A 41,642-nucleotide genomic window follows, 5' to 3' on the forward strand; every position below is an offset into this window, starting at 1 on the left:
GCCGCCGTCCGGGGCGGGCCCGGGGACGGCGCGGAGGCCGAGCAGGGCGACGCCGGTGAGGACGAGCGTCACCGTCCAGGGCGAACGCAGCGGGGAGCCTGCCCATTCGGCGAGGACGCCGGAGAGCAGGGTTCCGCCGGCCAGCCCGCCCATGGTGGCGGCGAGGGCGAGGGTCTGGGCGCGCTGTCGACGCTCCGGCGGGGCGAGGTCGAGCAGGGCCGCCGTGGCGGCGCCGGTGATCAGAGCGGCGGAGAGGCCGGAGACCACCCGCGCGACGAGCAGCCAGGGCAGGGCGGTGGCGGCCTCGAAGAGCCCGGCCGCCGCCGCGGCGAGCAGCAGCGCACCGGCGATGACGGGTCGGCGGCCGACCCGGTCGGAGAGGCGGCCGAGGGTGAGCAGACCGGCGACGACGCCGGCCGCGTAGACGGCGAACGTCACCGTGACCGTCAACGGTGAGAAACCGAAGGCCTGTTGGTAGAGCGGGTAGAGCGGGGTCGGGACGGTGGTGCCGGCCATGGTGACCCAGAGGGCGAGGGCGACGGCGGCCCGGGCGAACGGCTTCGTACCGGCCGTCGGGGGGCGGGTCGCCGCGCGGGTCGGGGGTGCGGAGGGCATCGGAGTGCTCCTGGGGGGTGGACGTGGGATCGGGGTGGCCGGGGCGCGGCGGCCGGGCGGGCCGGCGGCGTGGGCCCCGGGAGTGAAAGTAGACGCAACGTTGCGTTGTGATTCGAACGTAGCACTGGACGCAACGTTGCGTCCAGGTTGGCGGCGGGAGGTCGGCGCCGGCCGGTGCGGGGTGGGCCTCCCGGGCGCTCGGGACGGGCCGGTGGCGGTCCGGAACGGGCCTTCGGGGTCGCGAGTTGACGGACTCCCAGGCTCCGGCGCACCCGAATGTATGTGTTAGGTTAGCCTTGCCTAATGTTGCTGGTCAGGGGGAAGGCCCGGTGCGCGTCCGAACCGGGCCGGCGACCGGCGCACCCATGGGCGCGCCGGTGATCGCGCCGGTGGCCGCGGCGGTGGTCGCACCGGTGGTCGTGCCGATCGCCGCACCACCGCCGCGGCCGGGCCGCGGGCCCGCCGCCGACCACGAACCACACCCACCCGCCGACCGCCCCACCCCGGGGCGCCCGGCGCCACTCGCAGACTGGGAGATCCAGGTGACCACGGTGCACCACGCCCCCGCCGGGACGGACGACACCGTCATCGGCGCGGCCAGCGGGCTGCTGGGCCAGTACCGCGCCGCGCCCGACGAGGCGTTCTTCGCCTCGCCGACCCGCACGTTGCTCGCCGAGGGCGTGCACGCCAGGGTGCCGCAGGACGGCCGTCCGCTGCCGGTCCGGGTCGCCGAGACGCTGGCCCGGGCGCGTCGCGACGGGGTCCGGGACGCCCTGGTGGTGGGCGCGGTGGCGTTCGACCACGACGACCGGGCCGAACTCGCCGTCCCCGCCCGACTCCGCAGCTGCGGCGCGCTGCGCGACGACCCGCTGATCGCCCTGCCCGCCCCGGCGGCCGAACCGGTGGCCTGGCGGGTCCGCCCGGTGCCCGAACCCGCCGCCTACGGCGAGGGCGTCACCGAGGCCGTCCGGCGGCTGCGGGCGGGGGAGTTGAGCAAGGTGGTGCTCGCCCGGACGCTGGAGCTGAGCGCCGCCCGTCCGCTCGACCTGCCCGCGATCCTCCAGCGGCTGGCCCGGCGCGACCCGGGCGGCTACACCTTCGCCGTGCCGGCCGGCGCCGGGCGGACGCTGATCGGCGCCAGCCCCGAGCTGCTGCTCTCGCGCCGCGGCGCCACGGTGGTGGCCAACCCGCTGGCCGGGTCCGTGCCGCGCGCCGCCGACCTGGGCGAGGACGTCCGCCGGGCCGCCGCCCTGCTGGAGTCCCCCAAGGACCTGCACGAGCACGCCTTCGTGGTGGACGCGATCCGCGAGGCGCTGGCACCGTACTGTCGGGACCTGGTGGTGCCGGAGCGGCCGACCGTGGTCCGGACCGCCGCGATGTGGCACCTGGCCACCACGATCACCGCCGAGCTGGCCGACCCGGCGGTCTCCGCGCTGGAACTGGCCGCCGCGTTGCACCCGACCCCGGCGGTCTGCGGTTCGCCGACGCGGCCGGCCCGGCAGGCGATCGGCGAGATCGAGCCGTTCGACCGCGGTCTGTACGCGGGAATGGTCGGCTGGGGCGACGCGGACGGCGACGGCGAGTGGGTGGTCACCCTGCGCTGCGCCGAGGCCGACGGACGCACCCTGCGGGTGTTCGCCGGGGCGGGGGTCGTCGCCGACTCCCGGCCGGAGGCCGAACTGGCCGAGACCAGCGCCAAGTTCCGGACCTTCCTGGACGCTGCGGGGGTGCCGAGGTGAGGGTGCCGAGGTGACGTGCTCCGCCGGCCGCTGACCGGTCCGCCGGCCGCCGGCCGTGGCCGGACTCCGGGGTGCCGCCGAGGTCCGGTGGCGGGTGGTCAGGGCCTGGGCAGGTCGATCCGCTCGGTCCGGTAGGCCCCGATCACCTCGATGCCCCGGCTCCCCGTGATGCCGTCCAGGGGCAGCGACTCCGTGTACGGGGCCGTGGCGGGGAGCCCGATGCCGGACAGTGAACCGACCACCTCGATGCCCCAGTACTCCGGTTGTGCGATGAAGACCAGCGGCGACAGGCGAACCGTCATGTTCAGATAGGGCTTGGTCCCGCTCACGACGAGGACGAACGTGCCCGGGACGATCCCGGGGACGGCCTTCACCTCGTCGAAGTCGACCAGGCGCACGGACTCCGACGCCGGCTGCTTCGCAAAGTTCTCCGCCATGGTGGGCCCTTCCGTCCTCGCGATGCCCGCAGGCCTTCTGACGACGCAGGCTAGTCGACGGTCGGGCACGAACCATGCCTGCCACGCGCCGTGCGGCGGGGGCGCGGCGCCCGGCACCCGGGTGGCGGAGCGGGTGGGCGGGTGCGGCGGGCGAGGGGCCGGCGGGCGGCGGGCCGGCCGCGAGGCCCGGGTCAGAGGTCCTTGACGAGTCGGTAGTGACCCGGGCCCCAGCGGTATCCGAGGGCCGAATTGACCGCGATCATCGGGCGGTTGGCCGCCGAGATCTCGGTTCGGGCGGTCCGCACCCGGTGGCCGGCGAGCCGGTGGGCGGCGAAGGTCTTGAGGGTCCGGGCCAGCCCGCGCCGTCGCCAGGGCCGCAGGACGGCGGTGTGGTCGACGCGGCAGGTGTGGGGATCGCCGGTGGCGCGGACGGCGCTCACGCCGACGATCCGCCCCGCGCACTCGGCGATGAACACCCAGTCGGGGCGGCAGCCTTCGCCGGCCACCGCCTCGGCGTACCAGCGGTCGTAGTCGGGCAGGGCGTCGGCGAAGCCAGGGGTTTCGGACAGGGTCTCCCGGTAGAGCCGGTAGAGCTGGAGGGCCGGCTGCGGGGCGGTGGTGGTGGCGAGCGTGGCGAAGCGGATGCCCGGGGGCGGCGTGGCCGGGCGGAGGGTGTCCAGCGTCGCGGTCGCGGTGCGGACGTGGGCGTCGACGCGGTGGCCGCGTGCGGTCAGCAGGTGGAGGAAGGGCTTTCCGGTGTCCGGCAGTTCGCCGAGCAGGCGGCGGGCGCCGGCGCCGCGGGCCCAGCTCTCCAGTACGTCCGTCAGCGGGAGCAGCCGCTCGGGCGGCAGGTCCGCCGAGCCCACCACCAGGGAGGCGACGTCCCCGGGCGGAGTCCACGGGGCCCGCCAGGCGGTGGCGTAGGCGAGCAGTTCGTCGTCGGCCCCGGGGGTCACCAGCCGGATCCGGCCGAAGCCGGTGAGCGCCTTGCCGGGACCGGCGAAGAGGCTTCCCTGTCTGGGCAGTTCGGCATCCTGGGCGCGCAGTGCCGCCGGTGTGACCGGCCGCGCCCCGGTGGCGGACAGCAGCCGGGCCAGCGGCGGGTAGTCGACGGAGGGCTGGAAGGGACGGTGAATCACAATGTGACATTGTACAAGTGAGTGTCGTGGCTCCGTGGCGAAATCGTGCATCCACCCCGTGCGGTGCCGGCCGGTCAGGGGGCCGCTGTCTTCGCGGCCGCGGCGAAGACGACGAAGTCGGACCAGGCGGCGGGGGAGAAGGCGAGCTGCGGGCCCGTCCGGTCCTTGGAGTCCCGGACGCGGACGACGGCCGGGGCGGCGGCGACCTCGATGCACTCGCCACCCGCGGTGCCGCTGTAGCTGGACTTGAACCATGCGAGCTGAGTGCTCATTGCCCCTCCGCCAACTTGCCGATGTACCTCGCCGATGCCTCGGGTGCGAGGGCCTGTCGAAGGATCATTTCATGGCGCTGGGTGAGCACGCTCACCTTCGACGGGTCGGAGTAGAGCAGGCCTGTGGTCTGGCCCTCCTCATTGCCGAGACGGATGTGATCGGTGGTCTCCAGGAGCACGAAGGGGCCGTCGAGCCCAGGGTGGGCATTCCGGGCCGGGACGACCTGGATCGTGATGTGGCGCGGCTCGCCGGCGGTCAGGAGATGGCGAAGCTGCCGTTGTTGCGCCTCCGGCGAACCCATCGGGTGCCGCAGTGCGGCCTCTCCGATCAGGAAGCAGAAGGACTTGGTGGGGGTTTTGAGTAGGCTCTGGCGTTCAAGCCGTGCGGCTACGCGTTCCTCGACCGTCTCGTCGTCCATCCGGGGCAAGTACGAGTTCATCAGGGCCCTGGCGGTCTCCTCGGTCTGGAGCAGGCCGGGAATCAGCTGGTTCTGATAGTTCGACAGAATGACGGCCTCGGCCTCGTAACGCATGTAGTCCTCGGCGAAGTCCGGATACTTCTCCGGCTTCAGGAACTCCTCGCCCGCCGCCAGGATGCCCTTGGCCCCGCACAGCTCGTCGGCGACGTCGAGCAGGTGTCTGGACGGCCGTCGCCGGCCCGCCTCCATCGACCGCAGGCTCTCCACGCTGTACCCGGCCTCCCTGGCCAGGTCCTCGCGGCTCACCCCGGCCCGGGCGCGCCAGAGCTTGACCTGGTTGCCGCAGTACCGCCAGGCCATCGGCCGCGGTGTGGTGGAAGAAGCGCTCATCGCTGAAGCCCCCGGATTCTCGACCGGCCTGCGCCCCGCAGGCTAGTGCGGCTCCGGCCCGGTGGGTGGGCGAACCGTTCCAAACCGCACGTCCGGGTGAACCCGGTGGCGCGCCGGCCGGTCCGGGGCCGTCGCGCCACCGGCCGTCCGGTCGGCCGGCGTGAGTGTCGGACGGCGGGGGGCTTCGCCGCTGTGATGAGCTGGGGGCGCCGTGCTCCTCCGGTCGGCGCGGCAGTCGTTCCCGGTCCTCCTGGACCGTCCTCCTGAGGGGAGACACTCGTGCGCAGTCGTGTCGGAGCCGGGTTGCTGGCGCTGCTGTGGGGGTCCGCCGCCGTCGCGGGCTGTTCGTCGGCCCCGGCGCCCGCGGCCGCGTCCGCCGCCCCCACGTCGGCCGCGTCGGCGTCCGCCCCGGTGTCGGGCGGCGCGTCGGCCACGGCCGCCGGGCCGTCCTCGCCGGCTGCCGCGCCGTCGGTGGCCGTCCGGGCGACGGTCACCGAGAAGCTGGCGGCGCCCTGGGGGCTGGTGGTGCTGCCCGACGGCGACCTGCTGGTGTCCGAGCGGGACGACGGCCGGATCCTGCGGGTCGCGGTGAAGGACGGTGCCCGTACCGTGGCCGGCGCCGTCCCCGGGGTGGTCTCCGGAGGTGAGGGCGGGCTGTTGGGCCTCGCGCTGTCACCCGGCTACGCCTCCGACCACCTGGTGTACGCCTACCTGAGCACCGCCGCGGACAACCGCGTCGTCCGCCTGACCTACGACCCGGCGCGGCCCTCGGGTGAGCAACTCGGGGCGCCGGAGGTGCTCCTGGCGGGCATTCCGCACGGCCCCCGGCACAACGGCGGCCGGATCGCCTTCGGTCCGGACGGCCTGCTCTACGTGGGCACCGGGGACAGCAGCGACAAGGCGCTCGCCCAGGACACCGGCTCGCTCGGCGGCAAGATCCTGCGGCTCGCGCCGGACGGCGCCCCCGCGCCCGGCAACCCCTTCCCCGGCTCGCCGGTGTACTCCTACGGTCACCGCAATGTGCAGGGGCTCACCTGGGATCCCCAAGGGCGGCTCTGGGCTTCGGAGTTCGGCCAGGACACCTGGGACGAGCTGAACCTGATCCGTGCGGGCGGAAACTACGGCTGGCCGGTGGTCGAGGGCACCGGCGGCCGCCCGGAGTTCATCGACCCGGTGGTGGAGTGGCACACCTCCGAGGCGTCCCCCAGCGGCATCGCCTACGCCGACGGCGCGGTCTGGATCGCGGCGCTGCGCGGCACCCGGCTCTGGCGCGTCCCGCTCGACGGCGACCGCGCGGCCGCCGCCCCGCAGGCGTTCCTGACCGACGCCTACGGCCGGCTGCGCACCGTCGTCGCCGACCGGGACGGGACGCTGCTGCTGGTCACCAACAACACCGACGGGCGCGGGGACTCCCGCTCCGGCGACGACCGGATCCTTCGCCTCACCCTCTCCTAGGGTTCGGCCGGACGTGGTGGCCCGGGCCGTCCGGCCGTCCGGCGGAATCGTCTCCTCCGTGCGGCAGTTGGCCCGTCGTCGGGTCGCGGGGCGACGACGGGCCCCGCGACGGCCGCGGCGCGGCGTTGCCGGTCGTTCACTCGTTCGATGGGTTTGAAAGGCCCAGCCCGCGGCCGCCGCCCCCCGGCGGACGCGTTGTCAGTGTGTCCCGTTACGTTCCTCCCATCACAGACCACCAGCTGGGAGGAGAGCGGCCGTGACGTGGGTGGAAGCGGGGACGGGCGGCTATCAAGTCGCGCTCGACGCGGAGGGCAGGGTGGTGTGCCGCAACGCGGCCGGCCGCCCCTTGAAGTCCGTCCCGTCGAAGCTGAACGACGACCCGGTGGTCACCGGGCTCAAGCAGCTCACCGAGTGGCTCGCCGCGCACCGGCGGAGCTGCCTGGAGGACGTCGAGCGGTGGATGGTCCGCTCGCTGCCCGTGCCCGCCGCGGTCCTCGTCGCGGTCTGGCCCGACGAGGCCTGGCAGGAGGTCCTGCGGGACGTGGTGGTCACGGGGGTGGACGGCGAGGTGGCCGGCTTCCTGCGCGGCGCCGACGCCGAGCGCGGGCTCGGCCTGGTCGACCTCGACGGGGACACCGTGCGCCTGACCGCCGGGGAGATCCGGATACCCCACCCCGTCCTCCTGGAGGACTTGGACGAGCTGCGCGAGTTCGCCGTCGAGCTCGGGGTCTCCCAGCAGGTGCAGCAGCTGTACCGGGAGGTCTGGCACCGCCCGGCGGCGGTCGCGGCCGGCACCGAGGTCACCGACTACTCCGGCGGCCGGTACAAGGAGCTGCGCGAGCTGCTCGGCCGGTGCGCCCGGCTCGGCTACCGGGTGCGCGGCGGCCACGCCGTGCTGCCGGTCGTCGAGGGCGGCCTGGCCCTGGAGGCCCGCGTCTGGGTCGGGGACTACTACGAGTACGACGCGTGCGAGACGGGCGCGCTCAGCTGGGCGGGCCCGGACGGCAAGGTCCTGCCGCTGGCCCAGGTCGGGCCGGTCGCCTGGTCCGAAGGCATGCGGATGGCCGCCGCGCTGCACGCCGGCCGCACGATCGAAGGGGAGGAAGCCGCATGAGCACCACCGAACTGCACCAGCGCCTGCTGGACGCCGGAGCCGTCCTGCCGGCGGGCACGCTGCCCGGTGCCGGGCAGCCCGACAGCGCCGCGGACGTCCTCACCGCCCGCAGCTACGCCCATCCCGCGCTCGACGGGCGCCGGGTCGTGCGGCTCGTCCCCGGAGCGCTCGGGCCCGCCGAGGACCTGGCGGTCGACTTCCTCGGCCTGAAGCCCGCCGAGGAGCCGGTCGAGGTCGGCCAGGTCCGCCAGGAGGCGCTGGGCTTCCCCGCCTGGGCGCTGGTGCACGACCCGGCGAACGGCCATCACGCCCTCGCCCTGGTCAAGGAGATGGAGCGGCTCGCCCGGCAGGCCAAGTCCAAGCCCGGCCACGCCAAGGACGGCTTCGAGGAGCTCGCCGTGCGCCTCGGCCGCGCCGTGCCGCACTTCCTGCCGACCTACTGCGAGGAGGTCGGCCGGATCTTCGTCGAGCAGGGCAACCAGACCTACGCCGGCACCTTCTTCGGCAAGGCCCGCGAGGCCGAGCGCACCCACAGCCTCGCCGTGGACGAGGAGCGGCTGCGCGCCGTCTTCCTGGAGTTCGCGCTGGCCGGCGCGCTCACCGTCAAGGCGCTGCGCCAGTACGTCAAGGAGCTGAGCGGCCGGCTCGACCCGCTGACCGCCTGGCAGCGCTTCCGCCAGCTGTGCACGGAGCGCTCGGCGGCCGGCATGGCCCCGTACGCCGGGGTCGCCGAGGACGCCCGCGCGCTGATCCGGGCCGCCGGGCTGGACCGTGCCGAGCACGAGCAGGCCCTGCTCGTCGAACTGCTCGCCTCACCCGCCGTCAACCGCGCGCCCGGCGCGTTCTGGAAGTCCTGGCACGGCGCCGTCATCGAGCTCGGCCGGCGCGACGAGACCGTGCGCGCCCGGCTGCTGGAGATCCTGCCCGACCCGGCCGGGGTCTCCGACCAGAGCGCCCAGGACGCCTCCTGGCTCACCGTCCTCGCCGAGAGCGGCGCCGAGCGGCTGCTGACCGGACTGCCCGCCGACGCGGCGGCGCCCGGCGTCGTCGAGCCGGCCGCGGTCTGGCTGCAGCGCTGGGTGAGCCACGTCGGCCGGGGCTGGCGCAACCACGGCCTCGGCGCCGAGACCGTCGCCCTGGCCGCCCGGATGGCCGACCGGCTGCGCGCCGAGGCCGTCCCGGTGGACCTCTTCACCGGCATCCGGCGCAGCCCCACCCAGATCGAGCTGCTGGACCTGCTGCTCACCGAGGGCGTCCCGGTCGCCGACCCGGCCGCCGGCCACGGCTTCGGGCTCGACGACTGGGTCCGGGTGTCCGGCCCCGACGGCCGCACCCTCGCCGCCGTCGCCGCCGACCCGCGGTTCCGCCCCGCGCTGCGCGCGGCCGTCCCCCAGACCTGGACGGCCGCCGAGAAGAAGCGGCCGGCCGCCCTCCCGGTGCTGCGCGAGCTGTTCGTCGAATGGTCCGACGCGCGGGCCGACGACCTGCTCGCCGCCCGCGGCCTGGCGAGCGCCGCCGACCTGCTGGGGCAGCTGCGCTCCAGCCGCACCGCGATCCGCACCGAGAACCCGGCCGCCGCCGAGCGGATCGCCGGCCTCGACGTCACCGGTCTGCTCGCCCGCACCCTGCGCGCCGGCATCCTCGACGAGCTCGGCTGGCCCGCGCTGGAGGAGGCGCTCGCCGCGCTCGGTGTCGAGCCGGGCCCGGCGCCCGGTGGCCCGGCCGGCCGGGAGCTGCCCGAGGGCCTCCTCGTCGAGGACGCCTGGCCGCAGCTGATCCTGGCCCTCGGGAACCAGGCCGTGGTGGTCGGCCCGCAGGGCGTCCTGCTGGAGCACACCCTGCGCATCCCCGACAAGCTGGAGAGCTGGCAGCGGCCCCGGCTGCGCTTCGCCGACGGCGAGCTGCTGGTCGCCTGGTACCGGGACGGCAAGCAGTACGCCTACTGGTCCGGCCGCCCCGCGGAGCCCTTCGAGCTCGGCGGCGAGACGATCGTGCGCTACTACGGCGGCCGGGACGATCCGGAGACGCCGTCCCTCCCGCTGCCCGGCGGCGGCCGGACCACCGGTGAGCGCCCGCTGCACGCCGGGGACACCCGGATGCCCACCGAGCACCGGGTGATCGGGGACGGCACCGGCCACTGGACGGTCCGGTACGGCCAGGCCGGCGCCGCGCTCACCGAGTTGGACCCGACCACCGGCACGCTGGGCCGCACCGCCGAACCGCCCCGGATCGCCGCCACCGCGGCCGCCGGCCGGCTCGACCTCGACCGCACCCGGCTGCTGCCGATGCAGCCCGGCCTGGAGGCCACCCCGCTCGGCACCGACGGCGTCGCGCTCGGCAGCTGGGTCCGGGTCGACGACACGACGGTCACCACCGGTACCGCGGACGGCACCACCCTCGTCCTGACCGGCGGGGTCGGGCAGGTCCAGCGGTTCCCGGTGGGCCGGCTCGGCCTGCCCGGCGACGCCCGCCCGCTGGTCGTCCAGGCGCGCGGCGGCGGCCTCGGTCTGGCCCTGCCCGACGCCACCGGCGCCGGTGGCGACACCACCACCCACCTCAGCACCTGCCGGCCCGGTGGGCTGGCGGCGGCCGGTACCGCGTTCGTCCCGCCGCTCGTCCACTGGCACGCCCTGCGCCCGCGCGACGAGGCCGGCTCCAACACCCTGCGCGGCCTGACCGACCAGCAGGCCGCCCGACTGATCGACGCCGCCTGGCCGGTGGACGTCGAGCCGGTCGCCGAGGCCGAGCAGCGCTGGCTCACCGTCCAGGGGGTGCGTCGGCTGCTCGCGACCGGCAAGGCCGCCCGCCGCACGGTGCGCGTCGAGGAGGTCGGCGCCGTCCTGCCCGGCCTCGGGCACCCGCTGCTGCGGGCCGGCGTCGCCGGGCTCGCCCGGTCCGCCGCCGACCTGCTCGACCGGGCCGCGCGGTTCGTCCCGCAGCCCGAGGCCGAGGCCCGCCCCCAGCCCGGCAGCGGCCGGACGAGCCCCGCCCACCGGCCCCGGTTCGGGCGCGACCAGGACCTCCGCGAGGCGGTGGGCATCCTGCTGCCCGGCCTCGCGGGCTTCGGCCGCTCCTGGGAGCACGACGAGCAGTGGCGGGTGCTGGGCAACCTGCGCACCGTCCTCGCCGTCCTCGCCGACCCGCCGGCGACGCCCGCGGGTACCGCCGGCTGGTCCACCCCCCTCCAGGTCGAACTGGAGGGGGACGACAACCACCACGGCTGGCTGCACGCCCTCGGCCACCTCGGCACCCTCGCCTACGCCGCGGCCGCCCCGCTCACCGGCGCGGCCGAGCGGTCGGCGCTCGCCGTGCTGCTCACCGAGCTGACCCGCGGCCCGCTCGCCGACCGCGGTGCCACCCTGCGCGAGGTCACCCTGACCGAGCCGCTCGCCGACTTCGTCGACGCCGACGGCAGCAACCGCAAGCACCAGCGGCGGGCCGGCCAGGTCCTGCGGCACGGCGACCGCACCGTGGTCCTCCTCGGCTGCCGCCACCACCGTGACGACCGGGTGCACTGGCTCGCCGTCGACCACGACCCGAGCGGCGCCTTCGGGCCGGTCGCCCACTTCGGCACCGCCGAGGAGCGGAACACCGAGGAGAGCCTCACCGCCGAGTGGACGGCCGGGTTCACCGCGCTGCTCGCCCTGCACGGCGGCTTCGCCCGCGAGCCCGAGCAGGCCGTCGCGTTCGGGGGCCGGACCGGCATCGGCGCCACCCGCGCCGCCCTGCTGCTCAGCCCCACGAACACCCTCTTCCAGTGGTACGGCAACGCGCTCCCCGCCGACCGGCTCAAGGAGTTCGGCCTCAAGTCCACCGAGGCCCGGGCCGCCCGCGACTGGCTGCGCGGCCGCGACCGGGCCGGCCTCACCGCCGTCTGGACGGCGCTGCTGCCCGCCGACCCGAAGGCCCTCTGGGTCGAGGGGCCCGACACCGCCGCCGGGGCCGAGCGCTGGACGCAGTGGTTCGGCGAGCTCGTCACCCTGCCCGAGGAGGCCCAGGCCGCCGTCACCGGCGTCGGCATCGAGCACATCGAGGAGGTCCTCAACCCGGCCCGGACGGCCTGGCTCAACCGCACCACCGGCTTCCGGCTGCGCCCCGACGAGGACGGCGGGCCGGCGCGGCTGCGCGCCGACGACCCGGACGCCCTGCCCGGCACCTCCGGCCTGAGCGGAGTGGTCGACGCCCTGCGCTGGCTCGCCTACCACCTGCCCGCCGACAGCCCGCTGCGCCCGCTGCTGCCGCAGGCCGTCACCGCGCTGCGCGCCCGGCTCGCCGACCCGGAGCTGCTGCTGGACTACGACCTCTACCACACCGCCAAGAACGGCGCGTTGGGACCGCTGCTGCGCACCCGGTACGGCCTGCCGGCCGAGGGCGGCGCCGACGCCGACGGCCTGGTCCGCTGCGGCGAGGCCCTCGTGCTCGTTCCCGGCACCGGGGACGGCGAAGGCGAGCATGCCTGGCTGCGCCCGGCCGGGCTCGACGGCGGCGACGACCCGCTGCTGGAGCTGCTGGAGGGGCTCGGCACCGGCTACTGGTTCGGGAGCCAGCGGCACGCGCTGGCCGCGATCCTCGACGGTGTGCTGGAGCGCCTGGTGGCGCTGCCGGAGCTCGGGTCCGACCCGGCGCCGGCCGGTGCCGCCGGTACCCCCGGGGCGGTCCGTTGGGCGCAGAACCCACAGCTCTGCGCCGGCGGGTTGGTCGCCGAGGTGGCCGCGGCCCACGGCCTCGGCGCGGACGCCGCCGCGCTCTACCTCCAACTGCTCGCCCTGCCCGACCCGACCGACCGCAACGTCGCCCGCTGGACGGGCTGGAAGCCCACCCGGCTGAAGCGGGCACGGGCCGAACTCGCCGCCACCGACCTGGTGCTGGAGGCCAAGCGGGCCCGGGCCGGCCGCAGCCTCTTCCTGCCCGGCGGCTGGCAGGAGATCAAGGCCCCCGGCCTGCCGGTGGAGACCTGGAAGGCCGGTCTGTACGAACTGCCCACCCACCGCGCGGTCCTGCCGCGGCTGTCCGTCCCGGAGCTGTTCGTCCGGGCCTGGCAGCGGGTCGGCGAGGGGGACACCCCCGGATACGAAGAGCTCCGCACCAGCAAGCGCAGGAAGGCCCGCCGATGAGCACCGCCGTGAAGGACCAGCCCGCCGACGCCACGGCGCGCCAGATCGTCCCGCCCGAGGAGAAGTACGCCGCCGAACTGGAGTTCCTGGCCGGCCAGGACTCGGGCCCGCGCCCGCCCGGCTGGCGGCTCACCCCGCGTGCCGTGGTCACCTTCGTGATGGGCAGCGGCGGGGAGAAGCTCAAGGCCGGGCGGCGGAGCCTGGTCATCGAGCAGAAGTTCGTCGGCGAGCGGGCCCTGGTCGAGCGCTGCGTCGTCACCCTCGCCGGGGAGCGCGGCCTGCTGCTCGTCGGCGAGCCCGGCACCGCGAAGTCGATGCTCTCCGAGCTGCTCGCCGCCGCCGTCTGCGGCACCAGCGCGCTCACCGTCCAGGGCACCGCCGGCACCACCGAGGACCAGCTCAAGTACGGGTGGAACTACGCCCTGCTGCTGGCCAAGGGCCCCAGCCGGGAGGCCCTGGTGCCGTCGCCGGTGCTCACCGCGATGACCACCGGCGCGGTCGCCCGGGTCGAGGAGGTCACCCGCTGCCTGCCCGAGGTGCAGGACGCGCTGGTCTCGCTGCTCTCCGAACGGCGCATCGCCGTTCCCGAGCTGGCGGGCGGCCCGGACGGCCAGCTGCACGCCGCGGCCGGCTTCACGCTGATCGCCACCGCCAACCTGCGGGACAAGGGCGTCAGCGAGATGTCCGCCGCCCTCAAGCGGCGGTTCAACTTCGAGACCGTCGGCCCGATCGGCAGCCTGGCCGCCGAGGTCGAGCTGGTCCGCCGTCAGTCCACCGCCGCCGTCGCCCGGGCGGGCGCCTCGTACGCGGTGGACGACGCGGTGCTGGAGGCACTCGTCACCGCCTTCCGGGACTTGCGCACCGGCCGCTCCACCGAGGGCTGGGACGTCGAACGCCCGTCCACCGTGATGAGCACCGCCGAGGCTGTCTCGGTGGCCACGGCGCTGGGCGTCTCCGCCGCCTACCTGCCCGACGGCGGTGACCTCCTCGGTCGGCTGCCGGGCCAGCTGATCGGCGTCGTCCGCAAGGACGACCCGGCCGACGCCGCCCGGCTGCTCGGCTACTGGGACGGCCCGGTCCGGCGCCGCGCCGAACAGGGCGCGGCCACCTGGCGGATGCTCTGGGACCTGCGTTCGGCCCTGGAGGCGTGAGGCGATGACGAGGAGCAGCGCGGTGACGCCCGGCGGTGTGACAGCGGGCGGTCCGCCGTCCGACGGGGCGGTGTCCGGTGGGGCGGTGCCCGGCGGTTCGGGGGTCGGTGGGGCGGTGTCCGGCGGTTCGGTGGCCGGTGGCCCCGGTGCCGGGGGAGCGGACCTCGGCGGGCCCGGTACGGCCGCTGACCACGGCGACCCCCGCGGGCTGGTCGAGGCGGAGGCGGCGCGGTTGGCCGCCTCCGGAGCCGGCCGGCCCGGGCCGTACCTGATCGGGGTCCGGCACCATGCGCCGTCGCTCAGCGCGGTGGTGCCCGCGCTGCTCGACGCGGCCCGGCCCGAGGTGGTGCTGGTCGAGCTGCCCACCGAGTTCCAGCCCTGGCTGGGCTGGTTGGCCGACGAAGCCACCCGGGCGCCGGTCGCCCTGGCCGCCGCCCCGGGCACGTCCGGGGACGGCGTGGGCGAGGGGACGGCCGGTCCGGCCTTCTACCCGTTCGCCGACTTCTCCCCGGAGCTGGCCGCGCTGCGCTGGGCCCGTCGCAACGGTGTCCCGGTCCTGGCCTGCGACCTGCCGCTCTCCCGGCGGGCCTCGGCCCGCCGGGAGAGCGGGCGGCCGGCTGCGGGCGGGGGTCCCGGCGTCGCCGACGCGCTGCGCCACCGTCTCACCGGGCGGGACGACGACGATGACCTCTGGGACCGCCTGGTCGAGACGGCCGCCCCCGGCTCCAGCCCGGAGGCCGTCCGCCGCGCCGCGCTGCTGGTCGGCTGGGCGATGCGGCGCGACGCCGCCCAGGGCGACGGCGTCGACCCGTACGACCTGCGGCGCGAGGCCTGGATGCGCGCGCGGATCCAGGCCGCCGCGGGCGGCGGGCGGCGGGTCACCGCCGTGGTCGGAGCCTTCCACGCGCCCGCGCTGCTCGACGGCGCGGGCGACCCCGAGGACGGGGACGCGGACGGGGACGGCGACGCGGGCGCGGCGGCGGACGACGGCCACGTCGTCTCGCTGATCCCCTACACCTACCCCCTGCTGGACGCCCGCTCCGGCTACCCGGCCGGCATCCGCGACCCCGAGTGGCAGCACACCGTGCTCGACGCGGGAGGCGATCCGGACCGGCTCGCCGAGGCGTTGACCGACACCGCGGTGCGCATCTGCCAGGCCCTGCGCCTCCAGGACCACCCCTCGGGCCCGGCCGACGCCCGGGAGATCGTCCGGCTCGCCGGAGACCTCGCACGGCTGCGCGGGCTGGCCGTCCCGGGCCGGGGCGAACTGGTCGAGGCCGTCCAGACCGTGCTCGCCCAGGGGGAGCCGTTCGGCCGGGGCCGGGCCGTCGCCCGCGCGCTGGAGCGCGTCCTGGTCGGCACCCGGACCGGGCGGGCCGCGCCCGGTGCCCCCCGCAGCGGCCTCGCGCCCGCCGTCGAGGCGGCCCTCACCGACCTCGGCCTCCCCGGGCCGGGCGACACCGCCGACGCCGCCCCGCGCGAACTCCGGCTGGACCCGCTGCGCTCACCGCTCGACCGCCGTCGCGACCTGCTCCTGCACCGGCTCACCGTCTGCGGCGTCCCGTACGGCGAACCGGTGGCGGGGGTCGGCGCGGGCGGCACGGAGACGCTCGGCGCCCGCTGGCGGGTGGGGTGGACCCCGGCCGTCGCCGCCATGCTGACGGTCGCCGGCACCCGCGGCGTCACGCCGGCCCAGGCGGCCGAGGGCGCGCTGCGGGAGCGGCTGCGCCGCGAGCAGCAGGCCGACGGCCCGACCGCCCGCGAGGTGCTCCAGGGCCTCGCCGACGCCGCCGCCTGCGGTCTGCCCGTGCTCGCCGACACCCGTCTCGCCCAGCTCACCTCCGTCCTCCCGCAGGGCGGCACGCTCCCCGAACTCCTGGACGCCCTGGCTCTGCTGGACCGCATCGCCGCCGGCCACATCCCCGGCCTCGCTCCCGAGGAGGCCCTGCCGGGTGGCCCGTCCGATCCGGCCGCGCCGTCCGACGGCCGGTCCGACGGCCGGTCCGACAGCCGGTCCGACGGGCGACTGGAAGCGCTCGTGTCGGCGGGCGCGCTGCTGACCGACGCGGCGGTGCGCCAACTGGAGGGGCTGGGCGGGTCGGACGATCCGGCGGACGCCCGGGCCCTGGTGGAGCTGGCCCGCCGGGCCGACCTGTCCGGTGGGGTGCGGCTCGGCCACACACTGGCCGAACTCGCCGACGGCGGGAGTCCGTTGATCCGGGGCGCGGCAGGGGCGGTGCGGGTCCTGCTCGGGCAGGACGGTTCGGCGGTCTTCGGCGGTCGCGCGGCCTCCTGGGTCGACGGGGCCACCGATGCCGGTACCCGGCACGCCCTCGGCCGCTCGCTGGTCGGCCTGCTGACGGCGGCCGAAGGGTTGTTCGCCACCGCGCCCGAGGCGCTCGAACCGGTGCTGGAGCGGGTCACCGCGCTGCCCGACACCGCCTTCCTGGACCGGCTGCCCGCGTTGCGCGGAGGCTTCGACACCCTTGCCCCGGCCGCCCGTGACCGGTTGCTGACCCTGGTCGAGGAGCGGCTCGGCAGCCGGCTGCACGCCCTGTCGGACACCGTCGCGCCCGCGCTGCTCGCCGCCTGGGCCCGCGCCGACCTCGCCGCCCGCGCAGCCCTGGACCGGCGCGGCCTGCTCCCGGCGCCCCTCGCCGGGCCGATGGTCGGGACACCCGCCGGCCCGACGGCCGGACCTGAGCGCGCCGGCCGGCCGGTGCCCGCCACCGGACCGGACCTCGGCTCGGCGTCGCGTGGCTCGGCGTCGGACACCTCGGCGTCGCGTGGCTCCGCGTCGGACACCTCCGCGTCGCGTGGCTCGGCGTCGGACACCTCGGCGTCGCACGCGCTCGCGCCCGCCGAGCGGTGGCGGTTGCTGCTCGGTCGCCCGGGCTCCGGCGGCTTCGGCGGGCGGGCCGCGCGGCTCGCCACCGCGCTCGACGAGTTGTACGGCAACGGGCACGGCGAGGGCTCCGGCCCCGGGCTGGACGGCCGGGGTGGCGCCGGCGGCGACCGGGGCGGCCGCGAGGCGCCGTATCCGGGCGTGCGGGAGTGGTCCGAGGAGCTGACCGCGCTGTTCGGGCCGGGCATTCGCGAGGAGGTGCTCGCCGCCGCCGTGGGGCGGGGCCGGGCCGACGCGCTGGACGCGATCGACCCGGGCGCGGTCCGCCCGTCCGTCGACCTGCTCCGCACCGTGCTGGAGCACGCGGGCGGCCTGCCCGAGGCGCGGATCGCCGGGCTGCGCCCGCTGGTGCGGCGCCTGGTGGACGAACTCACCCGGGAGCTGGCGACCAGACTCCGCCCGGCGCTCACCGGGATCAGGGTGCCGCGGCCGAGCCGGCGGCCCGGTGGTGGGCTCGACCTCGACCGGACCATCCGGGCCAATCTGGCCACCGCCCGCCCGGCCCGGCCGGGGGAGCCGGAGTCCGGCACGGTGATCGTTCCCGACCGTCCGGTCTTCCGGACCAGGGCCCGTCAGGCGGCCGACTGGCGGCTGATCCTGGTGGTGGACGTGTCCGGGTCGATGGAGGCGTCCACGGTCTGGGCCGCGCTGACCGCCTCGATCCTGGCCGGGGTGCCGTCCCTGAGCACCCACTTCGTCGCCTTCTCCACCGAGGTCGTCGATCTGACCGAGCGGGTGGAGGATCCGCTCGGCCTGCTCCTGGAGGTCCGGATCGGCGGCGGCACCCACATCGCCACCGGGCTGAAGTACGCGCGGGAGCTGGTGACGGTGCCCTCCCGGACGCTGGTCGCGGTGATCAGCGACTTCGAGGAGGGCGGCCCGATCGGTGGGCTGCTGGCACAGACCCGCGCCCTGGTCGACTCCGGCTGCCACCTGCTCGGCTGTGCCGCGCTGGACGACACCGGGGTGGCGCGTTACTCGAAGGCGGTCGCGGGCCGACTGGTCGCGGCCGGGATGCCCGTGGCGGCGCTGAGCCCGCTCGAACTGGCCCGCTGGGTGGGGGAGAAGGTCCGATGACAGAGCAGCAGATCGCGCGGCCCGATGCGGCCTGGCCGGCCGTCCGGCCGGAGGTGGTCGCCGAGGTGGTGGCAGGCCTGTCGGCCCGGCTGCAGAAGCGGTTGGACGGAGCGGCCGCCAAGCTGGCGGACCGCCCGGTGCGCCGGTCCGGCGACGAGTGGCGGATCGAGGTGGACGAGGAGACGGCGCTCGTTCTGCACGCGCCGGGCGGAGTGGTCCGTGGCGAGGCCGATGTCCGCTGCGGCTGCCTCCTGGCGCCGGCCTGCGTCCACCGGGCCGCGGCCGTCACGGTCTGCCCGTTGGCCGATGCCGATGCCGACCCCGATGTCGACACCCACCCCGACCCCGACCCCGATCCCGACCCCGATCCGGACCCTGGGCCGCGCCCGGCGGTGGGCGTGGAACGGGCGCCGGATCACGGCGCGCCGCCGACCCCTGCCGACCCGGCCCCCGCCGATGCCGGTTCCGGCGGGCCGCCGACCCCGACCGAGCAGGCGGCGGCCCGCCACCTGCACCGGGCCGCCGCGGCCGTGCTGGCGGCGGGGGTGTCCGGGGCCGGCGCAGTGCTCCAGGCGGAGCTGCTGCGCGCCGCCCACCGGGCCCGGCTCGCCGGGCTCCACCGGCCGGCCGCCGTGGCGGTCGCGGTGGTGACCGGGGTCCGGGCGGCCCGCTCGGGCGAGCCGGACCACCGGCTCGCCGCCCTGGTCGCCGGCCTGCGCGAGCTGCTCGACCTGACCACGGCCCTGACCGCCACCCTGACCGCCGGGCGCGGTGACCGCGCCGCGCTGCGCGGGACCGCTCGGCAGGCGTACCGCGAGGCGGGCGGGCTGCGGCTGTACGGGCTGTTCGCCGAACCGGTGCTGACCGCCACCCATGCCGGTGTCCTCACCTGGGCGGTCGACGCCACCGGCCGGCTGAGCACCGTCGCGGAGGTCATGCCGCACGCCGACCCGACCGCCGCCGCGCCGCAGGCCGTCGGGGCCGGGAACCGGGCGGTCCGGCTGGGTGACGCGTTGCTCAGCCATCGCGAGTTCACCCGGGCGGGGCTGGCCGTGCAGGGCGCCACCCGGTCCGCGACCGGCCGGCTCGGTGCGGGAAGCTCGGTCCGGGCGGTCCGGGCCGCCGGTGCGGCGTGGACGGCGGAGCCGCTCGCCGGGCTCTGGGCGGTGCCGCCGGCCGTCCAGGTGGAACGGGCCCTGGCGGCGGAGGCACTGCCGTTCGATACCCGGCCGGCCGGGAGCGACCTGCTGTTCCTGGACGTCACGCTGCTCGGCGCCGCCCCCTACGGGCCGGGCGGGCCACCTCGGCTGCTCGCCGACTGCGCGGGGCTGGTGGTCGCGCTCCGCGCGGCGCATGACCACCCCGGACTGGCCCACCGGGGCAACCTGGCGCTGCTCGCCACCGCGCCGGGCCTGCGGCTGCGGGTGATCGGCCGCTTGGAGCGCGCCGAGCGGCCTGAGCTGAGGGTGCTCGCGGTGGGTGCGCCACCCACCGGTCCGGAGCCGGGGGAGCCGGCCCTCGCCCTGCCCGCCGACCGGGCGGCGCGGGTCAACCTGGGCCTGGAACGGCTGCAGACCGCCGATCTCACCCTCGTCGAAGGTCCTCCCGCGAGTGCCCCCGCCGGTGCCACCGCGGTGGTCCCCGGCGCCGAGGCACTCCGGGCGGCCCTCGCTGTCCCGGTCGTCCCGGACGGGCCCGCCGCCCCGGTCCACCTGCTGGCCCGCCGGGTCGGGCAGGCGGTGACCGGTGGGCGGCAGGGGCTCGCACTCGGCGCGGGGACGGCGGACACCGGTGGGGCTGAGCTGCGCGCGGCCGGTCTGACCACGGCGGCGGCCCTGCTGGACGCGCTCCGCGCGGCGGCGGCGGACCACCCCCGCGACGTCTTCGGCCGGATCGTGGCGGACGACCACGCCGCCTTCACCACCGCGTGGTTGGCGGCGGCCTGCTACGGCGAGGAGTTGGCCTCGGCGCTCTGCGCGGGGGGCTGGCAACGGCAGGATCAGGTCAAGGCTGGGTCATAAGAAAGTATTTGCACAGGCAGGTAAAACGCGTCGAATGGCATACTGGGGGGACGGGAAAACGTTCGACCTGTCGTACCACCGTCGACCAGGTCGGACGAGCGACCGGTCGGTCGGCCGACCGGCCACGGGGTCCGGTCCGGGACCGGGTCCGAGTCCGCGTACGAGCTCGGGCCGGGATCCGGCCCGGGACAGGGAAGAGGAAGGGCGAGCCATGGGTATCCACGACGATGCCGCCGAGATCCGCGCCTGCGGCTGGCGTACCCTCGCCGCCCTGCACGGCCTCATCGACGCGGCGCTGGAGAAGGCGCTCCAGAGCGAGCACCAGTTGTCGGTGGTCGAGTACACGGTGCTCGACGCACTCTCGCGGCAGGACGGCTGGCACATGCGGATGCAGCAGCTGGCCCGGGCGGCGGCGCTGAGCAGCAGCGCGACCACCCGTCTGGTGACCCGACTGGAGGACCGCGGCCTGCTCAGCCGCTTCCTCTGCGTGGACGACCGGCGCGGCATCTACACCGAGCTGACCCCGCAGGGCCGCCAACTGCTCACCGCCGCCCGACCGGTGCACGACGCGACCCTGGAGGCGACGCTGGCCAAGGCCACCGGGACACCGGAGCTGGCCCCGCTGGTGCGGGCCCTGGAGGAGCTCAAGCTCACTCCGGCCGGCCCGGCCGCCGCCACCGTCCCGGCCGCCGTCTGACCGGGGGCGCACCGCCGTCCCGGCCCCGGCCACCGGCCCCACCGCCCGCCCGGCCCACCGCCGGCGCCGCCCCGGCACCGTCGCGGCGGTTACCGGCTCTCGGCGAGGGCCTCCTGGTGGACCCGGTCGAGCAGGGCGAGCAGCAGCTCCTTGCTGGAGTCCCGCTCGCGGACGTCACAGAGCACGACCGGGACACCGGGATCCAGGTCCAGAGCCAGGCGGACATCCTCGGCGGTGCGGTCGCGCCGCCCGTGGAAGCAGTTGACGCCGACGGCGAACGGGATCCCGCGCTGTTCGAAGAAGTCCACGGCGGCGAAGCCGGCTTCCAGCCGCCGGGTGTCGACCAGCACGATCGCACCGAGTGCGCCCAGCGCCAGGTCGTCCCACATGAACCAGAACCGGAACTGGCCGGGCGTGCCGAAGAGGTAGAGCACGAGGTCCGCCCGGAGGGTGATCCGGCCGAAGTCCAGTGCGACGGTGGTGGCGGATTTCTCCCGGACGCCGTCGAGGCTGTCGACCTCGATGCCGGCCTGGGTCAGGTGCTCCTCCGTCCGCAACGGCGCGATCTCGCTCACCGAGCCGACCATGGTGGTCTTGCCGACGCCGAAGCCACCGGCGACGAGGATCTTGACCGCGCCCGGCACCATGCTCTGGATCGTCAATTCGGTTCTCCTGAAGGGGGACGAGTGGTGTTCCTGGGGTGGGTGGGCCGTCCGGTCAGAGCCGGCGGACGCCCTCGATCACGGCCCGGATCAGCGCGACGTCCGGGGTGTCCGCCGGCCGGACGGGAGCTCTGGTGAGGATCAGCCGGGCGTCGCACAGATCGTCCAGCACCACCTTGACCACGCTCACCGGCAGGTCCAGGCCGGACGCGATCTCGGCCACGGCCAGCGGACGTTCGCGGCACAGCTCGATGATCGCGGCCGCTTCGGGTGACAGCCGGGTGGTGTCCGTGCGCGGATCGGCGGCGACCACCAGGGTGATCAACGTGAAGCCGGTGCGGAGCGGGCCGGTGCGGCCGTTGGTGAGGGCGTAGGGGCGGACCAGAGGGCCGGCGTCCTGGTCGAAGAACCAGATCTCCTCGGCGCCCGCGGTCACGCACCGCCCCCCGGATCGGTGTCGCCGGCCTCGCCGGTCAGCACGGCGACTCCGGCGCCCCGGCCGGCGGTGGCGACGCACAGGAACAGCCGGCCCCTCGCGATCACCGTCTGCCGGACCCGGCCACCGTGGACGCGGTCCCCGGTGCCCCGGGCCAGGCCCGGCAGGCCGGAGGCCGCGGCGGAGAGGTGCTTCCGGTCGGCCCGGTCCGGGCCCCGGGAGAGGCCGACCGACAGGCCGTCCGCGGAGCGGCCGAGGGCATTTCGGGTCTCGGGGACCCGCGCCGGCAGCTGGTCCAGCGGCCGGTTGAGAGCGCGCCCGGCATCGGTGCGCCGCGTCATCACGACTGTTCCTCGGCTGCGGGCGCTGCGGGCGCTGCGGGGGGAGCGGCGCCTGCGGAAGGGGTGGGAGGCGCGGGAGGCGGTTCCGGCGAGGGGCTCGCCGCCCGGGCCGCCCGGCTGCCGCGCTGGACGGCGGCCATGGTGGCCCGGGAGCGCTCCGGCGCGGTGTCGTCGACGGCCGACGGCCCGGTGCCCGCTGCGGGATCGGGCGGCGGCACGGCGGCGGGCGCGTGCGCCTGGCGCAACTGCTCGGCCAGGCCGGCGTTCCGGACCCGCCGGGGGAGGACGGACGGGGTCGGCGGGAGGCCGTCCGGGGCGTGGCCGGACCGGACCTCCGGGACGTCGCCCCGAGCGGGGGGCGCGGGATCGCCCGCCGAGCTCCCGAAGCCGTCGGCGACAGGGCCCCCGACGACGGCGCCTCCGGCGGCCGGGCCCTCGCCGCCCGGGAGGCCGCCGTCCGCGGTCGCGGTCGGGAGTTCGTCGGCCGGGCCGTGGTGGCGCCCCGGCAGCGCGGGCCGGGTCACGACCACCGCGTCGGGCAGCCCGGGGATCGGTGAGCCCGCGGCGGGAGGGGCCGACGGCCCCGGCCCGACCCCGGCCGGTCCGGCGCCCAGCAGCCCGCCGAGGACTTCGGCGAGCGCACCCGACAACGCCTCGCCGGTGCCGCCCCTCCCGCCGGTGCCGCCACTTCCGCCGCTCTCGCCCGCCGTGTCCAGCAGGTCCGTGCCCGGTCCGCCGTCCCGGTCCGGGGCGGCCTCCACCACCGGTGTCCGGGTCACCCGGGCACCGGACGGCAGGCCGCTCACGGACGGGGGCAGCTCCGCCTGTTCCAGCAGCGCCGACGGCACCAGCACCACGGCCCGCGTCCCGCCGTAGGGGGAGGACCGCAGGGTGACCTGGATGTGGTGCCGGGTGGCCAGCCTGGCCACCACGAAGAGACCGAGGCGCAGGTCGTCGCCGAGCGCGGAGACGTCCAGCTCGGGCGGGTCGGCCAGGTAGGCGTTGAGCCGCTCGTACTCCTCCGGGCTCATCCCGAGTCCGCGGTCCTCGACCTCGACGGCCAGCCCCCGTTGAACCTCCTGCGCGGACACCTGCACCTTGGTGTAGGGCGGGGAGAAGGTGGTGCCGTTCTCGATCAGTTCGGCGACCAGATGGATGACGTCGGCGACGGCCTGCCCGCCGAGCGAGACGCGCGGGATGCCCTGGACGACGACCCGGGAGTAGTTCTCCGTCTCCGAGACGGCGCTGCGCAGCACGTTGACCACCGGGACGGCGTTGCGCCAGCGTCGTGCCGGCAGCGCGCCGCCGAGGATGACGAGGTTCTCGGCGTTGCGCCGCATCCGGGTGGCGAGGTGGTCGACGGCGAACAGCTCGCGCAGCAGCTCGGGGTCCTCGTGCTCGCGCTCCAGCGCGTCCAGCATGCTGATCTGACGGTGGAGCAGGATCTGGGTGCGGCGGGCGATGTTGAGGAAGACCTTCTTGGTCCCCTCACGCCCGTGGGCCTGGTGGACGATGGCGGTGAGGGCGGCGGTGCGGACGGCGGCGACGCTCTCGGCGGCCTGCTGGAGTTCGTCGCCGGCGCGCCGGGAGGGGGACCAGGAGGGCGGCGGCGGGACGGCTTCGCCGTTCCGGAGCCGGCTGACCACCTGGGGGATCTCGCGCTGGGCGACGGCGAGGGCGTCGGCCCGCAGGCCGAGGAGCCGGGCGGACACCGCCCTGGCCAGCCGGATCCCGCGGACCAGGCTCCAGAGCAGGAGGACGACGACGGCCGCGCTGACGGCCGACAGGGCGATCCGGTGACCGGCGTCGCGCAGCAGGTAGAGGGCGTACCCCCAGGTGGCGGCGAGGCCGAGACCGGGGACCAGCACGAGAGCGAGGAGAGAGCGGCGCAGCGAGCCGGACCGGCCGGCGCGGTGGCCCGTGCGCGGGGCCGATATGCCTGGCATCTGATTCCTTGGTGCGGGGCCAACGGCGGGTTCGCCCGTGCCCGGTCCAGACCGGGATCCCGGAGCGCCACGGCCGGCGGTGCCCCGGAGGGGGCCGGACAAGGTGACGTGGTGTCACCGTCCGAGCGGTGCAGCACGGCCGCCGACGTCAGGCACGCTATCAGCCCCAGGAGGCCCTCTCGCAATATCAACTGACGATATGTAAGCGGTTGGTGACGCGTTCGCGGGCCGGTGGGGCGGCCGTCGAACGACGCGTTCGGGCAGGTCAGAGCGATGGCCCCGATCGTCGACTGCCTCCCGGGAGCCTGAGGGGAGGTCTCCGGAAAGCCGTCAGGAACAGGTCAAATACGGGAAGTCGGAGGAGGGCCGAAAGCCGGGCGTGGGCCGGTTCCGGGTGTCCGCGGTACTTCCGGGGGGGCGGTTCAGCCCGCCAGTGGCATGTGCAGCAGGGCGGCGCCGGCCGCGCGCGCGGCGTCGGCCTCCAGCCGGGCCTCCCGCTGGGCCAGCTCGGCCCAGGCCCAACTGGTCAGGTCGGAGAGTTCCGCCGACCATTGCTTGCCGTACGTGCCCGAGGCCACCTGGCCGAGCCGCAGCCGCTGGACGTCCGAGGTGCCGGCCGGCGGGTAGATGTGGGTGGCGTCCCGCAGATAGCGCTCGATGTGGAACTCGGCCTGCAGGCCCCGGGCGGCGTGGATCTCCATCGCGTTCCGGGCGGAGTCCAGCGCGAACTCGGTGTTGATCAGCTTGGCGTTCATCAACTCGGGATCGCAGGGCCGGCCGTGGTCCAGCTGGTGCGAGGCGTGGTAGGCGGCGAGCTTGGCGGTCATCAGCCGGGACTGCATCTCACCCAACTTGAGCGCGATGTTGGGAAGTTGCGAGAGTGGCTTGCCGTACAACACCCGCCCTTCGGCGAACCGCACGGTGTCCTCCACGATCGCCGTGTGGATGCCGAGGGCGACGGCGGCCAGGTTCAGCCGGCCGTACAGGGTCGAGGAGGAGTAGGCGACGTCCAGGCCCTGGCCCTCCTCGCCCAGCCGATTGGCGGCGGGAATCCGGCAGTTCTCGAAGACGATCTCGCCGAAGCTGAAGCCGTGCAGGCCGCTCTGCGAGCCGAGGCTGCCGGTGCGAAAGCCCGGGCGGCTGCTCTCGACCAGGAAGGCCGACAGGCCCCGGTTGCCCTCGCCGGTGCGGAGCACCACGCCGTGCACATCGCCGATGTGGGAGTTGCCGACGAACCACTTGCGGCCGTCGAGTACGTACTCGTCGCCCTCGCGCCGCGCGGTGCCGGTCATGCCGAGGACGTGGCCGCCCGAGTCCGGCTCGGTGACGGCGATCGTCGGCAGTACCTCGCCGGAGGCGATCCGGGGCAGCCAGTAACGGCGTTGGGTGTCGGAGCCGAAGTGGATGACCTTGGCGACACCGAGCTGGGAGGCCTGGGTCATCGCGCCCATCGCGCCGCTGACCCGGGCCAGTTCCTCCAGGATGACCGTCTTCGCGAGATGGCCGAGGCCCAGCCCGCCGAAGGCCCGCGGGATGGTGGCCCCGATCCAGCCGCGGTGGGCGATCTCGCGGGAGATTTCGACCTCGACCGTGCGGTCGGCCTCCATTCTGGCCACCTGCGGGCGCACTTCCTTCTCCGCGAACTCACGTACCTCCGCGCGGAGGCTCTCGTGTCGTTCGTCGGTGAAGTAGTCCATCGCCATGCTGGGTCCTCTCGATTTCGGGGTGGTCGTGCCTCCGTCCGTGCAGCCGAACCGCTCCGGCCGCCCAAGGGTGGGGGTGATGAGATGGCGGCCGGTTGCCCCGATGCAGCCGGTGCGCGCGGAAGTGCGAGGCGGGATCCTGACGGAAACCGTCCGTATTTTCGGCAGGGCTCATTGTCGTATGACGATCCTGCCCTCTCCATAGTCGATCTTGGATTGGCGTGAAAGGGATCGCCCGGGAACGGAGGAGGATTGAAAGGCTCCTTCGCGGGGGATTGATCATCCCCCGTTCCGCCACTTCGCCGGACGTTCCGTCAGGTGTCGGTGTGACCGTCCATCAGGCACGAAAGCCGGGTGGGCCGGGAGCGCGGATCGCGACGGAGGTCTGATTACATGTGCGCCATGACTGATGTGATGAGCACTCAAGGCCATCCCCCGGGTGTCGCCGGCGAGTCCGACCGGACCCGCAGGCTGCGCGACCTGGGCCTCAACGAACCCACGGTGGACGAGGCCTTCGACCGCTTCGCCCACCTGGCCGCCAGCCTCACCCGCGCCCCCATCGCCATGGTCAACTTCATCAACGACGAGCGGCAGATGTTCCGGGGGCTCTTCATTCCGCCAAACTCCGCCGACGCCGCGGGCGACACCGGCTGCTCCTGGGCCGACCGGGGGATCGCCTTCGACCTGCCCACCCGGGAGATGCCGCTGAGCCACGGCTTCTGCCCGCACGTGGTCGCCCAGCGCTCCCCGCTGGCGCTCGACGACATCCTCGCCTACCCCCGGTTCGCCGGGAACCCGGTCGTCGACGAGCTGGGGGTGCGCTCCTACCTCGGCGCCCCGCTGGTCGACGACACCAACACGGTCATCGGCACCGTCTGCGTCCTCGACCGCGAGCCCCGCCCGTGGGGCCGCGAGCGGCTGCGCGACATCCAGCACCTCGCCGAGGCGCTGCTCTCCGAGATCCGGCTGCGCGACCACCTGATCGCCCAGCAGCAGGAGATGTTCGCGGCCTTCGACGGATCGCCGTTCCCGATCGTGCTCACCCACGGTCCCGATCAGGAGATCCGGTACGCCAACCCCCGGCACGCCGAGCTCTTCGGCGCGGCGGCGGCCCCCGGCCCGATCGGTCGGGCCTACCCGCAGCTCGCCGCGGCCGGGCTGGAGCAGGCGGTCACCGAGGCCTACCACAGCGGCCGGACCACCGTCCTGAACGACGTCCGTTTCCAGTCCACCCGGCCGGACGCCCAGCGGATCCACCAGATCTTCAGCTTCACCTGCACCCCGCAGCGGACCGCGCGCACCGGCCGGGTCAGCGGTGTCCTCGTCGCCGGGATGGACGTCACCGCGCAGTCCCGCACCGAGGAGGAGCTGGGCACCCTGGCAGCTCTGCTGGTCGACCGGCTCCAGCAGAGCGGTGCCACCACCGGCCGCCACGGACTGGGCGCCGGGCAGGCCGGACTGGTTCTCCCCGGCTGAGCCCCGGGCCCTCCGCATCCCGTCCCCCACTGCCACGAACACGGCCATTGTCACGATCACGCCCCACGAACCACGACCACGACGTCCGACCACGACACTTGAGCACGACCGCTGCCGCGGCTGTCGGCCCGGCCACCGCGGCCGGCCCGCCACCGCGACGCCACGTCCACGAGCGACGTCACGTCCACCGATCCCGCCACCGTGGTGGGGTCGCCTCTCACCCCCGAGGAGAGGCGACCCCACCACGCTGCTTTCCGGGAGCCGCCGGGTCCGTGCCCCGGTCGTGGCCGTAGCCGCCCGGTGGTGGTCGGCGCCGTAGCCGTAGTCGGACTCGCGGCCGCCGCGCGGGTGAACCGGCCGCCCCCGTACCCCGGACGGGCGCCGCGCGACGACCGCCGATGGTAGGCATGGGCCGCATGGAGTGGTTCGCCGGCTGGTTCGCCGCACCCGAGTACGGACCGAGCCGGATGCTGGTGCAACGGCTGCTGGCCGTCGTCTACCTGACCGGTTTCACGGCCGCCGCCGCGCAGTTCCGGGCCCTGATCGGCGCCGAGGGCATGCTTCCGGTGCCCCGCTTCACCGAGCGGGTGCCGTTCCGCCGGGCGCCGAGCCTCTTCCACCTCCACTACAGCGACCGCTTCTTCGCCGCCGTGTCCTGGACCGGCGCGGGTCTCTCCGCCGCCCTGGCCGCCGGGCTGGGCGACGCCGTCCCGCTCTGGGCGTCGATGCCGCTGTGGGCGGTGCTCTGGGTGCTCTACCTGTCGATCGTCAACGTCGGCCAGACCTGGTACTCCTTCGGCTGGGAGTCCCTGCTGCTGGAAGCCGGCTTCCTCGCCGTGTTCCTCGGCAACGCGGACATCGCCCCACCGCTCCCGGTGCTCTGGCTGATGCGCTGGCTGGTCTTCCGGGTCGAGTTCGGCGCGGGACTGATCAAGCTGCGCGGCGACCGGTGCTGGCGTGACCTGACCTGTCTGCGCTACCACCACGAGACCCAGCCGATGCCCGGACCGCTCAGCTGGTTCTTCCACCACCTGCCCGCACCGCTGCACCGGGTCGAGGCCGCCGCCAACCACGTCACCCAGTTGGTGGTGCCGGTCGCCCTCTTCCTCCCGCAACCGGTCGCCTCCTGGGCCGCCGTCGTCGTCGTGGTGACCCAGCTCTGGCTGGTCGCCTCGGGCAACTTCGCCTGGCTGAACTGGCTCACCATCACCCTCGCCCTCGCCGCCGTGGACCCGGCCCGGCTCGGTCTGCCCGTCCACGCCCGGACCTACCAGGGCACCCCCGGCTGGTTCGAAGCCCTGGCGACGGCGGTGACCCTCGCCGTCGTCGGGCTGAGCTACTGGCCGGTCCGGAACATGCTCTCCCGTGAACAGGTGATGAACCGATCGTTCAACCGGCTTCATCTGGTCAACACCTACGGTGCCTTCGGCAGCGTCAGCCGGATCCGCCAGGAGGTGGTGGTCGAGGGCACCGACGAGCCCACCGTCACCCCGCGGACCGTCTGGCACGAGTACGGATTCAAGGGCAAACCCGGTGACGTACGCCGCCTTCCGCGTCAGTACGCCCCCTACCATCTGCGGCTGGACTGGATAATGTGGTTCGCCGCCCTCTCGCCCGCGTACGCCCGACCCTGGTTCCTGCCCTTCGTCGCCCGGTTGCTGGCGAACGACCCGGCCACGCTGCGGCTGCTGCGCCACAACCCGTTCCCGGACGCCCCGCCGACCCACGTCCGGGCGACGCTCCACCACTACCGTTTCACCGACTGGCACGAACTGCGGACCACCGGCGCGTGGTGGCACCGGACCGCGCCGCACGAGTACCTCGCGCCGGTCAGCCTTGACACCCTCACTCGTTCCGGTCACCGGCCGCCGCTCGGCCGCCGGAGCCGTACGGTCCCCCTGGACGGGCTGCGCCGCCGACCGCGTCACCCGCCCGGCCCCGCGCCGCACCACCCGCCCGGCCCTCCCGAGTAGCGGCCGGGCGGGCGGTGTGGCACGCCACACCGGTCCGTCGGGCGGTGGGTGCGTGCAAGGCTCGAACGGGCACCCGTATTCTTGGCCTCCACAACCGGCAGCCCGACCGCGCATCCCCCAGCCCCTCCCGCCGGGGCCTCCGTGCGCACCCGGTCCGCCGTCCCCTCGACGCCCGCCCCGCCGCAGTCGCCCAGAACCGGACCTCACATGACAGTGCTTCACTCGCGCAACGCCGACGCCGTAGACGCCAAGGCCGCCGCAGACGCCAAGGACGCCACGGACCCGGAGCAGAACCGCGGCCAGGCGGCCACGGCGGAGACCGGCCTCCGGGACGACCTCGGCCGCTACGCCGAACTCGGTGCCTTCACCCTCACCGCCGGCACCCACGCCTGGTACGCGGCCGTCGACACGGTCGCCACCCCCGAGGACGCCCGCGCCGCCTCCACCGCCCTCGCCGAGCTGCGCGGCAGCGACCTCCAGCAGACCTGGGAGGCCGTCACCGCGCTGGCCGCCGACGCCAAGATCGAGGTGCCCGGCAGCATCGCCGTCGCGGCGCTGTTCGCCGAAACGCTCCAGCGCGTCCACCAGACCTCCGCCACCCTGGTCGTCGCCGCGTACGACGCCGACCTGGACGCCCTCGCCGCCGCCACGGCCGACCGCGCCTGGCGCCGCGAGAACGGCGTCAAGCTGTCGTTCCTGCGCGCTCGCGGGCTGCGCAAGCAGGCCGCGGCCCTGGTCGTCGGAGGGCGCAAGGTCCGCCCCGAGGAACTGCACGAGGCGCTCTCCTCCGCCAAGATCGAGCGCCGGGCCTGGGCCGTCCTCGCCCCCTCGGGCGCGCTGCCCGTCCCGCCCGTCGACGGCCCGTCGGCGGAGCGGACCGCGGCGGCCTTCGAGACGATCGGCACCGGACTGCGCGACCTCGCCCGGCTGCTGCCCGAGCACGACCTGGAAGCCCTGCCGTTCCCCGAGCTCATCGACCTGGTGGAGCGCCTGGCGGCGGACGAAGGCACGCTCTACCGCCTCCCGACCATCCGCTCGCTGCGGACCACCCTGGAGGAGGCCGGGCTCACCGACCTGCTCGCCGAGCTCGCCGCCGCCCGCGCCGACCGCCGCGCCGCCGAGGCCGCCTACGGCGCCCGCCAGGCCCTGGCCGGCGGCCAGCGTGACGGGCTGACGGCGACGGAGGAGACGGTCTCCGAGGAGATCTCCGAGGAGACGACCCCCGAGGAAGCTGTCGTCGACGCCGCAACCGACGAGGAAACGGTCGTCGAAGAGGCGACCAACGAGGAAACGGTCGTCGAAGAGACGGCTGTTGAGGTCAAGGCCGAGCCCGAGAGCGAGGCCGAGCCGGTGGCCGAGCGCGTCGACTCTGCCGATGCCGATGCCGATGTGGTGGCGGAGCCGGAGGTCGCGGCGGAGGCCGAGACCGAGGCGGACGAGCCCACGGCCGAGGAGCCCGCCGAGGCCCGGCCGCTCGTTGTCTCGCTCCCGTCGCCGTCGCCCGCTGCGGACGATCTGGTGGACGCCGCTCCGGCCGGTCCGGCGCAGGCCGAGGTCGAGGTCGAGCCGACGGCGCTGGAGGACGACCGGTCGGAGGTCGTCGAGCCCGTTGTCGAGGACGCGCCGGTTGCCGAGGCGGTCGTCGAGCCGGTTGCCGAATCCGAGCCGGCCGAGCCCGTTGCCGAGGTCGAGGTCAAGGTCGAAGCATCCGCCGTGGCCGAGTCGGCCGAGGCTGTCGAGCCCGAGGCCGAGCCCGAGGCCGAGCCCGAGGCTGCCGACCCTGAGACGGCTCCGGTTGATCTGGCGGCCGGCACCGACACCGACGTCGAGGCCGCCGTTCCCGTTGTCGAGGACGCGTCGGTTGCCGAGGTGACCGCGGTCGAGGAGACCGAGCCCGAGTCGGTCGAGCCCGAGACTGTCGTCGAGTCCGAGTCCGTTGCCGAGGTGGTTGAGGAGCCGGTGGCCGTCGAGCCGGCTGTCGAGGCAGAGGCAGAGGCAGAGGCCGAGCCCGCGTCCGCGTCCGCGTCCGCGTCCGTTGAGACGGTCGTCGAGGCTGAGGCGGCGGAGGCCGTGGTGGAGGCCCCGGCCGAGGTCGTCGAGTCCGAGCCCGTTGCCGAGGTGGTCGAGGAGCCGGTGGCCGTCGAGCCGGCTGTCGAGGCCGAGCCCGAGCCCGCGTCCGAGTCCGCTGAGACGGTCATCGAGGCTGAGGCGGCGGAGGCCGTGGTGGAGGCCCCGGCCGAGGTCGTCGAGCCCGAGTCCGCGTCGGTGGTTGAGGAGCCGGTGGCCGTCGAGCCGGCTGTCGAGGCGGAGGCAGAGGCAGAGGCCGAGCCCGCGTCCGTTGAGACGGTCGTCGAGGCTGAGGCGGCGGAGGCCGTGGTGGAGGCCCCGGCCGAGGTGGCCGAGCCCGAGCCCGTTGCCGAGCCCGAGCCCGCCGTCGAGGTGGTCGAGGCCGCCGAGGCGGTTCCGGCCGGCCGGCCCGAGAAGCCCGACTTCACGCCGGGCCGTCCGGTGACCGCCTACTCGGCCGACGAACTGCTCGCCGTCGTCCGGTGGCTGGACGGGGACGGAGTCGGCCGCAGCGACGAGGAGCTGCTGCGGGCGGCGATGAAGGAGCTGGGCTTCGCCCGCCTCGGCCCGCGTATCAAGGAGGCGCTGGGCGCCGCCGTGACGGCCGCGCGCGGCTGATCCACAGCACCACCGAGGGGCCCGGTAGGGGCGGTTCGCCGTTTCCACCGGGCCCTTCGGCGTACGCGGCCGATCCTGGTCGTCGACGAGGCTCCGGTCGGTGCCGGTGCCGGTGCCGGTGCCGACCGAGAGGTGGCCGTCCTCGGCTGATGTGATCGCCGTGCCGGTACCTGGGCTCCCGCTGTCGGCCGGTCCCCGCGCCGCGCCCGCTCAGCCCCGGGCGGTTCCCGGTCGGGCCCGGGCGAGCTGTGCCGCCAGCAGCCGGGGTGCCTCCACCAACGACGGCCCGTACCAAGTCAGATGGCGCCCGCTCAGCAGGGCCGCCGGGATGCCCGGGAAGGCCTCCGGGCCGTCGTCCGCGCCGAAGCGGTACGGCTCGTCCGGGAGGACGATCAACTCTGGCTCGCAAGCGAGGAGTTCGGGCAGGGGGACGGCCGGGTAGCGGTCGGCGTGATCGGCCTGGGCCGGTTCGACGCCGAGGCGGCGGAGCAGGTCGCCGGCGAAGGTGTCGCGGCCGAGCACCATCCACGGTCGGCGCCAGATCGGGACGACGGCACGCCGGGGCGTCGGCCGGGGAGGGAGGTCCGCCCAGGCGGCCTCGGCGGCGTCCAGCCAGGTCGGGCGGGCGAGCCCGCAGCCGATGGTGAGCAGCCGGTGGAGGGAGTCGAAGGCCTGGTCCAGGGTGCGGATGTCGGTGACCCAGACGGGCAGGCCGGCGGCGCGCAGCGCGTCGAGGTCGGGGCGGCGGTTCTCCTCGTCGTTGGCGATGACGAGGTCGGGGGCGAGGGCCGTGATCCGCCGGACGTCCGGGTTCTTGGTGCCGCCGATCCTGGTGACGGCCAGGTCGGCGGGGTGGCTGCACCAGTCGGTGGCGCCGGTCAGCAGGCCGGGGGCGGTGGCGGCGACGGCTTCGGTCAGGGAGGGCACCAACGACACGACCCGTCGGACGGGGCCGGCGCCGCCCGGTACCGGCAGCCCGAGGTCGTCCACCCGGACGGCGCGCCCGAACGGGGCTTCTGACGGTGGGTCGGACGAATGGGCGCGAGGGGAGGCCATCCGGCCACCCTAACGAGTTCCACGGTGACCGGGACGGGGAGCGGGGCCGGGACGGGGTCCCGGTCGGGCCCGGGCGTGATCGAAGCGGAGCGGGTGCGGGGCGATGGTGTGGTGCCGGTCCGCCGGGTCGGCGTCCTGGCAGGATGGCGGCCATGGAACGTGTACTTGGAATCGGTGGATACTTCCTGCGGGCCGCCGACCCGGCCGCGCTGGGTGCGTGGTACCGCGACCGGCTGGGCCTGGACGCCGACGAGCACGGCCTGTGGCGTCAGGAGGCCGGGCCGACGGTGTTCGCGACCTTCGAGTCCGGGACGGACTACTTCGGGTCCCGCTCCCAGCAGGTCATGCTCAACTTCCGGGTCCGCGACCTCGACGCGATGTTCGCGCAACTGCGCGCGGGGGGCGCCGAGGTGGCCGAGGAGACGCAGGACATGGCGGGTGTCGGCCGGTTCGGCTGGGTCACCGATCCCGAGGGCAACCGGATCGAGCTGTGGCAGCCGGCCTGACCGCGTGGGCGCGCCGGGGGTGACGAGCCGCGGGTGCGCCGAGATCATCGACCGAACGCCCGGTCCGTCGACGGAAAAGTCGCGGGAACCGGGCGGGCGCGGGGGCCGACTACCTGGTCCGGGCTCGCAGGACGGGCCCGAGCACGACCATTGACCAGGAGAGTTCCATGCGCCCTCGCGTGTTCTGCGGCATCGCGGCCGCCATCGCCCTGTTCGCCACGGCCTGTGGGAGCGGCGGTGGGGGGAGCAGCGCCGGCGGCGACCGGGCCGGCGGGGGCGGGCAGGCCACCGCCGCCGGGTTCCCCGTCAAGGTGGCGGACTGCCAGGGCAGGGAGACCACCGTCCAGCAGGCGCCGAAGCGGATCGTCACCAGTAACGCCGCGAGCCTGGAGATGCTGCTCCAGCTCGGTGCGGGCGACCGGGTCGTCGGGACGGGGTTCCCGCCGGGCAAGGGCAGCCTGCCGGCCGCGTTGGCCGAGCAGGGCGCGAAGGTGCCGGTCCTGGGGGACAAGGTGATCGCCAAGGAGAAGCTGCTCGGCTCGGGCGCCGACCTCTACGTGGACACCTTCGGCGCGATGCCGATGATGGGCGGGGCGGGCGCCGGGCCCAGCGAGGAGGAGTTCGCGGCGGCGGGCATCCAGCACGTCCTGCTGCTGTCCACCGCCTGCGCGGGCACGCCGAAGGCGGCCAAGGCGCCGCGCACCGATCTCGCCGAGGTCGAGGAGGACATCCGCCGGCTCGGCGCGGTGACCGGCACGGCGGCCAGGGCCGAGGAACTGGTCTCCGGGATGGAGCGGCAGGTCGGCGAGGTCCGCACGGCGATCGCCGGCGTGCCCGCCGAGCAGCGGCCGAGCTACTTCCTGTTCGACTTCGACGCCGGCACCAAGCAGCCGATGTCGGTCTGCGGCCGGCAGGTGGCCAACGCGGTCATCACCCTGGCGGGCGCGCGCAACGTGTTCGCCGACTGCGACGCCGACTTCAAGCCGGCCTCCTGGGAGGACGTGGTCGCCAAGAACCCGGACTGGATCCAGCTCGCGGTGCGCAACCGGGGCAGTGAGCAGGAGAACCGCAAGGCCTTCGACGACGCCGAGGCCTTCCTGCGGGCCTTCCCCGCGACCCAGGGCCTGAAGGCCGTCCAGGAGGGGCACTTCCTGCGGATCGGCTCCGAGGTCACCACCATCGCCGGGGTGCGCAACGCCGACACCGTCCGGCAGATCGCGGCCACCGTCCACCCCACGCTCGTCAAGAACGGCCAGTAGACCGTGGCATCGGCCGCCGTCACCGGCAGGCGGAGCCGGACGGGGACGCTGCGCGCCGGGCCGCTGGCCGTGGTGCTCGCCCTCGCGCTGGTCGCCGCGCTGACCGCCGCCGTCTCGCTCGGGTCGGTGGACATCCCGCCGGGCGAGGTCTGGTCGGTGGTCGCCCACCGGCTCACCGGCCACCCGCCCGAGCCCGGCACCCGGGACCTCATCGTCTGGCAACTGCGCGTCCCGCGCGCCCTGCTGGCGGCGATGGTCGGGGCCGGGCTCGGCCTGGTCGGCACGGCCGTCCAGGCGCTGGTCCGCAACCCGCTCGCCGATCCCTATCTGCTCGGGATCTCCTCCGGCGCCTCGCTGGGCGCGGTCGCCGTGATCGTCCTCGGCGGCGGGCTCGGCCTGGAGTTGGCCTTCGGCAGCGCGATCGGGCTGACCATCTCGCTGGCCGCCTTCCTCGGAGCCCTGGCCGCGTTCTCCCTGGTCTGGCTGATGGCCCGGCGCGGCGGCGGGTTCTCGCCGCTGCGCCTCGTCCTGGCCGGCATCGGCATCGGCCAGTTCCTCGCCGGCTTCACCAGCTACCTCGTCCTGCAGACCAGCGACGAACAGCAGACCAGGGGTGTGCTGTTCTGGCTGATGGGCAGTCTCAGCGGCGCCGTCTGGGGCCAACTCGTCGTCCCCGCGATCGCGGTGGCGCTCGGGCTGGCGGTGCTGCAGGCCCGTGCCCGGGGGCTGAACGCGCTGCTGATGGGTGACGAGACGGCGGCCGGGCTCGGAGTGGACGTCATCCGGCTGCGTCGCGAGGTCTTCGTCGTCACCAGTGTGCTGACCGGTGTGCTGGTCGCCGTCTCGGGCGCGATCGGCTTCGTCGGGCTGATGGTGCCGCACGTCTGCCGGCTGCTGGTCGGCGGTGACCACCGCCGGTTGCTGCCGCTGTCCGCCCTCACCGGGGCGGTGCTGCTGGTGGTGGTCGACACCCTCGCCCGGACCGCCCTGGACACCCAGGAGCTGCCGATCGGGGTGGTCACCGCCCTGCTCGGCGCGCCCACCCTGCTCTTCCTGCTGGACCGACGACTGGAGCGGAATTGAGGATCGCGGTCGAGGATCTGAGTGTCACCCTGTCCGGACGGACGGTGGTGGCCGGCGTCCACCTGGTCGCCAAGGAGGGTGAGATCGCCGGGCTGGTCGGTCCGAACGGCAGCGGCAAGTCCAGCGTGCTGCGCACCGTCTACCGGCATCTGCGGCCGAGCGCCGGGCGGGTTCTGCTGGCCGGCCGGGAGCTGGCCGAGCTGACCGCCGCGCAGTCCGCCCGGCACATCGCCGCGTTGCCCCAGGAGCGTGGCGGGGACTTCGAGTTGACCGTCCGCGAGGTGGTGGCGATGGGCCGCACCCCGTACAAGCGGGCCTTCGCGGGGGACGACGCCGAGGACCACCGCCTGGTCGCGGACGCCCTGGCGCGGGTCGAGATGGCGGACGCCGCGGACCGCCGGTTCGCCCAGCTGTCCGGTGGGGAGCGCCAACGCGTGCTGCTGGCGCGGGCCCTGGCCCAGCAACCGGACGTCCTGGTGCTGGACGAGCCGACCAACCACCTGGACGTCCGGCACCAGGTCGAGTTGCTCGGCCTGCTGCGCGAGCAGCGCCGCACCACGCTGATCGCGCTGCACGACCTCAACGCGGCGGCCTCGGTCTGCGACCGGCTGCACGTCCTGCACCGCGGCGCCCTGGTGGCGTCCGGGGCGCCGCGTGACGTGCTGACCGCCGAGCTGCTCGCCGAGGTGTTCGGCGTGCGGGCGGCGGTGGTCGAACACCCGCTCACGGGTGACCCGTTGATCGCGTTCGACCACCGCACGCCCGCGTCGTCCTCGGCGGGGCCGCCGACCTGTCAGACGGTCTCGTAATGGCTCGGTCGGCCGTCACGCTCCACCAGGCGGCCGATCTGCCGGGCCTCCGCGCTGCGCAGCAACTCCCACCGCCCGTCCGGTCGGTGGAGCACCGCGGAGTGCCACGGCGTCATCCAGGCGTCGGCGGCCTCCAGCAGCCGGATGCCGAACTTCGCCACGCCGACCCGCTGCGGGTGGATGGAGAGCCGGAAGGACCGGGGGTGCTGCTCGGCGATCAGGTCGCCCCAGGCGCGGCTGCGCTGGATGACGCCGTACGCGCGCTGCCGGCAGTCCCGCTGCAGGGCGGAGCGGGTGCCGGTGAAGCCGGCGGTGTCCTCGGTGAGGAACCGGGTGATGCCGCGGTAGAGCCGCAGGGTCTCCTCGTCGGTCAGCACCTGTTCGCGCAACTCCTCCTTGCTGGGCGCGTACTGGGCGTGCACCCGGGCCCGCTTCTCGTCGAACGGCAGGTCGCCGAGGACGGCCCGCAGGTCGAAGGTGGCGAGGTGACCCAACCCCTCCTGCGTGATCATCGCGGACAGCGCGTCGGAGTACTGGTCGATGTGGTCGTCGGGAACGTGGATCAGATCGCCGAAGATGTGGCCGTCGGAGCAGATCAGGATTCGCGCGCCCGGTTCGTAGAGCGCGCCGATCCGCTCGCAGAGCCCGTCGAGGAAGGTGAGCGAGAGGCGTTCGCCCTCGTCGGGCAGATGGCTGAGCACCTTGGCGAGGTTGGGGGACTTGCAGGGGAAGCCGGGCAGGGTGAACACGATCGGGTCGCCGACGGCGACGAAGTCGGCCAACTGCTCCAGCTGGAGCGGGAAGTCGGCGGCGGTGGCGTTCACCTCGGGGTCGGAGGCGCGGCGGTGCGGCAGCAGCAGCTCCAGGATCGCGGCGCAGATCCCCGGCACGGACCGCGGGTCCGGGGCGGCCGGGCGCCGGGCGGTGCCGGGTCGGTCGGTGCCGGGTCGGGCGGGGGCGGTTCGCGCGGTGTCGGGGCAGGTGGTGCCCGGGTGGGCGGCGGTGCCGGACTGGGCGGCGGTGTCGGTCGGGGAATCGGTGGCGACGCCGGCGGGCGGCATGGTGGTCCTCCACGGGACGAACGGTGTGCGGGCTTCGGGGCAGGCGGGAGCCACGGCCCGGCGATGGGCGCCGGGCCGGTCAGCGGTGGTGCCGGGGAGCCGTGGGGGGTCAGGCCCGCTTGTCGTAGGCGACCGGGAGGCGGTTCACGCCCCGGGCGAGGACGGCGGGTACCCAGGTGAGCGCGTCGATCCCGTCGCCGTCCTCGGTGGACGGGCGCAGCCCGGGCAGCCGGGTGAGCAGGGTGGCGAGGGCGATCTGGAGTTCGAGCCGGGCCAGGGCGGCGCCGGGGCAGTAGTGGATGCCGTGGCCGAAGGCCAGGTGGGCGTTGGGGGTGCGGTCGAAGTCGAGGACGTCGGCGTCCGGGAACCGGTCCTCGTCGCGGTTGGCGGCGCAGAGCGAGACGATCACCGAGTCGCCGGCCGGGACGGTCGTCCCGTACAGGTCGCTGTCCGCGGCGAAGAAGCGCCAGGTGGTGAGCTCGAACGCGGCGTCGTGGCGCAGCAGTTCCTCCACCGCCCGGGTGAGCAGGGTGGGGTCGGAGGCGATGCCGTCCCGCAGCCGGACGAGCTGGTCGGGGTGGCGCAGCAGGGTGATCAGCATGGTGGTGATCTGGTTGGTGACGGGCTCCTGGCCGGCCACCAGCAGCTGGAACACGATCGAGTCGCGCTCCTCGGGGGTCAACTCGCCCGCGTCGCAGGCGGCGACGAGCCGGCCGAGCAGGTCCACGTCGGGCCCGGCGGGGTCGTGGGTGGCGCGCTTGTGGGCCACCACGTCGGCGATGTAGCCCTGGAGGCCACGCAGCCGGCCCTCGTAGGCCGGGCGGCCCGGGTCCTGCGGGCCGACCGGCTGGACGACCTTGCCCCAGTCGCGGTCGAAGCGGACGGCCAGCTCCGCCGGAAGTCCGATGACTTCGGCGAGGACCCGGAAGGGGTAGTGGGCCGCGAAGCCGGCCACCAGATCGGCGCCGCCGGTCTCGGGCAGCTCGTCGACCAGGGCGTCGGCGAGCTCCTGGACGCGCGGGCGCAGGGACTCCACCCGGCGCGGGGCGAAGGCGTCCAGGACGAGTCGGCGCATCCGCGTGTGCTTCGGCGGGTCCTGGTGCAGCAGGTGGACCTGGAGCTGGGAGTGCTGCGGCTCCGGCATGATCGAGGCGAGCCGGCGCCAACCCTCGTTGCCCAGGGCGTGGTTCTTGCCGAGCCGGGGGTCGTTGAGGGTCTCGTGGGCGGCCCGGTAGCCGGTCACCAGCCAGGCGGCGATCCCGCTCGGGAACCGCACCCGGTGGACCGGTCCGGCCTCGCGCATCCGCCGGTAGAGCGGATAGGGGTCGCTCTTGTACTCCGGCCCGTACAGCGGTACCGGGTCGGGGAGTTCGCCGTGTCCGAACGGGCAGCGCGGGGTGTCCGCCGGGCTGTCCGCGGTCGGATCGTGGACGGTGTCGGTCATGCGGTGGTCCTCCGGTCGGGGTTCGTGGTGCGCGTGCGACGGTGCGGCGTCAGGTGCCGGAGCGGGGGGAGCCCGCGGAGCTGTCGGCGCTCCGGGTGCTCGCGGCGCTCTCGGCGCCGGTGGAGCTCTTGGTGCCGGTACTGCCGGTACTGCCAGTGCTGCCGGTGCTGCGGGTGCTGCGGGTACTGCGGGTGGTGCGGTGGTGCAGGGCGAGGAGGGCCACGGCCGCGGTGGCGGCCAGCGTGGCGAGGACGAGCCCGGCCCGGACGGCCGCGGTGCCGGCGCCGCCGGCCAGCGCGGCTGCGGTGCCGAGGGCGGGTCCGAGGGCGAAGCCGAGGCTGCGGGAGAGCTGGACGGCGGAGCCGGCGGTGGCCAGCTGCTTCGCCGCCGCGGCGCTCATCACCAGGGCCTGCACGGGACCGCCGTTGAGGCCCATGCCGGCCCCGGCGATCGCGAGCCGCCAGGAGATGTCGGCGGGCGTCCAGCCGGCGTCCAGCGGGACGAGCAGCAGCAGACCGGTGGCGGTGACGGTGGCGCCGGTGAGCGCGGTGGGCCGGGCGCCCCAGCGGTCCGCCAGCCGGCCGCCGAAGCGGCCGGCCAGCACCATGCCGAGCGGGAACGCGAGCATGGTCAGCGCGGTGGTGGTGGCGGTGATCCCGTCGTCCCGGCGCAGGTGCTGGGCGAGCAGGTAGTGGGTGGCGGCGAAGCCGGCGGCCAAGGCCAGGACCGAGCCGTCCAGGGCGGCGACGCCGGGGGTGCGCAGGACGGCCGCGACCGGCCGTCCGCCGGGCCGGCGCAGCCAGAGCAGCACCAGCGGGGCCGCGGGCAGGGCGAGCAGCAGGAAGCCGGGCGCGTCGGGCGCGAGGGTCAGCCCGAGCAGCACGGCGGCCACCGCGGAGCCGATCAGCGCGGCGTCGCCGAGCGAGCCCCGGTCGGGCAGCCGCAGCCGCCCGCCGCGCGGGGCGTGCCGATGGGCGATCAGCAGGGCGACCAGGCAGACCGGCAGCTTGACCAGGAAGATGGCCCGCCAGCCGACGTGGTCGAGCAGCAGGCCGCCGATCACCGGACCGGTGACGGCGCCGAGCGGGCCGAGGGTGGCGGGCACGCTCATCGCGCGGCCGCGCAGCTCCGGCCGGACGGCGGTGGCGGCCAGCACCGGCATCAGCACGAACAGCACGGCGCCGAAGGCGCCCTGCGCGAGCCGGGCCGCGACCAGCCAGCCCGCCCACGGCGCGAGCGCGGCGAGCACGCTGCAGAGCGCGAAGCAGCTCACCGCCAGCAGCAGGGCGGACCGGGTGCCGACCTGGTCGAGCCAGCGCCCGGCGGGCAGCAGCAGGGCCACCAGGGGGAGTTGGTAGCCGAGGACGGCCCACTGGGCGGTGGTGGAGGAGACCCGCAGGCCCTCGGCGATGTCGGTGAGCGCCAGGTTGACGACGTTCATGTCGAGCATGGCCACGAACGAGAGCAGTCCGGCCGCCACGACCAGGATCCACCGGTCCGGCGGCTGTGCCGCGCCGTCGCCCGGCCCGCTGCGGGCCGGCGCCTGTCGCGCTGCCATGGGTTCTCCTCCGCTGCCCGGTGCCGTCGCGGACACCGCCCCGGCGGCGGGGTCCGGTACAGCAGTCGGAGCCGGCAGAGCTCCGGTTCCGAACTGGTGAAGGAATTTCCCGGTTGGCCGGAATGTGGCCGCGATGGCCGATCGTGGTCGATCTAGACCTGTTCCGACCGTCACCGATCGGGATGAGGGTCGTCCCGGGCACCGATCGATCATGCCGGTCGGCGCGCGGCCCGGCGGAAATAGCCGTGCCCGTTCCGGGGTTGCAGCCAGGCACGACGCACGGTCGCGGCAGGACCGAAAGGATCATCATGAAGATCGGCATCATCGGCGCGGGCAACATCGGCGGCAACCTCACCCGTCGGCTCACCATCCTCGGGCACGAGGTGTCCGTGGCCAACTCGCGGGGCCCGCAGACGCTGACCGCGCTCGCCGAGGAGACCGGAGCCACGCCGGTCACGGTGGGGGAGGCGGCGCGCGGCGCCGAGGTCGTGGTGGTGACGGTGCCGCTGAAGAACGTGCCGGACCTGCCCTCCGGCCTGTTCGACGGAGCGGCCGAGGGCTTCGTCGTGATCGACACCGGCAACTACTACCCGCAGCAGCGGGACGGGCGGATCGCGGCCATCGAGGAGGGGCTGCCCGAGAGCCGCTGGACGGAGCAGCACGTCGGGCACCCGGTGGTGAAGGCCTTCAACGGGACGTACGCCGAGGACCTCCTGGAGCGGCCCCGTCCGCAGGGCGCCCCCGACCGGCTCGCGCTCCCGGTGGCCGGCGACGACGAGGCCGCCAAGCGCGTGGTCCGCGCGCTGATCGACGAGCTGGGCTTCGACAGTGTGGACGCGGGCGGCCTGGACGAGTCCTGGCGGCAGCAGCCGGACACCCCCGTCTACGGACTGCGCGAGGGTGTCGACGCCGTCGTCAAGGCACTGGCCGAGGCCTCGCCCGAGCGGCCCGCGTCGTTCCGGGCCCAGGCCTGACGACCGCGGGCGCGACCGCCCCGGGTGCCTCAGGCGGCGCGATCGGTCACTCGACGCCGCGCCGACGCCGGGTCGCCCCGGCCCGCGCCGCCCTCGTCGGTCGGCGGCGCGGGCCGGGGTGTGCG

The 41,642-nt window shown here is 75.3% G+C and carries 30 protein-coding genes (1 of these 30 only partly in view); 16 read left to right on the top strand and 14 right to left on the bottom strand.

Going from position 1 to position 41,642, the window contains the following annotated elements; all coding sequences use genetic code 11:
- Positions 1 to 615, bottom strand: the 5' portion of a protein-coding gene (locus ACFXHB_RS05515; RefSeq protein ID WP_380572335.1) for an MFS transporter. Its footprint begins 738 nt before the window's first position; the window shows 615 of its 1,353 coding nt (coding positions 1-615); the start codon lies at positions 613 to 615; the stop codon falls past the left edge of the window.
- 542 nt (positions 616 to 1,157) lie between these two features.
- Here ACFXHB_RS05515 and dhbC point away from each other — a divergent pair.
- Positions 1,158 to 2,354, top strand: a complete 1,197-nt coding sequence (dhbC, locus tag ACFXHB_RS05520) for an isochorismate synthase DhbC (protein ID WP_380572336.1) — start codon at positions 1,158 to 1,160, stop codon at positions 2,352 to 2,354.
- Positions 2,355 to 2,452: 98 nt separating this feature from the next.
- On the opposite strand, the gene ACFXHB_RS05525 is transcribed toward dhbC, so the two are convergent.
- The 4 genes from ACFXHB_RS05525 to ACFXHB_RS05540 form a co-directional block, all read right to left on the bottom strand.
- Positions 2,453 to 2,791, bottom strand: a complete 339-nt coding sequence (locus tag ACFXHB_RS05525; protein ID WP_380572337.1) for a hypothetical protein — start codon at positions 2,789 to 2,791, stop codon at positions 2,453 to 2,455.
- 191 nt (positions 2,792 to 2,982) lie between these two features.
- Positions 2,983 to 3,930: a GNAT family N-acetyltransferase gene (locus tag ACFXHB_RS05530; RefSeq protein WP_380572338.1), complete on the bottom strand. Its 948-nt coding sequence runs from the start codon at positions 3,928 to 3,930 to the stop codon at positions 2,983 to 2,985.
- 74 nt (positions 3,931 to 4,004) lie between these two features.
- The gene (locus ACFXHB_RS05535; protein WP_380572339.1) at positions 4,005 to 4,202 is read right to left on the bottom strand and encodes a DUF397 domain-containing protein; all 198 of its coding nucleotides are present in this window, start codon (positions 4,200 to 4,202) and stop codon (positions 4,005 to 4,007) included.
- A complete protein-coding gene (locus ACFXHB_RS05540) occupies positions 4,199 to 5,011 on the bottom strand; it encodes a helix-turn-helix domain-containing protein (protein ID WP_380572340.1) in 813 nt (270 codons plus the stop codon). The genes ACFXHB_RS05535 and ACFXHB_RS05540 overlap by 4 nt, the downstream gene beginning before the upstream one ends.
- A gap of 279 nt (positions 5,012 to 5,290) precedes the next feature.
- On the opposite strand from ACFXHB_RS05540, the gene ACFXHB_RS05545 reads away from it, so the two are divergent.
- From ACFXHB_RS05545 to ACFXHB_RS05575, 7 genes are all read left to right on the top strand, one after another.
- Positions 5,291 to 6,466, top strand: coding sequence for a PQQ-dependent sugar dehydrogenase (locus ACFXHB_RS05545; RefSeq protein ID WP_380572342.1), 1,176 nt, complete (start codon positions 5,291 to 5,293; stop codon positions 6,464 to 6,466).
- Positions 6,467 to 6,722: 256 nt separating this feature from the next.
- Positions 6,723 to 7,580, top strand: a complete 858-nt coding sequence (locus ACFXHB_RS05550; protein WP_380572343.1) for a DUF4132 domain-containing protein — start codon at positions 6,723 to 6,725, stop codon at positions 7,578 to 7,580.
- A complete protein-coding gene (locus ACFXHB_RS05555) occupies positions 7,577 to 12,694 on the top strand; it encodes a hypothetical protein (RefSeq protein ID WP_380572344.1) in 5,118 nt (1,705 codons plus the stop codon). The genes ACFXHB_RS05550 and ACFXHB_RS05555 overlap by 4 nt, the downstream gene beginning before the upstream one ends.
- Positions 12,691 to 13,845, top strand: coding sequence for an AAA family ATPase (locus ACFXHB_RS05560; RefSeq protein ID WP_380572345.1), 1,155 nt, complete (start codon positions 12,691 to 12,693; stop codon positions 13,843 to 13,845). Before ACFXHB_RS05555 ends, ACFXHB_RS05560 begins: the two co-directional genes overlap by 4 nt.
- 4 nt (positions 13,846 to 13,849) lie before the next feature.
- Positions 13,850 to 17,827 (top strand): DUF5682 family protein, encoded by a 3,978-nt coding sequence (locus ACFXHB_RS05565; protein ID WP_380572346.1) that lies wholly within the window; start codon positions 13,850 to 13,852, stop codon positions 17,825 to 17,827.
- The gene (locus ACFXHB_RS05570) at positions 17,824 to 19,848 is read left to right on the top strand and encodes a hypothetical protein (RefSeq protein ID WP_380572348.1); all 2,025 of its coding nucleotides are present in this window, start codon (positions 17,824 to 17,826) and stop codon (positions 19,846 to 19,848) included. The genes ACFXHB_RS05565 and ACFXHB_RS05570 overlap by 4 nt, the downstream gene beginning before the upstream one ends.
- 211 nt (positions 19,849 to 20,059) lie before the next feature.
- Positions 20,060 to 20,545, top strand: coding sequence for a MarR family winged helix-turn-helix transcriptional regulator (locus ACFXHB_RS05575; protein WP_380572350.1), 486 nt, complete (start codon positions 20,060 to 20,062; stop codon positions 20,543 to 20,545).
- An 89-nt stretch (positions 20,546 to 20,634) separates the two neighbouring features.
- Here ACFXHB_RS05575 and ACFXHB_RS05580 read toward each other — a convergent pair whose 3' ends face one another.
- From ACFXHB_RS05580 to ACFXHB_RS05600, 5 genes are all read right to left on the bottom strand, one after another.
- Positions 20,635 to 21,192 carry an ATP/GTP-binding protein gene (locus tag ACFXHB_RS05580; protein ID WP_380572379.1) on the bottom strand — a complete coding sequence of 186 codons (558 nt, stop codon included), beginning with the start codon at positions 21,190 to 21,192 and terminating at the stop codon, positions 20,635 to 20,637.
- Positions 21,193 to 21,262: 70 nt separating this feature from the next.
- Positions 21,263 to 21,643: a DUF742 domain-containing protein gene (locus tag ACFXHB_RS05585; RefSeq protein WP_380572352.1), complete on the bottom strand. Its 381-nt coding sequence runs from the start codon at positions 21,641 to 21,643 to the stop codon at positions 21,263 to 21,265.
- Positions 21,640 to 21,984, bottom strand: coding sequence for a roadblock/LC7 domain-containing protein (locus tag ACFXHB_RS05590; RefSeq protein ID WP_380572353.1), 345 nt, complete (start codon positions 21,982 to 21,984; stop codon positions 21,640 to 21,642). The genes ACFXHB_RS05585 and ACFXHB_RS05590 overlap by 4 nt, the downstream gene beginning before the upstream one ends.
- On the bottom strand, positions 21,984 to 23,930 hold the full coding sequence (locus tag ACFXHB_RS05595) for a sensor histidine kinase (RefSeq protein ID WP_380572355.1): 1,947 nt from the start codon (positions 23,928 to 23,930) through the stop codon (positions 21,984 to 21,986). Before ACFXHB_RS05595 ends, ACFXHB_RS05590 begins: the two co-directional genes overlap by 1 nt.
- A gap of 422 nt (positions 23,931 to 24,352) precedes the next feature.
- Positions 24,353 to 25,627 (bottom strand): acyl-CoA dehydrogenase family protein, encoded by a 1,275-nt coding sequence (locus tag ACFXHB_RS05600; RefSeq protein ID WP_380572380.1) that lies wholly within the window; start codon positions 25,625 to 25,627, stop codon positions 24,353 to 24,355.
- Positions 25,628 to 26,035: 408 nt separating this feature from the next.
- Here ACFXHB_RS05600 and ACFXHB_RS05605 point away from each other — a divergent pair, with 408 nt between their 5' ends.
- The 3 genes from ACFXHB_RS05605 to ACFXHB_RS05615 all read left to right on the top strand — a co-directional run bounded on the left by ACFXHB_RS05605 (position 26,036) and on the right by ACFXHB_RS05615 (position 31,767).
- On the top strand, positions 26,036 to 27,109 hold the full coding sequence (locus ACFXHB_RS05605) for a GAF domain-containing protein (protein WP_380572356.1): 1,074 nt from the start codon (positions 26,036 to 26,038) through the stop codon (positions 27,107 to 27,109).
- A 407-nt stretch (positions 27,110 to 27,516) separates the two neighbouring features.
- Complete coding sequence (locus ACFXHB_RS05610; RefSeq protein WP_380572357.1) at positions 27,517 to 29,082, top strand: lipase maturation factor family protein; 1,566 nt, start codon at positions 27,517 to 27,519, stop codon at positions 29,080 to 29,082.
- A gap of 207 nt (positions 29,083 to 29,289) precedes the next feature.
- Positions 29,290 to 31,767, top strand: a complete 2,478-nt coding sequence (locus ACFXHB_RS05615) for a hypothetical protein (RefSeq protein ID WP_380572359.1) — start codon at positions 29,290 to 29,292, stop codon at positions 31,765 to 31,767.
- 210 nt (positions 31,768 to 31,977) lie between these two features.
- On the opposite strand, the gene ACFXHB_RS05620 is transcribed toward ACFXHB_RS05615, so the two are convergent.
- Entirely contained in the window at positions 31,978 to 32,823 is an 846-nt protein-coding gene (locus ACFXHB_RS05620) for a helical backbone metal receptor (RefSeq protein WP_380572361.1), read from the bottom strand.
- Positions 32,824 to 32,975: 152 nt separating this feature from the next.
- On the opposite strand from ACFXHB_RS05620, the gene ACFXHB_RS05625 reads away from it, so the two are divergent.
- From ACFXHB_RS05625 to ACFXHB_RS05640, 4 genes are all read left to right on the top strand, one after another.
- Complete coding sequence (locus ACFXHB_RS05625) at positions 32,976 to 33,329, top strand: VOC family protein (RefSeq protein ID WP_380572363.1); 354 nt, start codon at positions 32,976 to 32,978, stop codon at positions 33,327 to 33,329.
- A 167-nt stretch (positions 33,330 to 33,496) separates the two neighbouring features.
- Positions 33,497 to 34,588, top strand: a complete 1,092-nt coding sequence (locus ACFXHB_RS05630) for an ABC transporter substrate-binding protein (protein WP_380572364.1) — start codon at positions 33,497 to 33,499, stop codon at positions 34,586 to 34,588.
- A gap of 3 nt (positions 34,589 to 34,591) precedes the next feature.
- Positions 34,592 to 35,671, top strand: a complete 1,080-nt coding sequence (locus ACFXHB_RS05635; RefSeq protein WP_380572366.1) for a FecCD family ABC transporter permease — start codon at positions 34,592 to 34,594, stop codon at positions 35,669 to 35,671.
- Positions 35,668 to 36,480: an ABC transporter ATP-binding protein gene (locus tag ACFXHB_RS05640; protein ID WP_380572367.1), complete on the top strand. Its 813-nt coding sequence runs from the start codon at positions 35,668 to 35,670 to the stop codon at positions 36,478 to 36,480. The genes ACFXHB_RS05635 and ACFXHB_RS05640 overlap by 4 nt, the downstream gene beginning before the upstream one ends.
- On the opposite strand, the gene ACFXHB_RS05645 is transcribed toward ACFXHB_RS05640, so the two are convergent.
- From ACFXHB_RS05645 to ACFXHB_RS05655, 3 genes are all read right to left on the bottom strand, one after another.
- Positions 36,465 to 37,541: an L-tyrosine/L-tryptophan isonitrile synthase family protein gene (locus ACFXHB_RS05645; protein WP_380572369.1), complete on the bottom strand. Its 1,077-nt coding sequence runs from the start codon at positions 37,539 to 37,541 to the stop codon at positions 36,465 to 36,467. The genes ACFXHB_RS05640 and ACFXHB_RS05645 overlap by 16 nt on opposite strands.
- 109 nt (positions 37,542 to 37,650) lie before the next feature.
- Positions 37,651 to 38,985, bottom strand: a complete 1,335-nt coding sequence (locus ACFXHB_RS05650) for a cytochrome P450 (RefSeq protein ID WP_380572370.1) — start codon at positions 38,983 to 38,985, stop codon at positions 37,651 to 37,653.
- 49 nt (positions 38,986 to 39,034) lie between these two features.
- Complete coding sequence (locus tag ACFXHB_RS05655) at positions 39,035 to 40,543, bottom strand: MFS transporter (protein ID WP_380572371.1); 1,509 nt, start codon at positions 40,541 to 40,543, stop codon at positions 39,035 to 39,037.
- Positions 40,544 to 40,851: 308 nt separating this feature from the next.
- Between ACFXHB_RS05655 and ACFXHB_RS05660 the strand changes: the two genes are divergently transcribed.
- On the top strand, positions 40,852 to 41,517 hold the full coding sequence (locus tag ACFXHB_RS05660; protein ID WP_380572372.1) for an NADPH-dependent F420 reductase: 666 nt from the start codon (positions 40,852 to 40,854) through the stop codon (positions 41,515 to 41,517).
- The last annotated feature ends 125 nt before the right edge of the window (positions 41,518 to 41,642 follow it).

This window comes from Kitasatospora sp. NPDC059327 (assembly GCF_042752535.1).
In the GTDB taxonomy this organism is placed as follows: Bacteria; Actinomycetota; Actinomycetes; order Streptomycetales; family Streptomycetaceae; genus Kitasatospora.

What these genes read in the sequence shown, in the direction of transcription:
- ACFXHB_RS05525 (WP_380572337.1), bottom strand. Translation starts at nt 2,791, where the DNA reads ATGGCGGAGAACTTTGCGAAGCAGCCGGCGTCGGAGTCCGTGCGCCTG.
- ACFXHB_RS05535 (WP_380572339.1), bottom strand. Translation starts at nt 4,202, where the DNA reads ATGAGCACTCAGCTCGCATGGTTCAAGTCCAGCTACAGCGGCACCGCG.
- ACFXHB_RS05540 (WP_380572340.1), bottom strand. Translation starts at nt 5,011, where the DNA reads ATGAGCGCTTCTTCCACCACACCGCGGCCGATGGCCTGGCGGTACTGC.
- ACFXHB_RS05555 (WP_380572344.1), top strand. Translation starts at nt 7,577, where the DNA reads ATGAGCACCACCGAACTGCACCAGCGCCTGCTGGACGCCGGAGCCGTC.
- ACFXHB_RS05560 (WP_380572345.1), top strand. Translation starts at nt 12,691, where the DNA reads ATGAGCACCGCCGTGAAGGACCAGCCCGCCGACGCCACGGCGCGCCAG.
- ACFXHB_RS05565 (WP_380572346.1), top strand. Translation starts at nt 13,850, where the DNA reads ATGACGAGGAGCAGCGCGGTGACGCCCGGCGGTGTGACAGCGGGCGGT.
- ACFXHB_RS05570 (WP_380572348.1), top strand. Translation starts at nt 17,824, where the DNA reads ATGACAGAGCAGCAGATCGCGCGGCCCGATGCGGCCTGGCCGGCCGTC.
- ACFXHB_RS05575 (WP_380572350.1), top strand. Translation starts at nt 20,060, where the DNA reads ATGGGTATCCACGACGATGCCGCCGAGATCCGCGCCTGCGGCTGGCGT.
- ACFXHB_RS05580 (WP_380572379.1), bottom strand. Translation starts at nt 21,192, where the DNA reads ATGGTGCCGGGCGCGGTCAAGATCCTCGTCGCCGGTGGCTTCGGCGTC.
- ACFXHB_RS05590 (WP_380572353.1), bottom strand. Translation starts at nt 21,984, where the DNA reads ATGACGCGGCGCACCGATGCCGGGCGCGCTCTCAACCGGCCGCTGGAC.
- ACFXHB_RS05595 (WP_380572355.1), bottom strand. Translation starts at nt 23,930, where the DNA reads ATGCCAGGCATATCGGCCCCGCGCACGGGCCACCGCGCCGGCCGGTCC.
- ACFXHB_RS05600 (WP_380572380.1), bottom strand. Translation starts at nt 25,627, where the DNA reads ATGGACTACTTCACCGACGAACGACACGAGAGCCTCCGCGCGGAGGTA.
- ACFXHB_RS05605 (WP_380572356.1), top strand. Translation starts at nt 26,036, where the DNA reads ATGACTGATGTGATGAGCACTCAAGGCCATCCCCCGGGTGTCGCCGGC.
- ACFXHB_RS05610 (WP_380572357.1), top strand. Translation starts at nt 27,517, where the DNA reads ATGGGCCGCATGGAGTGGTTCGCCGGCTGGTTCGCCGCACCCGAGTAC.
- ACFXHB_RS05615 (WP_380572359.1), top strand. Translation starts at nt 29,290, where the DNA reads ATGACAGTGCTTCACTCGCGCAACGCCGACGCCGTAGACGCCAAGGCC.
- ACFXHB_RS05620 (WP_380572361.1), bottom strand. Translation starts at nt 32,823, where the DNA reads ATGGCCTCCCCTCGCGCCCATTCGTCCGACCCACCGTCAGAAGCCCCG.
- ACFXHB_RS05625 (WP_380572363.1), top strand. Translation starts at nt 32,976, where the DNA reads ATGGAACGTGTACTTGGAATCGGTGGATACTTCCTGCGGGCCGCCGAC.
- ACFXHB_RS05630 (WP_380572364.1), top strand. Translation starts at nt 33,497, where the DNA reads ATGCGCCCTCGCGTGTTCTGCGGCATCGCGGCCGCCATCGCCCTGTTC.
- ACFXHB_RS05645 (WP_380572369.1), bottom strand. Translation starts at nt 37,541, where the DNA reads ATGCCGCCCGCCGGCGTCGCCACCGATTCCCCGACCGACACCGCCGCC.
- ACFXHB_RS05650 (WP_380572370.1), bottom strand. Translation starts at nt 38,985, where the DNA reads ATGACCGACACCGTCCACGATCCGACCGCGGACAGCCCGGCGGACACC.
- ACFXHB_RS05655 (WP_380572371.1), bottom strand. Translation starts at nt 40,543, where the DNA reads ATGGCAGCGCGACAGGCGCCGGCCCGCAGCGGGCCGGGCGACGGCGCG.
- ACFXHB_RS05660 (WP_380572372.1), top strand. Translation starts at nt 40,852, where the DNA reads ATGAAGATCGGCATCATCGGCGCGGGCAACATCGGCGGCAACCTCACC.